We start from the raw sequence: 55,557 nt of genomic DNA on the forward strand, positions 1-55,557 counted from the left end.
TATCGGCGTGCCGCTGTTGGCGACCTCGATGATGACCTTGCGGCCCTGCGGCCAGCTGCGGATCCAGATGGTACCGGATTCATCGCCGTAGTGTATCGCATTCGAATAGAGATTATCGATCGCCCTTGTCAGCAGGGCTTCATCCGCCCGGCAGGCGGTGGCGGTCAGGGCAATATCGGTCTGGATCAGGCGCTTGCGTGCCGTGAGGTTGTGGCTGCTGACGATGCGCTCGATCAGCGGTTGCAGCTCCACCGGCTTCAGCACCACCTGCGCCTCTGAAAGCTTGCGGTTATAGTCCAGCAGCTGTTCAATCAGCCGTTGCAGATGGCGGCTGCTTTCGTCGAGGATGGCGACCACCTCGCGCTGATCGGTGGTCAGCGGGCCGGCGACTTCATCCGCCAGCAGCGCCGTCCCTTCACGCATGCTGGCCAGCGGCGTTTTCAGCTCGTGAGAGATATGGCGCAGGAATTCATGTCGCTGCGATTCAAGCCAGGCCAGGCGCTCGCTAAGCCATAAGATCCGCTGGCCGAGAGAACGCAGCTCGCGCGGGCCTTTCAGCGCGAGATTGTGCCCGGCCGAACGCCCTTCACCCAGCCGGTTGATCATGCGCTCGACCGCCTTGACCGGCCCGATGATCATGCGGGTAAACAGCACCACCAGCCCTAAACTGAGCAGAAACAGGATCAGCGCCTGCCAGCCGAAATACTGGCCGCGTTCGGCTATTTCGCGCTGCAGCTGTAGCCCACGTGAAAATACTGCATCACGCGTGGACTGCACCAGCCGGCCGTTGACGGCGGAAAAACGTTCCAGATTGTCGGAAGCCGTCTTAACAGGACTGCTGTTGTCGCACGCTATTTTCGCCAGTCCGGACAGCAGCTGCTGCAACGACTGCGTTAGCCGATCGTCGGGCACCGCCGCCGCCTGCTCTTCCAGCATGCGGGCATATTTGGTTCGTTGAGTCTGATAAAGGTTCGCCAGCATCGGATCGTCCAGCACGCAGTACTGGCGGTAGCTTCGTTCCAGTTCAAGCGCGGTGCGCGCCATCGCCTCGCTGCGGCGCACATCGGTCAGCGTATTGCGATTGATATCGGCCGCCTGATTGCTCAGCGCGGAGAGGCTTTCCCACGCCTGCCAGGCGAGCACCAGCAGCGGCAGCAGCACCAGCAGAAAGGCCATCAGCACCAGCTGGCGCAGCGATCGGGGAAACAGACGCCATTTTTTCACGGGAAGCTCTCCTGTTTTTAGTCAGCCCGATGCTAACGGAGTGTGCTGCGAGAGGAAAGCCTTAGCGTAAAACGAAAAACGGCAGGCTCAGGGAGCCTGCCGTCATGCGATGCGATGCCGGGATCCCGACATGCCTGAATAGGTGGTGCCTAACTCAACGTTGCGCCCTGAGTGTGATAGAGCCGGAGCTGTATCGGTCTCGCTGGACGGCAGGCACCGTATTGTGCGTCATTCGGAACGTTATGAAGCGCTTGACCGCTTGCGCAGGGCTATCATAACCAGGTGAATGAGCCGCTGGGCCTAGTATAGCAAATTCCATGCCATGTTTGGAATTAAATTATAACGCTTTATTTTAAATAGCTTTTTAAAAACAGTACGGCGCAATGGCGTCAGAAGAGTTCGCCCGGCTGGCAGAAAGTGTCGCCGTTCGGGAACAGGATTAGGATTAACCTCAGGAACACAGCATAATCAATAAGTTAAATGTCGCCATTAAGAGACACCCGATTGACGGCCTGTCGCTATTTTGCAACGGTTGTTCACCATCGGCTCAGAAAACATAAAAAAAGGCAGCCGAAGCTGCCTTTAAGGTTGAGGCTAAACTTAACCAAGCTGCTTACGCGCGTTACGGAAAATCCGCATCCATGGGCTGTCTTCGCCCCACTCTGCCGGATGCCAGGAGTTGCTGACCGTGCGGAAAACGCGTTCCGGGTGCGGCATCATAATGGTGACGCGGCCGCTTTCGTTGGTCACCGCCGTGATCCCGTTCGGCGAGCCGTTCGGGTTAGCCGGATACTGCTCGGTCACCTTGCCGAAGTTGTCGACAAAGCGCAGCGCCACCAGGCCTTTATGCTCCAGCGTGGCCAGATGGGCCTCGTCGCGCACTTCCACAAAGCCTTCGCCGTGCGAAACGGCAATCGGCATCTGCGATCCCGCCATGCCGGCCAGCAGCAGCGACGGGCTGGCCGCCACTTCCACCAGGCTGAAACGGGCCTCGAAGCGCTCTGACTGGTTACGCACAAAGCGCGGCCAGGCTTCGCTGCCGGGGATCAGCTCGCGCAGGTTGGACATCATCTGACAGCCGTTGCAGACGCCCAGCGCCAGCGTTTGTGGACGATGGAAGAAGGTTTCAAACTCGTCGCGCACGCGATTGTTGAACAGGATGGATTTGGCCCAGCCTTCGCCCGCGCCCAGCACGTCGCCGTAGGAGAAACCGCCGCAGGCCACCAGCGTCTGAAAATCCGCCAGATCGCGACGGCCAGCCAGCAGATCGCTCATATGCACGTCGACCGCATCAAACCCGGCGCGATGGAAAGCCGCCGCCATCTCGACGTGGGAGTTAACGCCCTGCTCGCGCAATACGGCCACTTTTGGCCGCGCGCCCGTTGCGATATAAGGCGCCGCGATGTCTTCTTCCGGCCGGAAGGTCAGCTTCACGTTCAGGCCCGGATCGAGATCGTTTTTCTTCGCTTCATGTTCCTGATCGGCGCACGCCGGATTGTCGCGCAGGCGCTGCATCTGCCAGGTGGTTTCTGCCCACCAGGTACGCAGAGTGCTGCGGCTTTCGCTGTAGACTGCCGAATTGCCGGAGGTGATCACAAAACGATCGCCAGGCAGCGCGCGGCCCAGCATGTGCACGCAGTCCGCCAGTCCCTGAGCGGCAAAAACCTGCTCTACGTATTCACGATCGGCCGCCGCAATCTGAATGACGGCGCCCAGCTCTTCGTTAAACAGCGCGGCCAGCGCATCGCTGCCCAGCGCGGCGATATCCGCCTCAACGCCGCAGTGGCCGGTAAAGGCCATTTCCGCCAGCGTCACCAGCAGGCCGCCGTCGGAGCGGTCGTGATAGGCCAGCAGCTTCTCTTCCGCCACCAGCGTCTGCATGGCCGTGAAGAAGCCCGCCAGCCGCTGCGCATCGCGCACGTCGGCAGGCTTGTCGCCCAGCTGACGATACACCTGCGACAGCGCCGTCGCGCCCAGCGCATTCACGCCCTGGCCAAGGTCGATCAGCAGCAGCGCATTGTCATGGTTGGCGGTTTGCAGCTGCGGCGTCACGGTGCGGCGCACGTCTTCCACGCGGGCAAAAGCGGTGATCACCAGCGAAAGCGGCGACGTCATTTCGCGCTGCTCGGTGCCCTGCTGCCAGCGGGTTTTCATCGACATGGAGTCTTTGCCGACCGGGATAGTGATGCCCAGCGCCGGACAAAGCTCCTCGCCTACCGCTTTAACGGCTTCATAAAGCCCGGCGTCTTCGCCTGGATGGCCTGCCGCCGCCATCCAGTTAGCGGAAAGCTTGATGCGCTTTAACGAACCAATCTGCGTGGCGGCGATATTGGTAAGCGCCTCGCCTACCGCCAGGCGGCCGGAAGCGGCAAAATCCAGCAGGGCTACCGGCGCGCGCTCGCCCAGCGCCATCGCCTCGCCGTAATAGCTGTCGAGGCTGGCGGTGGTCACGGCGCAGTTGGCGACCGGGATCTGCCACGGCCCCACCATCTGATCGCGCGCAACCATGCCGGTAACGGTACGGTCGCCGATAGTGATCAGGAAGGTTTTTTCCGCCACGCTCGGTAAATGCAGCACGCGTTTAACGGCATCGGCAACGGTAATGCCTTCCCGCGCCAGCGGCTCGCCTTTGGCTTTCAGCGTGACGGCTTCACGGGTCATCTTCGGCGTTTTGCCCAGCAGCACGTCCAGCGGCATATCGATCGGCTTGTTATCGAAATGGCTGTCGCTCAGCGACAGGTGCATCTCTTCCGTGGCTTCGCCGATAACGGCGTAAGGCGCGCGCTCACGCTGGCAAAGCGCAGCGAACTGCGCCAGTTTGTCCGGCGACACGGCCAGCACGTAACGCTCCTGCGACTCGTTACACCAGACTTCCAGCGGGCTCATGCCCGGCTCATCGCTGAGGATATCGCGCAGGTTGAAGCGGCCGCCGCGTTCGCCGTCGCTCACCAGCTCCGGCATGGCGTTAGACAGACCGCCCGCGCCCACGTCGTGGATAAACAGGATCGGGTTCTCTTCGCCCAGCTGCCAGCAGCGGTCGATCACTTCCTGACAGCGGCGCTCCATCTCCGGGTTGTCGCGCTGTACCGAGGCAAAGTCGAGATCCGCATCCGACTGGCCGGAAGCCATTGAAGAGGCTGCACCGCCGCCCAGGCCGATATTCATCGCCGGGCCGCCCAGCACGATCAGCTTCGCGCCCACCGTGATTTCGCCTTTCTGCACGTGATCGGCGCGAATATTGCCGATACCGCCGGCCAGCATAATCGGCTTATGGTAGCCGCGCAGCTCGACGCCGTTGTGGCTGTTAACTTCTTCTTCATAGGTACGGAAGTAGCCGGTCAGCGCCGGACGGCCGAACTCGTTGTTAAACGCCGCGCCGCCCAACGGGCCTTCAGTCATGATATCCAGTGCGGTAACGATGCGGTCAGGCTTGCCGAAATCCTCTTCCCACGGCTGTTCAAAACCGGGAATACGCAGGTTGGAGACCGAGAAGCCCACCAGGCCCGCTTTGGGCTTCGCGCCGCGTCCGGTTGCGCCTTCATCGCGGATTTCACCGCCGGAACCGGTTGCCGCACCGGGCCACGGCGAAATCGCCGTCGGGTGGTTGTGGGTTTCCACCTTCATCAGGATATGCGCCTCTTCCTGATGGAAATCGTAGCGGCTTTCCGCATCGGCATAGAAGCGGCCAACCTGCGAGCCTTCCATCACCGCCGCGTTATCTTTATAGGCGGACAGCACGTGATCCGGCGTTTTCTCAAAGGTGTTTTTGATCATTTTGAACAGCGATTTTGGCTGCTGTTCGCCGTCGATGATCCAGTCGGCGTTAAAGATTTTATGACGACAGTGCTCTGAGTTCGCCTGGGCGAACATATACAGCTCAATGTCGTTCGGGTTGCGCCCGAGTTTTTCAAAAGCCTGCTGCAGATAGTCGATTTCGTCTTCCGCCAGCGCCAGGCCCAGCCTGCGGTTGGCCAGCTCCAGCGCCGTACGGCCTTCGCCCAGCACGTCCACGCTGGTGAGCGGAGCCGGTTCATGATGCGCGAACAGCCGTTCGGCCTGCGACAGATCGCTGAGCACCACTTCCATCATGCGGTCATGCAGCAGCGCGCCCAGCTGCGTCCACTGCGCTTCGGTCAGCTGCGGCGCTTTGATGTAGAAGGCCAGCCCGCGCTCCAGGCGCGTCACCTGCGGCAGATCGCAGTTGTGGGCGATATCGGTCGCCTTGGAAGACCACGGGGAAATCGTTCCCGGACGAGGCGTCACCAGCAGCAGGCGACCTTCGGGGGTATGTTCGGCGAGAGAAGGACCATATTTCAGCAGGCGCTGTAAACGGGCTTTTTCAGCCTCGTCAAGCGGCGCGCTGACATCGGCGAAATGGACGTACTCGGCGTAAATGTCACTCACCGGCAGGTGAGCGTCCTGAAAGCGGGCCAGCAGTTTGTTAATACGAAATGCCGACAGAGCGGGCGAACCACGCAGAATTTCCATCATTAAAGATCTCTCGTCAGAGCGCCAGGCGACGCTTCTTTGGGCGCAACAGGGGAAAACGGGCGCCATTATAAAGAATCCCCATCTGTTACGAAACCGTTTGCGCAGAATTAATCGGCACAGGGAATTGCCTGAAAAGCGCACAATTCCGCACAAATCTGGTTGCGCCGCCGCAGGGAGTTGCGCAAAATGCCCCACGCTCAGGGACCATTAAAGACCACAAATACTGCCGTTACAGACAGAATCCTGAGAGAAATCGAGAGATAACCATTTGAAACGCCTGAAAATTAATTATCTGTTCATCGGGCTGGTGACGGTACTGCTCGCGCTTGCGCTGTGGCCGTCGATCCCGTGGCACAGCAGCGGGCTGGACCGAACGGAACAGATAAAAGCACGGGGAGTATTGCGCGTCAGCACGCTCAATTCGCCCCTGACTTACTACACAGTGAATAAAGCACCGGCCGGTATGGATTACGAGTTGGCGAAACGCTTTGCCGATTATCTGGGCGTAAAGCTGCAAATCACGGTGCGTCAAAACCTCAGCGAGCTGTTTGACGACCTGGAAGAGGATAAAGCGGACGTGCTGGCGGCGGGGCTAATCTACAACAGCGATCGCCTGTCGCGCTTTCGCACCGGCCCGACCTACTATTCCGTTTCCCAGCAGCTGGTTTACCGGATGGGCAAGCCGCGTCCGCCGAATCTGGGCGCGCTGAAGGGCCGCCTGACGGTTGCGTCCGATTCCGCGTTCGCTTCGACGCTGCGCGATATCCGGCAAAATCAGTATCCCGATCTGGACTGGGCCATCTCTACCGATCAGAGCCCGAATGCCCTGCTGGAAGCGGTGGCGGACGGCAAGCTCGACTATACGGTGGGCGATTCGGTGTCGATCGCGCTGCTACAGCGGATCCATCCGCAGCTGGCGGTGGCTTTCGATATCACGGATGAAGAGCCGGTGACCTGGTATATGGCGCGCGACGAAGATGACAGCCTGTATGCGGCGATGCTGGACTACTTTAACCAGATGGCGGAAGAAGGCGCGATGGCGCGGCTGGACGAGAAGTATCTGGGCCACGTCGGCACCTTCGACTATGTCGATACCCGCACTTTTCTGCGCGCCATCGACAGTATGCTGCCTGCTATCCGCCCGCTGTTTCAAAAATACGCCAGCGAGATCGACTGGCGGCTGCTGGCGGCTATTTCCTGGCAGGAGTCGCACTGGAACCCGCAGGCCACCTCGCCTACCGGCGTGCGCGGTATGATGATGCTGACCCGCAATACGGCGGACAGCGTCAACGTCAGCGACAGAACCGATCCGGAACAGAGCATTCGCGGCGGCAGCGCGTATCTGGTGAAAATGATGGAGAAGGTGCCGCCGACCATCCCGGAAGATGAGCGCATCTGGTTCGCGCTGGCGGCGTATAACATGGGCTACGCGCATATGCTGGACGCGCGCAGGCTGACCGAAAAGCAAAAAGGCAATCCGGACAGCTGGGCCGACGTCAAGCAGCGGCTGCCGATGCTGAGCCAGAAACGCTATTACAGCCAGACCACCTACGGCTACGCGCGCGGCCAGGAAGCCTACAACTATGTGGAGAACATCCGCATTTACCAGCTGAGCCTGGTGGGCTATTTACAGGATCAGGAAAGGAAGCTGGCGCAGCAGGCGGCAATGGAAGCGCAGCTGGGTAAAGGCTATCCGGCCGTGGAGCCGCAGGTGGCGATGAACTGAATGTGGGCGCGGCGAACGGCGGGGAAGTAAAAACACCCTGAGCGCGGCACGGGCGACATTTTATGCGTCTTTAAGCCAGGCCACGTTCTCTGCTCTTTTCTGTAAAAGGGCGCTGTTATCCAGCGCCCTTGTTTATTCTCCTTTCAGCAGCTCCGCGCGCAGCCTGTCGCGCAGCGCCTTTTTCTCCGCCCGACGATGGCGGAAGAAATCGCTTAGCATAGCCGCGCACTCTGCCGCCAGCACGCCCTGCTCCACGCTGACCTGATGATTCATGCCCGCATGGCCTAAGATATCCAGCAACGACCCCGCCGCGCCGGTTTTCTCATCCCGCGCGCCAAACACCAGCCGCCCCACTCTGCCGTGCACCATCGCGCCCGCACACATCACGCACGGCTCCAGCGTTACGTACAGCGTGGTGTCCAGCAACCGATAGTTTTCCAGCACCTTGCCGCCCTGCCGCAGCGCCATAATCTCCGCATGTGCGGTCGGATCGTGATAGCCGATAGGCCGGTTCCAGCCTTCGCCGATAACGGTATCGCCCTGCACCAGCACGGCGCCGACGGGCACTTCGCCTTCTTCCCAGGCACGGCGCGCCAGCGTTAAAGCATGGCGCATCCATTTTTCATCAATTTGGGTATCGCTCACCTGAGCCTCCAGCAAAAAATCGCGGGGCAGTATACCCGTTTACTCCAGCTGTTGCAGTTCGCCCTGCGGCGTCACCCGCCAGCGATGCTGGCAGAAGAAAAGCAGCGGGTTATCCTGCTTGCTGTCGCTGTAGCCACTGTAAAGCTGTAAAGGCGTGCCGATACGTTTTTCCAGCTGCGCCACCTTTTCATGTCCCAGGCAGCGCATTGTCAGCACTCGTCCACCGTAGCCGCGTGACATCTGACTGGCGATCGTTTTTACCTTCGGCAGAAAAGCGGAGTCAAAATAGACCAGATCCACCAGCGACTGCGGCGAGCCGGTAATCAGCCAGACGTCAGCGTCAGCGCTGTTCAGGTAGTCGGTCAGCCGCTGCTGCACCACCGGGAAAGCGGTGACCCGTTGCCGAAACCACTGCGCAAAGGCTTTTTCGCGCACCAGCAGCTTCTTTTCGCTGTGGCCAAACGTAATCGCCCACAGCAGCAGACTCATCGGCCAGCGCGAAGCGCGCCCCTTGAGAAGCAGGCCGGCGCCGATCACGGGCAGCAAAGGCGCCACCAGCAACAGGTTGAGCGGCTGACGCCATAGCAAATAGCGCATAAAAGTACCGAACATATCCTGCTGATGCAGCGTGCCGTCGAGATCGAAAAATACCACACGTCGTTCCTGACCAGTTATCAAACCTTTCTCCTCGGGGAAAACCCACAAACCAGACGCGTCTCGCGCCGTCATAACGCTGTTAATAATAGTGGACGCTGAGACAGCAATGTCAAAACTGCGCGCGGTGCGGGTAAATCCGCTTCAGCGCATACTCGCCTGTAATGCCGCGCGTAAGAAGCCGCCGTGTTCGGCAAGCAGCGTAGCGGCTTTTGTTGCGTCAACGCCGCTCAACACCATCAGGATAGCGGTTTTTACTTCATATGCCGTTTGCCGAAGCGCCCGTTCCGCCTCTTCCCGCTCGCAGCCCGTCGCCTGGCAAACCATCCGGCAGGCGCGATCGACCAGTTTGACGTTGGTCGCCTGCATATCCACCATCAGGTTCTGATAGACCTTGCCGATTTTTACCATCGCGCCGGTGGAGATCATATTCAGCACCAGCTTCTGCGCCGTTCCCGATTTTAGCCGCGTCGATCCGGTGAGCGCCTCTGGCCCCACGACCGGCGAAATGGCGATGGCCGCTTCATGCGCGATGGGCGAGGCCGGGTTACAGGAGATCGCTGCGGTGCGGCAGCCGGACTGGCGGGCGAAACGCAATGCACCAATGACATAAGGCGTGCGTCCGGAAGCAGCCAGGCCGACCACCATGTCCTGCGGCGTCAGCTTCAGCGCCTGCAAATCGCTGACGCCCAGCTGTTCATCATCCTCGGCGCCTTCGACCGCTTTCAGCAGCGCGCCTGGCCCGCCCGCGATTACCCCTACCACCAGCCCATGCGGCACGCCGAAGGTCGGTGGACATTCGGAAGCGTCCAGCACGCCGAGCCGCCCGCTGGTACCCGCGCCCATATAGATAAGCCTGCCGCCTTCCTGTAACGAAGCGGCTGCCGCGTCTACCGCCTGCGCCACCTGCGGCAGCGTCCTGCGCACCGCTGCTGCAACGGTAGCGTCCTGATCGTTAAATTTCGTTACCATCTCCAGCGTGGAGAGACTGTCGAGGTCCATTGTGTCTGCATTACGTGTTTCTGAAATCAGTGCGCCAAGATCCATGCTATCCTCACAAATGAATTTTTAATTCTGTATTCGGCTTAATTGCTGAATATTATATTCATAACCGTTTTCCGAAGGGTCTTTTTTACTAAGCTGGCCGCCTTTTATAAGGGTAGCTGACGTGCTGAAGCGTGTTCAGACCGTTTTAAGGAGGAGCCGATGAGCTCACTATTACGTATTCGCCAACTCTATCCCACGCTGGCGCTGAACGAGCGACGCCTCGCTGACTTTTTACTGTCGCAGCCGGATAAGGCGCGGCATCTCAGTTCGCAAAGGCTGGCGGAAGAAGCGGGCGTCAGCCAGTCCAGCGTGGTGAAGTTTGCGCAGAAGCTGGGCTACAAGGGATTTCCGGCACTGAAGCTGGCGCTGAGCGAATCGCTGGCGAAAAAAGACGCTATTACCGTGCATAACCTGATCTTAAGCGACGATCCGTTAAAAGTCGTGGGCGAGAAGCTGCTGGCAGAAAAACAGTCCGCTATCCGCGCCACGCTGGATATCAACAGCGAGGAAAAGCTAACGGAAACGTTGCAGCTGTTAAAGGAAGCGAATCGCATTGTGCTGGTAGGTATCGGCGCGTCGGGGCTGGTGGCGAAAGATTTTTCGTGGAAGCTGATGAAGATTGGTATTCACGCCGTGGCCGAGCAGGATATGCATGCGCTATTGGCCAGCGTGCAGGCGTTAAATCCGGGCGATGTGCTGCTGGCAATTTCCTATACCGGCGAACGCCGCGAAATCAACCTTGCCGCTCAGGAAGCGCGGCGTGCCGGGGCCAGCGTGCTGGCCTTCACCGGCTTTACGCCGAACACGCTGCAACAGTGCGCCACGCATTGCCTTTATACGGTGGCCGAAGAGCAAACCACCAGCAGCGCGGCAATCTCTTCGACCTCCGCCCAGCTGACGCTGACCGACCTGCTGTTTATGGCGCTGGTGCAGCACGATCCCGAACGCGCTTCCAGCCATATCCGCCACAGCGAGGCGCTGGTGAAGAAGCTGGTTTGAGGCTCGCGCCAGCGGTAAAACAAGATAGTACTGTCTGGATGGTTCAAATGCGCAACCAAGGGATTTATCATTTCTTTCAAACAGATAGATAAGACCCTGCACTTACCTTTAAGCGGGCTGTTTTGATTTTTCTTTATAGATCAGTTATAAACGAAGGCTAATTTTCTCAGTCGGCAGTACTAAAATTACTCCCCTGAAGGCAGGCGCAATGATTATCCATAAAGGAAATGGCGGCAGTATCCCCAGCAAATGTTATCAGGTATTTATTCAGTTAACGTTCATTCGTAACGGTTTATCTTCCCTTGTGCCAAGGACTCTATTCTAAATGAGCGAATTACTTTCCTCCCGGAAATACACAAGAAATGAGCAAGTCACCAGGGTAATATTTTTTGGTTCTCTGGCATTACTCTTATTGATACTGCCTTTCGGATTTATTCATGAAAAGGCCAGCAGAGTTTCATTCTATCTTTGTAGCTATCTTTGCGCCGCTGGCATTTTACTGAACTTTAAAGATATCCGCTCAACGCTTTTTAATTCCAAAATAATCCTTCCCGGCCTGCTATTGGCAATCATGTTTACAGTATGGTCACTGTTCGCATCGTATAACAAAATTCCAGGAGTGGATAACGGCCTCTTATTCACCCCGGCTAAACGCTGGTTTTTAGCTACGCTTATCGCTTTGTTTACCCTGTGGGGCGTAAAAAAAGAGCTGATCAGTAAGACGCTACTTTATAAATTAACGTGGGTTTCGTTATCTTTTGCCTTTATCCTTTCCAGCGTTTACGGCATCTGGCAGCATATAAACGGCGTCGACAGGATCGTTCTTGGTATAAACCGCGCTACGCTTACCGCCTATGCTTATAGCGCGCTGGCGTTGGCTATGATGACCATGCTTAATCAAATAAATTCGCTATCCGTCAGGTTTACCGCCATCATCCTTACCTGCCTGCTCTCTATATATATCATTCTACTGACTGAAACCCGTTCTGCCATGTTTATCCATACGCTTCTGTCAGTGGCGATTATGATTAGTGCGCTCTGGCGCGGTAAACTCATCAAACCTTTACCGGTGATAGCCATCGTTATAGCTTTTGCGGCCATCGCTACCTTTGGTAAGAGCATCATCTATTCACGCGTTGATACCACTCAGCAGGAAATAACACGATTCAGTCAGGGTGATGACCACACATCCCTGGGATCTCGTTTTACCCTGTGGCAATCGGGCCTTGTGGCTATTCAGGAAAATCCGCTGGGTCAAACCCAGGTCACCAGAAACACTATAATACGCAACTGGATCACCACAAACCATCCTGATTCATTTGCGCTGGAATATATTGATGTTCACTTGCACAATGAATTCCTACAGTACACCTCGCTATTTGGCGTTTTTGGCTTCCTTATCCTTTTATTCTTTTTTATAAAATTGATTTTTGATAATGGTACAGCAGGTATCTTTAGTAACCCTGTCTCGATTATGGCAATCTCTGCGTTGCTGTATGGCATGACAGATGTGCTGTTGACCTCTATAGAGTATATAGTACTGCTCAGCACACTGATTTTGTTGGCCAGCCTCAACAGCAATAAAAAAGTAATAGCGGATAAAAGATGAGTAATATAGCCATTTTCGTGATCAATTTGCCTGTCTCTACAGACAGGTTACAATCTATGCAGAGACAGCTGGCTGCTATAGGTAAAGAATTTTTTACTATTAAAGCTGTCGACGGTTCGAAAATAGCCGATGACGAGTTCTTCTTCTATAAAAGAGAGGTGAGCTACGCCATCACTAAAGGGGAAGTGGGCTGCGCAATGAGCCATTTGAAGGCTTATAAGCAGCTGGTGGACTCTGACTATGATCTAGCCTTAATTCTGGAAGATGATGTCACCGTTCCCGCCGATATTGGGAAACATTTGGAGAGTATCGCTAAAAATAACAGTGACAGGCATAGTACCGTCACTCTGCTTTCTGATATTAACCAATATCAGAACAAGCAGCTTTATTCTACAGATAATACGCATCATGTTCATAAAGTACTTAATGCAGCCTTCTCGCACGGCTATGTGATCAATAAACCGGCGGCAAAAAAGATGCTGGCCAACCTCTTTCCAGTCTGGTGCGTCGCAGATCAATGGACAACGTTTCAAGAGTTTGGGTTAATTGATCTTCACGGGGTAGTGCCATCATTGATAAATACCTATGAACCGTTGGAAAAAGTAACAACCATTGGGGACAGAAGCTCAGAATTGGTAAGGAAGGAGAAAAAAATAATATGGCGAAGAATAAGGAATTCACGCCCTGTAATGTTAAAGATCAAGAAAAGTTTGTGGCTGGCTTTTGTCAGGCCGTTTATTTCTATTAAGAAAAAAAATTAACTATAAAATCACACTTGGGGTAGTGAGCAGACCACTACCCTAGTGTGCCATGTACCTTTAAAAAATATATTCCCAGGATATCCTCAGAATTACAAGGCCCTTGAAATTATTTTAGAATGATATTCACTATTATAATTTAAAAACAAATGGTTATTTCTATAAATATATTTTTAACTACATCAAAAATTGTAATATAGCGCATTATATAAATACAATTTGCCACTCCAGCCGAATGCACTTAATAAAAAAATACCCAACAAATTAATTTTAAATCACATGATCGTCTTTAGCGATTTGGAGCTGTAGGCCATATAATATCTTGCGCAACGTTAACATCGATTCTACTCACCAGAACCCGAAACGCCTTCCACTTAGCGAGCATCTTTTCTTCAGCATCGGTTACAATACCAAGTGATTCAGCGTCCCGAATAATCTCAATATTCTCATTTGCCTCTCTGAGAAAGTCTGCCTTTTGAATAGTTGCTTTTTCCACATAATCTACCGGAGAAGATATAATGCTTCCATTATCAACCATCCAATTACCAAGCCTGTCAAAACCTTTGGGAAGCTCGGTGCTATTCATCTCAATAACGCTTAAATCATCAGGAACTATTGCCGAAGCATCCTGGTTAAAGTCCCTGACCACACCTTTTTTATCGTAAGCTATTTTGATCGTATCCTTTTCAAAAGAAGACAAACTGTCATACCAGTCCCGACCAGTTTCATCCTGATAAAAAACAATCGAAACATTATTTACATTGATGAAATGAAAAATATCGCTATTGTTTTCATTCTGAACGGGAAAGTATTTAATAAAATTCTTCAAGTGTAACATCAGGCAACTCCTACATTATACCAATTTCCATTGATTAAAATTTGCGGGTAACGGTAGTTTACAGCGGTATAGTTTGTTTTCTGTTGCACGCCTACCACTACCGTACCATCAGGGGCATTTGCAAACGTATTATCATTATTGTTATTAGTTGCACTGCCCCAGCCAGCAAGTCTGAATGAAGACACCCTTGAATTAAGCTGACCGCTTGCCCAATCATATAGCCACCCTCCCCATCGAGATCCATAAACATTACCATCCGATGCCAGCTGCGAGGCGCCGTTTCCGGCATAGACACTGCTCATAGACAATATGTCCTGAGCAGATGAAATCCTACCGTTTGCTGAAAAATTACGCTCTGTACGTAGATCGCCAGAGGCGTAATTAACAGCAAGCGGCCTTAAATTATTCCATCCGCCTCGGGGATCGCCATCTTTTGTTAACATCAGATAATAATTTTCACCATCAAATCGCCAAAAAACGCCCTTGTTATTAGCAATAATCCGATAATTATCTACTGAGTTCGACCAAACTTCGCCTTTTATCTCACCACCGGTAACAGGAAACGCCCCTACTTCTGCCGCGCTAAGCCCGTTTTTTAACGCCAGGCTACCCAAACCAAGATTGCCGCGCGCCTGCGCTACGTTATTTACATCCGCAAGGTTTTTGCCGGTCTGCAAATACCGGCCATCCAGCTGAGCAGTTGCATTATTTAACAAGGCTTTTAACAGTGTGGCCTGTAATGCCGCTGTGTCGCCATCGTCCAGCACATCATTACCGGATTTATCTGCCATAAAGCTGGCTACGACGGAAGCAATCGTTGAGGCCTGTCGCCAGACCTTATTCAGCTGTTCGCTTCTGGCGATGCCGGTTTGAAAGCCGTTTGCCGTAGCATCCAGCGCTTCGTAATCCGCCTGTGACAGCACGTTTGCGCTTTCGCCCGTAGCAAAAGGTTTAAAGTCATTTTTTGCCATCGTTATTCTCCATTAATTTCATAATTTACCGTGACGCCAGCGGGCTTGATCGCCAGATAGCCCTGCTTAATAATTTCTTTGGTAATGGTCGACAGGTTTTTTGCCGTCACATATACCGTTACGGTCATATCCTGATTATCGGTAAAGGTGATATTGATATCCTGCTTCGTATAGATTTCTTGCAGAATTGCGGGCAACGTGTCGGCCGTGCCGTCCCACTTATTGGCGCCGATTTTAGCGCGCAGCATCGTGCGATAATCCTCATCATCTACTTTGATAATGCCCGAATCGGGTTCATACCTGTCTTTCCAGCTGCCAAGGTCGAAGCCCAGCGAGGCCTTATCAAAGGTAAAAAAGTAATCTTCAATCGGTGCGTTAATACTTCTGGCTCGCCCGATCCACTCGCCTAAAATATCAAGCTGCGCGCCGGTAGCATTGTCTAAATCTAACGCCGTTACGATTTCGCTAAAGAGATCGATAATTTCTTTTTGCGGCCGCGTGGTTAAATCAATGTGCTCGACGTATTTCGCTTTTCCGCGATGGTAGTTGGTGATCAGATCGGTATAATTCATGAGGTCACCGATATCGTAATATTATCCGCCTCGCAGCTGGCAAATTCGTTATAGCCGATAGCGATATTGCCTGAGGAAAGCGCGGCTTCGCTTTTTCCTGCCAGCAGGCTCAGGATGTCGTAGTACTGGCTGTCCGTACTGTCCTGCCCTGTCGTCAGGTTAGCGGGCGAATAAAGACGGCTGAGCAGAACGCTGTTGCCGATCCCCAGACTATTGATATAGGCCGCCAGCGCCTTTTTAATTTTCTCCGCGATGGGGCTGGTGTAGCCCGTCAGCGCTTTCAGCTCCAGCGACAGATAAACCGGCACCGGCACCGGCCGCGAAAAGCGGATCGCCTGCGGCGTGCCATAGCTGTCGGCAAGCGTTATGGTGGTATTGCCAAACGTGCCTACGCCCAGCGATTTCTTTTTGCGAATAACGTCGGCGATCGTATTTGCGTCACCACCCTGCACCACTGCCGAAATAGTATGGCCGGGCAGCCCATTCGCATCCTTATCATCGCTGTCGTTCTGGTAAAGCTTATGTCCAACGACGCCTGCGATATTTGAAATTGCGCCGTCCAGCGCGTCAAAAGTGGTCAGCGCCGTCAATGAAACGCTTTGCGCCTGGCGCAGCCGCAGTTCCGCATCCGTTTCGGCAACGCTTCCCGTGGCCGCCGCGTTCAGGTTGGTCACCGTCTGCCAGCCGCGCGTCGGCGTGTTGATTTGGTTAACGGAACCACTTACCGCCGCTATCGGCCCGGTTTCCGCGCAGGTGGCCGTCACGGTGACCAATCCCGTGGTGGCAATCGTTACGCTTGCGGGCAGGTTCCAGATAACGTTATTACTGTCCCTGACCGAGCCGTTAACAATGGTGGTGCCCGGCGTGCCACCTAGCTGCAAATCCACCGTTGAGTTGGTCGCGGGTTTACGCACGATACCGTTGATTTTTACATTGCGCGTCAGCGCGTCGCCCACCGCGGTGGACGGCGAAAACGAGTTGTAGCAGGTTATCGCCATGTTATTGGCATCGTGGATAGCCAGCGCCATAATCGCTATCATCTGGCCGTCTTTGCTGTCCGGTTCCAGATAGGCGTCGGTGCCATAAATTTGTCGGAAATAGTCGGTCAGCGCGCTGAGGATTGTCTGGTAATCAGGCGCGCCGATCCCCTGGGCCGTTATCGTTGCCGATAACCCCAGCCTGTCTGTCTTAAGAGCCATTATGCCTCGCTTGTTACTGTCGTCGTGCCGTACAGCGTTTCCACGGTTACCGTGAAAATTGCCCGGCGGGATGAAGAGTCGAACGTGGTATTGAAAGAGAGAATGGACTTAACGCCCTGGGTGGCAAGGATGCGCTGGCGCAGAACCATTTCCGCCGTCGCGCTGTGCTGCTTGCCGGTCAGCGATTGCAGCCAGGGCGTGCCTTCCGTGGTATCCAGAAACCATTGCCCATACCATAATTGCAGCCGCGTTTTAATCGCCTGTGCCACGCACGCCGGCGAGTTAACCAGGAAAGCGCTGTCCCCTTTGCCAAAGGCGTAATCGCCGTCCTGCTCTTCTCTGCGATATCTCATTGCGGTCCCCTTGTGTAGCTGCTGCCGCTCTGGATGCCGCCATGAACGTGATCGATCTGGCTGATGCCGCCAGCGGTCTGATCGCCGGTCGAGGTAATATCGCCATTGACGTGCAGATTGCCGTTAAGCGTTAGCCGCGTAGTGGTGATATTGACCTCGCCGCTCTGTTTCAGCTCGATAAAGGCCTGGCCTTCATCCGTACGGATTTGCAAAGCCTCCGTGCTGATAGCGCTGATTTTTTCCTTCTGGGACTGCGGCCCGACCAGCGCGAAAGCGTCGGACAGATCGTGCTGACGCGGATCGACCGGTTCCTGCACGTCGCCGTTTTGCCACCAGAAGTCGATGCAGCGATCGCTGAAGATCACCAGGCATTCATCGCCCTTTTTAACGGGAAAGGTGATGGTACAGCCGCCGCCGCGGGGAAAAACCACGGGAACGTCGACCAGCAAAGGCAGCGCCTGAGAAACCGGCTGGCCGCTGGCATTGCGCACGCTGCCCTTAATGGCCGGCTGCACCACGCAGGTTACAGTGTCGGGATCGAAGGATTGAATAATGCCGGGTAAGGCTACGCGTAGCGTTGTGGACACCATGTCCGCTAAAGCCCGATACGCCTGAGCTTCCCCGCCAATCACTGACTGGATAGAAACGGGCATAAAAACTCCAAAAAAAAACCGCCTCAGGCGGATGGTTGAATTAGTGCGGCGCAGCGGGCGCCTTAAGGGCGGTCTGTTTATCCCGCACGATGCAGGTCAGTGTCATATACCAATTCTTATCACGGGTATCACCTTCGTAAGTGATACCTTTAACGATATAGACGCCGTCGGCCGCGATATCGGCAGGCGGCTGCGCGTTCTTTTGCTCGCCCTGGGGCGCCGCCTGCGGCTGCGCTTTGTTCCCTTTTGCCGCCGCCTCTCTTTCTTCGGCGGCCGCGCGGTTGACCGATTCCATGGCATTACGCATGCTGTTAAGCGCAGCCTGATTGATATGCACCAGACCATGCAGACGAAGCGTTGGGTCGATCAGGCATTTGATGTTGACCCCTTCCGTGGTCAGTTCGGGCGCGCCGATCATGCCGGTCTGGCTGTTCAGCACCACAATGCGTTCGAGATAGCTTTCTTCCGGCACCATTTGCAGTTTGCCGTCGACAAACTGCCAGGTCGCGCGGCACTGCGCGGCAACGTTATCCATCACCTGGCTGGCCGTCTGATAGAGTACCCGCCCTCTGGGGAAACGCGTGGGCGGCATGGTGCCGGTGGCGCCAGCGGTCACGCCGTAAGGATTAAAGCTGCGCAGGGTTAACCTGTGGATGGCGCTGGCATCGTAACCTGCGGCGACGGTAGTGTTGACCGTTGCCTCCATTGCGGCCTGATGACCATCGATAGCCTGAATTTTCAATACGCTTTCCGGACTAGCCTGCGTAGATTCTTTGGATCCGATCTTATCAATAAACGCATAGCGGATTTCGCCGCTAAAGATTTCGCCGTAATTTGGGCCTCCTGATTTAACCGGCGGGTTTTCGATCGCTTTTCCCACCATATAGTCAGGTATAACCGGCTCCTCTTCGTTCTTATCCGGCAGGACTCCCGTATAGCCCGCGATAAGGCGCAGCTTTTTATATTTGCCGCTCACGATCGCGTTGCGGGTTTCCGCACTCAGGTTATAAATTTTAATCTCCGCAGTGCTGCCCTTGCTTTGCACATGAGTAACAATTTTGAAATCGACCTTTAAATCGCCCAGGATAATCGACGCTTTACTGGCATCTTCCAGCAGCAGTTCACAGTAGCGCATCCAGTTAACGCTCATGCCGCCTCCGTGATAATGCAAAGATGCGCGGTGTAACCGAGATCGTACTGACCCGGCGCGGTATTGCCGCTGCTGTCGGAAAACAGCCACAGGCCAAAGCCCAGCTGCAGATAAGCATACTGCGCCACCAGGTCGGCACCGGTCACCAGTGGAATGCCCGCGATAATATCCCCGCCGTCGCTGTTTTGCAGATCGAGAAACCAGCCGCTCTCCCGCCAGATAATGCGCATTTTATAATCGCTATTATTGATAGAAATATCGAACAGCTGATTATCGGGCGTCAGCGGAATTTCGGTAATAGTCATCAGCTGCTCCCCGTCGTGAGAACCACATTCGCCGGGCCGGGCCTGGCGACTTTCTTACCGTTATTCTGCACGGCAGAGGTTTTTGCGCCCTGCGCCATATTCTCCTTTTCCGCGCTGCTGAGCGTTCGCGTCTGCGTAATCATCAGCTCGGTCAGGCCTAACGAGGCGAACAGCACGTGTTCCGTAGAGGCATCCGTTGTCACGGAAATCGAGGTAATCAGCATGTTGTTGTACAGCCGCTTGCCGGTCACCACGGTCAGCGGCTGCCTGCTGGTCATCAGCTCCCGCAAATTCTGGTAGCTTTCTGCCGGGCTTAACGATGCCTGGACACCGAACTGTGTCGTATCCATAAAATCCACCAGCGAACCGCCGCCGGAAAAGCCTACCTCCATAGTCAGCTCCGCAGGCGAGAGGTAAGCATGATCGGCGATGGTGGCGCCCGCTTCGACAGGATGCGTGGTGACGTTCAGTTTGTCGGTGTGGCTCTCTTTCATTACCACATTGGGAATAAGCAAACCGATTTTACGTTTGCTTTGCATTAATAGCGTGGGGAAACCTTTTATCATACCGGCATATTCCTTACGGTCTGGACGAATTGCGAGTTCACATCGAACTGGCTTTCCGCCACTCTCTGGGCCGTCAGGTGTGGCTCGCCACCCTGCACATAAATATTGGTTTCCTGCTGGATGCCCACGGTGCTGTCCGTTCGGCTCTGCGCTATTTCACTTTGCCAGGGTAAACGGCCGCCCATGCTGAAAGGCAGCGCGCCTGTCAGATTGTCATTGGCAGACCACGTCATCACGTTCGCCAGCATCCGGGCCTGCTGCGGGTTCAACGGGCTGTTTGGATCCGCCAAACCTGGCAATGAGATGTCCGACACGGCGGCCTGTGTCTCTCCGGCCATTTTTTTCACAAAGCGCCAGATGGGACTGTTGGCCAGCTTATTAGTGATATCGGTAAAGAAGTTATCGAAATAGTTCTTCACCTTATCCACGGCGGCGGTCATGCCCGCCGACCAGTTACCCGTCACAAAATCGGTAATAGCCTGTAGCCCGCCCTTCCAGTCAAGCGTGCCCGCCGTAAGCTGGCCGAATTTCTCCAGCAGCCAGTCCAGCGCCTTTTTGGCCGCGTTGATGCCTGGCGCCCACTGGTCCCAGTCAATCAGGGTTTTTCCGCCCTCCTGCCAGGTTTTATAGCTGTCGTAAAGCGTGAAAAGCAGCGCTACCAGCGCCACGACTATTCCTATGGGCGAGAGTAAAAAAGCGCTGTTCAGCGCCAGCCAGGCCGCCGTCATTACGCCAAGCGTGACGATCAGCTCCTGCGAACTGCTATCCAGCGAGCCCCACCAGCCGCTTAAATCGGCCACCGCCTGGATCAGACGCAATATGACCCTTTCTCCCACTTCGGCAAGCAGCAGCAGCAGGCTTACCGCGCCATCAAGCACGCGCTCGACGTCAGGCGCGTTGTCGGTCAGCTTCTTCGTAAAGTTATCGAAGATCTCCCCAAGTCCGTTGTTCAGCCGGCTGCTGCTGTTGGTTTGCAGCAGTTCGACAACCTCATCAAACTTGCGCCTGGCCGTCATAAAGTGGTCGGCGCCGGAGACGGCCTGCGTCATATTGACGCCGAGAGAGTCGGAAAGCTGGTTATAGTCGCCGATAAATTTCCCCAGCCCTCTTTGCATGGCGGCCAGGATATCGGGCGCAAGTCCCAGACTATTGGCGGTCGCCAGCGCCTGCTCTTCCGGCATAGCGCCAAGCCTGCTGCTGGCCTCGCTGAAGAGTTCGCTGTCCGTTTTTTTCTGGCCGCTGGCGTCGCGCGTTGCCACGCCCAGCTTATTCAGGCGCGCTTCCGCGCCCGGCTTATTAATGAGGGTCTGGAAAGCTTTCGCTATGGCATCGTTGCTGAGGCCGGTCTGGGCCGCGCCGTATTCCAGCGCGTTGAGATCGCCCGCTGGCGTACCGGCATTCTGCGCACGGACGCCAAGCTGCTCCAGACGGCTGGCGAAGCGGTTGATATACTCCACCAGCGCTTTACCCGCCTGCTCTACCGTCTGTTTGATCTTTTGCAGATCGAGCGCCTTTGCCGCCTGTTCGTTGTTTTGCCAGCCCGGCGCCTCAACAAACTGCCTGACTTTTTGCCAGCTGGCGGCCTCCGCCGCCAGCTGAGTATCCAGCACCATCAGAAAATTTTTTGTATTTTCAGCGTTCATTGGCCTGTTTCCATTGCTCAATGCGGTGTTGATTATCCGCTTTCAGATCCAGCCAGTCGTTCAGGCGGGCAATATCCGCCAGATCCACTGAGCCATCCTTGAGCGCGGTGTAGCTGATAAGCCCGGCATCCACCGGGCGCATCAGAAAATCTTCCCCGTCAGGAAGCGTTTCCAGCGTCAGCCCGCTGCCGGGGCCTCGCTCCTGCTGACGGGGAGTTCGGGCAAAAAACTGCCCAGCGAATCCTCCACTACCCGCAGCACCAGCTTCAGCATGGTGATCAGATCGAGGTCATCGAACATCAGCACGCCCTGAGAGAAGATCGGCACCCAGCTTTTTGCCTGCTGGCGCGAGACTACCGCCAGGCAGGGATGCAAAATCGCATTGGTGTCTTCCTCGCTCATGTCGGCCAGCGAGTGCGCAATAGCGGGCAGAGCTTTTTCCAGCACCTGGAAATAGTCGCCCTGCGCCGCCGCCGATTTCACCGTGTTAATGTCGGAGAGCAGCCCGGCCAGCAGCGGCAGCAGCTTTCGCGAGACTTTAAGCTGTTGAAAAACGTCCAGCTTAGCGATACGGAACGTGGTTTCGTTGAGTGTGAATTCCATCGATTAATATTCCCCCATCACCACATCGATTTTGATGCAGTCGAAGATCCAGGCGGTGGTGCCGCCCTCTTTGGCGAATTTACGATCGGGCAGCTTCTGGAAGGCCACGCCGCGCGCGGTGATGACTTCACCCGAGGCGCTGTTGCGGATCACGATAATATTTTTCCCCCAGCTGGCAGAGCTTGCGCTCTGCGCGTTATAGGCCAGCGAAAGCTTTTTATTCACCGGCGAGGTTTCCAGCAGGTTAACCGTAATCTGGCCGGACGTGCCCGGCAGCAGGGTATTCATTCCTTCGCCGTCAATCCCCAGCTTCATGCTGTTTTTATTTTCCTTCATGGAAACGGTAATGCCCTCTTCCGAGCTACCGGAACCGCTTCCCAAATCAAATACCGCGCCCGGGCCAATAAAAGAGGCGGTAACATCCATAAATGAATAGGCAGACATATTTTTTTCCTTAGCGAACAACGTTAATTTGGACATCGGCGTAGTGCACGGCACCGGCCAGTTTGCAGGCAACCTGCATCAGTGGCGCTTTACGCGCTTCGCGATCGGCCTGCGACTGCAGCGCCAGCGGCTGGGCATAGACGTAATAGCCTTTGGTGAGCATGTCGCCGGCAGCCAGCTGGCCAATCTCGCCGCCGTTCCAGACGCCCGGCGCGATCAGCCCGTTGGTCACGGCCTGATCCATCGACGCTTCCACATTGCCCATCAGCCGGGTAATGCCCGCTTCGGTCTGCGGAATTTTGCTGGCAGAGGTGTAGAGCAGGTTATACAGGTTGGTCTGCACGAAGTTTTGCAGCCAGTCCAGCCCGTGGCGCTCATCAAAGAAGTCGCCGTTAGCCATAATGCCCTGTTGCAGAATGGCGCTGTCGTTGGCGAAAAGGACATAGACGTTGGCCCTTTTGCTTTCCAGTGCGGCGGCCTGCCTGGCGTTCAGGGTTTCATAAGCGATGCCCGGCTCCTGCTTAAATTTCAGCGTCAGCGTGGTGTTGCTGCCGTTGAAATTAACGGTAAAGGCACGGGCGAACGCGGAAACCGCGGCAAAGCGGCTGCGGGTGGAATACTGCACAAAGGTGCGCGCATAGCCTGCCGCCTTCAGCCGGGCGGCGACGTCCGTGGTGGAAGTTGCATCCAGCACCGCTGCGCTGCCGGTGGTAACGGCAAAGACACGGCTTTGACCGGCCGATTCGACAGCCGCCGCCACGCCGAGTACATCTTCGTCGCTGATAACGTCGTCTGCGGCGGTGGCCACGGCCAGGCCGTACCAGTTAGCATATTCCAGCGCGGCGTTGACGGCTTCGACCAGCGTTTCTGTCTTACCCTCTTCGTCCGCGGCGAGCGTTTTAGCCCAGCGGCCGATATAAAGCTGCTGCGGCTGCGGCGACTGCGCAAACCAGACGGCTGCCGCCTGGTACTCCGGGGAATCCAGGCCAAAGTCGGCCCCGATATCGGCGGCGGCGGTATAAAGACGCAGGCGTTCCGTCAGGGGGATCACCGTGGCGCTTCCCATAATCAGCATTGAGCCAAAGTTACGACCGGAAGCGGCAACGGGTGACATCAGGACGTCAACATTCACGATGCCGGATAAAGGCAATCCTTGAGGCATATTTTATTCTCCAAAAAATTGAACGGGTGTTTCCACCAGTGAGTAAATTCCGTAGAGACGGAATATTTTACGAACAACATTGACCGTTAATTCATAACGGCGGGTCTGAGCGTTATTAACCGTTTCCAATACGGTGGTAATATCGCTGCAATCGCTGACGCCAAGCGAAAGCTGTTTTAAAGCGGCAAGGTTTTGCGCCAGCGTATTTCCGTCGCGAAAACGAGCGGCATAAAGCTGGGCGGAAGGGCCATAGAAATGCAGTCGGCATTCCATCCGTTCATCCCGCCACAGCTGGACATTGTCCTCCTGTTGGTTAGTCAACACGGGCGTGCCTTCGGCGGCGATTTTCATCACCATAAAAGCGCAGCCGCTTTCGCCGGTCGGCAGCCATGCAGGCGGCGACGCGCCGTCGTCAACCGCCACCCGATCGGCAGCCAGGCCGGTAAGCCCCTGGATCCACGTGCTGAGTTGTTCTTCCAGCGCGGCGTCCCTGGCTGGTTCGTCATTAAGCGGCGTCAGCCAGCCGGCTGTTTTACTGGTATTCGTCACCAGCACACCTCCTGTTAGTTATTGCAATGAAAAGCAAATTGCAGGCAGCAGAAAAGCGGATGAAAAGATTTCATCCGTCGGGATATAACGCTTATTAAGGCTGACACTGCTGGCGAATATAATCCTGTAATCCCGCTATCTGAATGCGGGCCGTCGCTATTCTTTCTCTGAGAGTGAAATAATACCGTTGAGCGGCGTCAGTAAGTCGGGGGCCGGCTGCATCAGCCACGCCGACGGCGCGGGCCGTGGAGGCGCTGTGGCAGCTGGCGGCGAGCTGCAGCCTGCGCTGGCCAGCAGCAACATCATGCTCAAGCTGGCCAGCGTTTTCCCTGGCCTGTTGCAGTTGCGAAACATATTTTTTATCCATAGCGGCCGCGGCGTTAAGCCGTTGCTGTAGCGTATTAACCTGCTCCTGCTGCTGCCGAAGCTGATTACGGGTATCCACATAGTGGGAATGATAAAAAAGCGCGGTTTTTACTGCGGCTAACATAACAACCGACAGAAAAATAAAGATTAGCCATTTAGCGTTCATTCATTTCATCCGTCCTCTCCTTTTATTTATCAGAAATAAGCCAGCTTGCGGTTTACGCCGTTAATTTTAACGGTGATATAGCCTGCAGGCGTTGCGGTCGCCGCCGGCGCTTCCGCTACTGCCGTCGTCAGCGTCGCCAGGCTGCCGTCAAAGCCATAACCGGCAGTGCCGTTATGAAAATTCATCACCGTAGAGAGCGTGACGCGTTTAGTGGTATCCAAATCGGTGACTTCTGAGAAGTCGGCGCTGAACAGCGAGCACTCTCCCGCTTCAAAGCGCGACGGGCCGGTGGTTTTCAGATTGACCATCACGTCGCCGCACTGCGCCTTGAGCTTGATCCAGACTTCGCCGTACAGGCCTTTGCTGTCGCTGGTTCTGACAATGCAGTCAACCACGCCCGAATCCCCTTCATAATGCAGGTTGCCGCCAACGGAGCTGGCGCCGCGATAAAGGTTCAGGTAGGCCTTACCGCAGACGTTGGTCAGCAGCGGCGCATCGGCAGGCTGCGTAACGGTATCCCTTAGCGTTTTGCCGTGCATTTCCAGATGCCAGTGCTGGTTGGCATGAGGGAAAAAGAATTTGCCGACGCGGAACCATTTATCCTCATCCGTCGTGTTGCTGACGCGGTAGCCGGAATACCAGCCGGCCTTCAGGGAACCGGTCATTTCCGAACCGTAGTTTTCATCGCGACGCCAGCCGTATTCAAAGCCTGACAGCCACGGCGTACCGGATCTGCTCAGGTCGACTTTGGCGCCGGACTGAAGGCTGAGGGCGCGCATCGTGGCCCTGGTGTAGTTCAGCTTCAGCGGATTTTCAGAAGACTCGATGCTCAGCGCGTCGATAATCCACTGGCCATTGCTCAAATCGCCGGGGAAACGCGTGTGTTCAATCCAGACGTTGCGGATCAGTCCCTGGGTGACGCGCGGCATATAAAGCGTGGCGTCGCTGTATCCTTTCTGGAAATTACAGTTCGACAGCTCGACCGCCGTCGAGTGATCCCAGACGCCAATAACAGAATCCGACCACTGGATATCAAACACTCGCGCATAGGTGGTGTTGCTGTAAATCTGATCCAGACGCGTATCCAGCGTATCGAGCAGTTTGAAAGCGGCGCCGCCGATATTCTCAATGCGGCAGCAGGTAATATTGACGAACTCGCCTTCAATCACGGTATTTTCAAAAAAGGGCTGCGTGTTGCTGACCATTTCCGGCGTAATCACGCCCGTATTGGTTTCGGTGTCCGCCGTGGCCTGACCGTCCCAGAAGATGCCGCGGATAGCGGTGCGGCGCGCCTTCACTTTAAATACCGTCGCGGCGGACTGGTCGGAAACAATAATGGTGCGCGGTGACACGCCATATTCGCAGTCGTCACCGTACAGGCTGAAATAGTTGATTTCGCCTTCGCCGGTAAGATCGACCGGGTTTACCAGGAATTTCCCGGCCGGGAAGCGAATACCCACGCCGTGGATCGGATTTTTGCTGGTATCGCTAATCGGCGATGAAAAAGCCTGTCCCCATTTATACATATTGATGCAGGCGTCATGGTTGACTTTACCATTGTCCGCATCGAAATTACTGTCGCCGCGCAGACGCTTGCCGCCGAAATGATAGATATTAATATCTTCGACGTTATCAATAATACGCTTCCAGTAATAGCCGCCGCCCGTCGCTACCGCCACGGAGCCGCCATCATCCTTTGATGCTGCTATCGACGCATCAATAAAGCCGACGAAACGCCCGCCGCCCTGAAAGGTGGAATCTTTATCGTAATAACGTTTCAGCATGGCGATATCGCCAGAGGCGGAAGGTTTGGTGGTGCGCAACTCTGCAAATGAATTAACTTCAATCATCTTGATTTCCTTGGGTTGTTGGTTAGTTATTTTTATGGTTATGGCATAGCGAAACGCCACGGTTTTTAGCGAAGAAAATAAAAAAGGACGTTTTTATTTTTTCAGAAAAAGAGCGGCTTCTCTTTTTCTGCGTGGCAGCAGCACGTCAGATAACTGACCGGCCCTTTTCCATAACAGCATGGCTTCTGCGGCGCCCTCATAATCGCCTTGATTTAATTTCTTTAACAGCGTCGAACTATTAAAAGCGCTGACGCCAATATTGAATACCAGACTACATAAAGCATCGTACTGATTTTGCGTCAGACTGACGCTGACTTTTTCATTAATAAAATGCTCAACATGCGAAATATCCGCAAGCAGCAGCTTATTACTTTGCTCAGGCGTAATGACCATGCCGTCCGCTATCGTTTTACTGGCAACCAGGCCCGTATGCCCGACGCCGATAGTTAATATGCCGCGGCTATCCCGATAGGCCGTAAGTTTTTCACCTTCTTCCTGCTTGATAAAGCTGATACCGTCAGGGCTGATTTCCATCTGGCTCTCCCGTTCTTTTGTTGATCCAGCGCTTTAACTTTTCGCTGATATAGTCATTACCCACGTAGCCAATATAAACGGCAAAAACCTGGGCGGCGGCCTCGGGCATATTCCAGTTCAGCAGCGCGCCAATTACCTGCAGCGTCGGCGCCGCAAAGAAAGCCAGGGCGCTGCACGACACCGCGTCAAGCACACGCTTGCTCCAGGGGGTTCGGGCACAAGCGCTGCGCAGCAGGGAAAACATGGCGGCGATGCCGGCATAGCCCCATTCTGTTTTATGGCTGTAAAGCCAGAGTCCGACACTGGCCCAAAAGCCTGGCTCCTGAGGAAACATGCTTTATATCTGGCCTCCTGTATCATTACGGCGCAGGGAAAGCTTGCTCCCTACATCGTTTTTTGAGATGTATTTTAAAGTTTTTTTGATCGTTTGATTATTTACATGCTGCCAGATTATTGCGGGCTATTCGTTACGAAAACCTTTTGCTTTTTTATTTCTGCCTGCCTGTCACTAATCCATGCTGCTACATTAAGGGGTTTATTTCGTAACGAAAACCATTTTCTTTAATATCTTTTGCAGCCGGTTGTTTATATTCATGATGCTATATTACCGCGGGAAATTCGTTACGAAAACCTTTCCTTTTTCATTTCTCCCTGCCTGTCACTAATCCATGCTGCTACATTAAGGGGTTTATTTCGTAACGAAAACCATTTTCTTTAATATCTTTTGCAGCCGGTTTTTTTATATCCATGATGCTATATTACTGCGGGGAACTCGTTACGAAGAACTTTTCCTTTTTCATCCCTCCCTGCCTGTCACTAATCCATGCTGCTACATTAAGGGGTTTATTTCGTAACGAAAACCCCTTAGTGCTAATTTTTTTATTTAAGAACTCAGGAAAGTTTGAGGCATAAAAAATGCACTCCTGCCTGCCAATAAGGCAGACAACGGAGTGCATATAGAAGACATTCTCTTTGTGGTTCGCAATCGTTAAAGAACCATGTTGCTACTTTACGCGTATAAAATCGTTACGAAAAGCCCTGATCAATATTATTTTTGCTATGTATGCAAATTGCGTAACAACGTAGACTTGCCTTACGACATCTGGTCATAATTAAATTATTCTTTGCTTTTATATTTTTATATTCGTAACGAAGAAATTTTATATCCAGGCATCCATTTCCAGCTCCGCATCGCTCATAATTATACAGGCATCAATAAAGGTTTCAGCTATCATCAGCTGGTTCCTTACTTTGCCTTCCGAGCATTTCTTTTTCCGGGCAATGGCGGATTTGGAAATATTATAGAGGTAGTGCAGGATAATCAGCTCGACCTCGTCCGTACGCCCGACCTTGTGCAATTTGGCGATAGCCGCATCGACAATCAGCCCGTCGCTGTCGCTACAGGAGAGTCGGCTTCTCCGCTCATCCGGCAGCAGCCCTTTAAAGCCCGCCGCAACCGGCGACCAGTCAAGCTGCGTGCCCTCTGCCACAGCCCAACCGCCCCAACGTTCCAGTACTTTTTGTATATTACGCATCAACCGACCTCCTTTTCTTACCTGACTCTTTTGTGGCCTGCCCGATCGGGCAGGATGACTGTGGCGATGAATTATACTAAACTGCATTATCTGATGAAGCATAATCGCCTTAACAACACCTATTCTAATGCAAAAACGCATAATTGCAACGTTAGCGCGCAATAACAGGAAGATAAAATGATCTTTGATTTGGATGTATTCAACAGTAACATCAAGCACTTGATGGAAAGAGAGGGCATCGGCAGCGTGACGGAGCTTTCTAAAAAGGTCAGGCTACAGCAGTCCACCCTGCACCGGCTGCTGACGGGAGAAGTGAAAGACCCAAAGTACACCACGCTGAAGTCTCTGGCGGATTATTTTCACGTTTCGCCCATCGATCTGATCGAGCGCGACTTACAGGCATCGGCTGCACAACATGCGCCGGGCGTGACAGGCGAGCTTCACTCGCTGGTGCTGCATAAGGTGCCGGTGCTGGGCAATACTCAACTTGGCCACAGCGGCTACTGGAGCGATATGCAATATCCTGTTGGCAATGGTGACGGGTTTCTACGCTGGCCTTCCTGCGATCGCGACGTCTACGCGCTGAAATGCGTGGGGGATTCGATGATGCCAAGGATCAAAGAGGGTGAGTTTGTGATCGTGGAGCCGAATCAGAATTTTCATCCGGGCGATGAGGTGCTGGTGGTCACCAGCAGCGGCGAGGTGATGGTGAAAACCTTCCTGTTTAAACGCGACGGCTTTTACCATCTGCTGCCGGTTAATGAGGATCACGCACCGATCCGCCTGCCGGTTGAAGAGGTTACGCAGATGCAGTATGTCGCCGGCATTGCGAAATCTTCGCTCTGGCATCCCTGAGCAACAACGGCTGGCTAACGACCCGAAGACAGGCCGTGGGAAACGGTCGTTCAGTGTGGTAAATTACGCCCCTTCTTCCGTTAAGGGTATTCGCTGAACATGGCTTTACTGATCACTAAACGCTGCATCAATTGCGATATGTGCGAGCCGGAGTGCCCGAACCAGGCGATTTCCATGGGCGAAAGCATTTACGAGATCGATGTGAACCGCTGTACAGAGTGCGTGGGTCATTACGACACGCCAACCTGTCAGCAGGTTTGCCCTATTGATAATACGATTATCAGCGATCCGGAATGTGTGGAAAGCAGCGACAGGCTGTGGGAAAAGTTTGTGCTCCTGCATCACGTCGCCTCCTGAACGGGCGACCTCTGAGGCGCGCAGCGGTCGGACTGGCGATGCAACCAGCCCGACCGAATTAGCTTTCGATAATCACCGTAGCGCAGGCGTAGTGACGCTCGTCCGCCAGCGTGACATGAACGTGCGCGACGCCCAGCCTTTGCGCCACTTCCGCCGCCTGCTGAAAGAAACGCAGCCCCGGCTTGCCCAGATCGTCGTTGTAAACCTCAAACTGGTTAAAAGCCAGGCCGCCGCGTATGCCGGTACCAAACGCCTTAGCCGCAGCCTCTTTTACCGCGAATCGTTTGGCAAGAAAGCGCACCGGCTGCTGATGCGCCTGATACTGCGCCCATTCGTTTTCGCTCAGCACGCGTTTCGCCAGCCTGTCGCCGGAGCGGGAAATCACGCCTTCGATACGGTCGATTTCCACGATATCCGTGCCCAGCCCCAGAATAGCCATTAGCGACGCGCTTCCCGCATCAGCGCCTTCATCTCGCTTACCGCATCGGCAAGCCCGCTCATCACCGCGCGGCCGATAATAGCGTGTCCGATATTCAGCTCATGCATCTGCGGCAGCGCGGCGATCGGCTGCACGTTATGATAGGTCAGCCCGTGGCCCGCATTCACCTTCAGGCCCTTGTCGTGCGCATAGGCCGCCGCATCTTTAATACGACGGAACTCCGCGTCGCGTACCGCGCCCTCTTCCGCTTCCGCATAGGCGCCGGTATGAATTTCGATATAGGGCGCGCCGGAGGCCATGGCGGCATCAATCTGCCGATGGTCGGGATCGATAAACAGCGAAACCTGAATGCCCGCCTCTTTCAGGCGCGAAACGGCAAAGGTGATTTTTTCCTGCTGGCCCGCCACGTCCAGGCCGCCTTCGGTGGTGACTTCTTCGCGCTTTTCCGGCACCAGACAGCAGAAATGGGGTTTGATCTCGCAGGCGATGTCGACCATTTCATCGGTCACGGCCATTTCGAGGTTCATGCGTGTCTGAATGGTCTGACGAAGAATTCTGACGTCACGATCGGTGATGTGGCGACGATCTTCGCGCAGATGGACGGTGATGCCGTCCGCGCCGGCCTGCTCGGAAACAAAAGCAGCCTGTACCGGATCGGGATAATGCGTGCCGCGAGCGTTGCGCACGGTGGCGATGTGGTCGATATTGACGCCTAACAGGAGTTCAGCCATAACAAACCTCAGAATAATGTACGAGGGCTACAGTGTACGTCCGCGCCGTTCCCCGGTACAGCCAGGCGACTTTACTCGGGCGCGTCCGCGCGTTTTTTCGGCACGAACTGTCGAAAAAGCTCCTGGCTCTTCAGTGGTTTTCCGCCCAGATAGGGCTTGAGCGCCATGCGGGTGAAACGCTTGGCGGCCCTGAGCGTCTCGCTATCCGGAAAGCTGCGTTCATAAAGCGCCCGCAGCTCGCGTCCGGTAAAGCTTTTATGGCTTTTCACCAGGCTGGCGATAAAGCCTTTTTCCTCGCGATAGATATAGGTCATATCATCCGTAACCTCTTCGCCGCTACCCGCGCAGTGCAGGAAATCGACGCCGTAGCCAAGATGGCCCAGCATCGCCAGCTCGAAGCGGCGCAGCGCCGGTTCCGGCGAGCCGACGCCCGCAGCCAGCGCCTGAACACAGTGCAGATAGTCGAAAAAAAGCTCGGTAAAGGCGGTTTCCTGCTCCAGCACGCGAGCTATCAGCTCATTAACGTACAGGCCGCAGTAGAGGGAAATACCGGTCAGAGGAAGGGCAAGAGAGATGGGTTCGGCGCCGCGCAGGGTTTTCACCTCGCCGCGCCCACCCCAGCGTACCAGCAGCGGCGTAAAAGGCTGTAAGGCGCCTTTCAGGCTGGAACGCTTGCCGCGCGCGCCTTTGGCAAGGACGCGCACGCGGCCGTAGTTTTCCGAAAAGAGATCGAGCATCAGGCTGGTTTCGCTGTAGGGACGTCCGTGCAGGACAAATGCGCGTTGCCAGCCTTCCATCAATTACAGATCGTCTACGTAACCCAGGCTACGCAGCGCACGTTCGTCGTCTGCCCAACCGGATTTAACCTTCACCCACAGCTCCAGGTGGACTTTGGCTTCAAACATTTCTTCCATGTCTTTACGCGCTTCAATACCGATGGTTTTGATCTTCGCGCCTTTGTTGCCGATGACCATTTTCTTCTGGCCTTCACGCTCGACCAGGATCAGGCCGTGGATATCATAGCCGCCGCGATCGTTGGTCACAAACTGCTCGATTTCCACCGTCACCGAATAAGGCAGCTCGGCGCCCAGGAAGCGCATCAGCTTTTCACGGATCATCTCGGAGGCCATAAAGCGCTGCGAGCGATCGGTGATGTACTCTTCCGGGAAGTGATGTTCCGCTTCCGGCAGGCGCTTGCGCACGATGCTGGCGATGGTATCAACGTTTTTACCGGTTTCGGCAGAGATCGGCACCACGTCCATAAAATTCATCTGCTGGCTCAGGAACTGCATATGCGGCAGCAGAATGGTTTTATCGGTAACGTTGTCGACCTTGTTGATCGCCAGCAGCACCGGCACCTTGTTCTCTTTCAGCTTGTTCAGCACCATTTCGTCATCGGCCGTCCAGCGCGTGCCTTCCACAACGAAGATCACCAGCTCGACGTCGCCGATTGAGCTGCTGGCCGCACGGTTCATCAGGCGGTTGATCGCCCGCTTCTCTTCCATATGCAGGCCCGGCGTATCGACGTAGATCGCCTGATAGCCGTCTTCCGTATGGATGCCCATAATGCGATGGCGCGTGGTTTGCGGTTTACGCGAGGTAATGGAAACCTTCTGCCCCAGTAACTGGTTCAGCAGCGTGGATTTTCCAACGTTCGGGCGGCCTACGATAGCAATAAAGCCGCAATGGGTGGTTTGTTCGCTCATTCAAGTCCCAGCTTAATCAGCGCCTGTTCGGCCGCTGCCTGCTCAGCTTTGCGACGACTGGAGCCGGTTCCCACAACCGGATCCGTCATGCCGCTTACCTGGCAGTGGATAGTAAATTCCTGGTCATGCGCTTCGCCACGCACCTGCACCACCAGATAGGAGGGCAGCGGCAGATGACGACCCTGCAGATACTCCTGCAGACGCGTTTTTGGATCTTTCTGTTTGTCGCCCGGGCTAATCTGATCGAGACGGCTGGCGTACCAGTCGAGGATCAGCTGTTCTACCGTCTGGATATTACTGTCCAGGAACACGCCGCCAATCAGCGCTTCTACGGTATCGGCCAGGATCGACTCGCGACGATAGCCGCCGCTTTTCAGTTCGCCTGGCCCCAGACGCAGGCATTCGCCTAAATCGAATTCCCGGGCCATCTCCGCCAGCGTATTGCCCCGCACCAGCGTGGCGCGCATCCGGCTCATATCGCCTTCGTCCACGCGTGGAAAACGGTGATAGAGCGCGTTGGCAATCACGTAACTGAGGATGGAGTCGCCCAGAAACTCCAGTCTTTCATTGTGTTTACTGCTGGCGCTGCGATGGGTCAACGCCTGCTGCAACAGTTCCTGATGGGTAAAAGTGTAGCCCAACTTCCGCTGGAGCCTGTTAATTACGATGGGATTCATGCGTTACCAATATCTTAATGCGAAAATTTTCCTGCACAGGGAACAGGGCTGGACACGCCAACACGAGACTGTTTCGTGTGCAGTGGCTCCCCAAGGGAAGCCACCCTTTTGCAGCGGCGCCTGCGCGCCGTCAGTGAATACCGCCAATACGGCTCAGGCGAACGCCGGTTGGCCATTGCCCTTCCTGCTTTTCAAAGCTCATCCAGATAGCGGTGGCTTTGCCGACCAGATTTCTTTCCGGCACGAAGCCCCAGTAGCGGCTGTCGGCGCTGTTGTCACGGTTATCGCCCATCATGAAATACATGCCGGCGGGCACGACCCACGTGGACTGCGGCTGGCCCGGCTGCTGATAGTAAGAGCTTGCCTGGCTTTGCGCCTGGGTCACCAGCAGAATGCGGTGCGTGACGTCGCCCAGCTTTTCGTTACGCGTAGCGAGACGCAGACCGCCGCGGATGGTTTCACCCTGCGGCTTCTGCCAGAAACCGTTGCCGGTTTCGTTGCCGTCAAAGCCGCTGAAGGTCTGGATAAAATCGCTTGGCTCAACGTCGGAATAGGTGATCGGCAGCGCCGTATCGCAGGTTTTTTCTGGCGCGCAGGCCGGATTCACCGTCACGGTTTTGCTCTGCGGATCGTAGCTGACGCGGTCGCCAGGCAGCCCTACCACGCGTTTAATATAATCCATGCTTGGATCTTTCGGGTACTTAAACACCGCGATATCGCCGCGCTTAGGGTGCCCGGTTGGGATCAGCGTGGTCTGCGTGATCGGATCTTTAATCCCATAGGCAAATTTCTCTACCAGGATAAAGTCGCCAATCAGCAGCGTCGGCATCATCGACCCTGACGGGATCTGGAAAGGCTCATAGATAAAAGAGCGCACCACAAACACCAGCAGCAGTACCGGGAAAACGGACGCGGCCGTCTCTATCCAGCCCGGCTGCCCGGTTTTTTTCTCGCCCACATTGTCTGCTGAAGCCTCCGCAAGCGCCTGGCTGGCCCTGCGGGCCGGCGCCCACTTGTATCTGTCCACGCACCAGATAATACCGGTTACGAGCGTTGCTATCGCCAGTATCAGGGCGAACATATTAGCCATTCCAGTTCCCTCGTCGTCTTAGGCTTTACTTACTCTCTTTACCCACATGCAGAATGGCCAGGAAGGCTTCCTGAGGCAGTTCGACGTTGCCGACCTGCTTCATGCGCTTCTTACCGTCTTTCTGCTTCTGCAGCAGCTTCTTCTTACGGCTGACGTCGCCGCCGTAGCACTTCGCCAGCACGTTTTTACGCAGCTGTTTAACGGTAGAACGGGCAATAATGTGGTTGCCGATGGCCGCCTGGATCGCGATGTCAAACTGCTGACGCGGGATCAGATCTTTCATCTTCTCCACCAGCTCGCGGCCACGGTATGGCGCATTATCGTTGTGGGTGATCAGCGCCAGCGCATCAACGCGCTCGGAGTTAATCAACACATCAACGCGTACCATGTTGGAAGCCTGGAAGCGTTTGAAGTTGTAATCCAGCGACGCGTAGCCACGGGAGGTGGATTTCAGACGGTCGAAGAAGTCCAGCACCACTTCCGCCATCGGGATGTCATAGGTCAGCGCCACCTGGTTACCGTGGTAAACCATGTTGGTCTGCACGCCGCGCTTCTCGATACACAGCGTGATGACGTTGCCCAGGTATTCCTGCGGCAGCAGCATATGACACTCGGCGATCGGCTCGCGCAGCTCTTCGATATTGTTCAGCGGCGGCAGTTTGCCCGGGCTGTCAACGTAGACGGTGTCGCCTGAGGTGGTCAGAACTTCATACACTACCGTCGGCGCCGTGGTGATCAGTTCGAGATCGTATTCACGCTCCAGACGCTCCTGAATGATCTCCATATGCAGCAGACCCAGGAAGCCGCAGCGGAAGCCGAAGCCCAGCGCGGTAGAGCTTTCCGGCTCGTAGAACAGCGAGGCGTCGTTAAGGCTCAGCTTGCCCAGCGCGTCGCGGAAAGCTTCATAGTCGTCAGAGCTGATTGGGAACAGGCCCGCATAGACCTGCGGCTTCACTTTCTTAAAGCCAGGCAGCGCTTTTTCCGCCGGGTTGCGCGCCAGCGTCAGCGTATCGCCTACCGGCGCGCCCAGGATGTCCTTGATGGCGCAAACCAGCCAGCCTACTTCGCCGCAATTCAGCGCATCGCGATCGACGCGCTTCGGGGTAAAGATACCCAGACGGTCAGCGTTATACGTCTGACCAGTACTCATTACCTTGATTTTTTCGCCCTTGCGCAGCGTGCCGTTTTTGATACGCACCAGCGAGACAACGCCCAGATAATTGTCGAACCAGGAGTCGATAATCAGCGCCTGCAACGGGCCTTCCGGATCGCCTTCCGGCGGCGGGATATCGCGCACCAGACGTTCCAGCACGTCAGGCACGCCGACGCCGGTCTTGGCCGAACAGCGCACGGCGTCGGTAGCATCGATACCGACGATATCCTCGATTTCCTGCGAGACGCGATCGGGATCGGCGGCCGGCAGGTCAATCTTGTTCAGTACCGGTACCACTTCCAGATCCATTTCCATCGCGGTGTAGCAGTTGGCCAGCGTCTGCGCTTCCACACCCTGACCGGCGTCCACCACCAGCAGCGCGCCTTCACAGGCCGCCAGCGAGCGGGAAACCTCATAGGAGAAGTCAACGTGACCCGGCGTGTCGATAAAATTGAGCTGGTAAGTTTCACCGTCAGGAGCGTGGTAGTCGAGCGTTACGCTCTGTGCCTTGATGGTAATGCCGCGCTCGCGCTCCAGATCCATAGAATCCAGTACCTGAGCCGCCATTTCGCGTTCGGTGAGGCCACCGCAGATCTGAATCAAACGGTCAGAGAGCGTCGATTTGCCGTGGTCGATATGAGCGATGACAGAAAAGTTTCTTATATGCTTCATTTATATGAATTTTTTCGCTTAAACGTTCGGTTTAGTTCTTGCGGTGGACAGAGCCGTAGAGACCGACTGCAATGTACCCGCCATCAATGAGCACGCATCTTACACTGTTAGCCCCCGCCACGAAAGAATTCACATGCATAGCGTATGATTTCCCTGCGGGCCGCGCGTCTACTGCTGTAATCGTGACCGCAGCGCGACGGGACACGCGCCGGGACGCAGGATAGCGATAAGGGGTAAAAGTGCCGACGGCCTGCCGGATTAAGCGTTATTCGGTTTCAACGCGCAGCGCATCCGGCGGAAGCGCCACGCTCAGAATCACCGGATGAAAAGAGGCGGATTTCCCCAAATAGCCGGAAATGCCCTTAGCGATGATAAACCCGCCGATGCCGCCAAGCAGCGCGCCCGCAGCGGCAGCCAGATCGCTGTGAAACAGCATCTGAAACAGCCCGGCCACGATAAACAGGCCCAGCAGCGGCGTCATATAAACCAGCAGCGCCGAGCTGAGCAGGCTCTTCTCTTCAATGCCCAGTTCAATACGCTGCCCCGGCGCCAGCGGCTCCGCGCTGGCGATTTTCATCACGTGCGCGTTCTTTGGCCCAAGCTTGTTCAGCATGTGGCTACCGCAGCCTTTACGGGCGGAGCAGCTGCTGCAGGAGGTTTTCATTTCTGAATGCAGCGTCGCCACACCGTTGTGCCAGGAGACCACCGTGGCCCATTCTCTCATCATTTTGCGCTACCTATGCTGTCAGCGATACGCTTGGCGGTTGAAGGAGGAAGCTCGCCAACCACCGTGATCTCTTTATTATTGCGTATTTCCGTATGCACCGTACGTCGTCCCGTGCGCAATTGTTGCGACACGCTGTTTTTGTCTGCCGCACTGACGTTGATCGAGAAGCTGAACAGCCCGTCAGAATAGAGGCGCGACTCAACCGGCTTGTTCAGCGAAGGGATCTGCCTGCGGCTCTGCGTAACCTCTTTCATGCCGTTCGGCAACCACGACGGCCGCCATGCGAAGGTGGCTTTATCGCTGGCCGGCACCGAAAGCGACGGCGGCAGGCTGGCTTTATCCAGCCCCTGCATCATTTTTCTGACGCCGTCATCCACCGCAAAGCTGACCACGCGATATTGCTCCAGCGTTTCGCCGTCCCGATCGAGCAGATCGACCCTTAACGGCAGCCGGGTATCGCTGTCCAGCCAGACAATATAGCTATAGCGAGTGCCGTCGCGCGCCACGATGCGGATCACTTCGCACAGCTGATCGGCGATACGCGTCCGCCCTACCGGTACAAAATCGTAATATTCGGAAAGCTTTTGGAAATCGGCGAACACCAGCGACGGCAGCGAATCAACAATATGTTTACCGGGCAGAGTAAAAGGCTCCAGACCTGGTTCAAAATAGCTGATCTCGTTACCGCGTTGAACGATCTCGCGGCGCGGCCCATCCATATGCAGCAGCTGTGCATAGGTTTTGCTGTCCAGAACGGCATGGCGAAAACGCAGCGACTCAATGCCCAGCCGCGAGACGTTGATATAGGCGAGTTCGTAATTGAGGGACTGGCTGGCCTGCTCCATCTGTTGCAACAGCGCCCCGGACGTGGTTTGCGCCGGGGCGAAGGAGGAATAAAACAGGCTGCCAGCCATAAGGCTGACGGCGCACCAAAGCTGCTTCATTACTGCTGCTGAATTCCTAACGACTGGTTACCCGGCACCTGAACAGCTGCCTGCTGGGCAGGCGTCTGCTCGAACTGCAGGCTTTCTGAATGCAGACGGCGCTGCAGTTCGTAATCCTGCAGCATCGCGTTAACGCGACGACGCTGATCCTGCACCTGCTGTGGCGCACTGCTGTTGGTTTCCGCCGGCACGCCCAGACTGACCGGCGACGCCTGGCCCATCATCGGCAGCGTATTGAATACCGGCGACTCTGACTGCGACTGCCCTTCAGCAGGCTGGTTATAGTGCTGCACGCCCACGATCACCGCCAGCGACACGCACGCCGCCACGCCGATCTGGGTAAGCTGCGCGGCCCATGGACGCACTTTGTGCCAGAACGGCAGCTTGTCATAGCTCTGCGGTTCGGGCTGCGCCTCTGGTATCGCTCTCTTCAACGGCAGCGGTTCTTTTTCGATAGCCGCCGCGACTTTCGCCGCGATATCGAAATGCATTACCGGCGCAACGTCGCCACGCAGGGTATCGCGGATAAGATGATGGCTTTCCCACTGTTTTTGCAGCACAGCGTCTTCAGACAATGCGGACAAAACTTCATTATCTAAAGTTTCACCATCCATTAAAGCGGAAAGTTGTTCTTTCTGCATGCCTCAGTACCCTTCCTGTGTCCGCTATCGCTAGCGTTGGATAAGTGGTTGAATTTTATTGTCGATGGCTTCACGAGCCCGGAAAATACGGGAACGAACCGTGCCCACCGGACACGCCATGATGGCGGCTATCTCTTCATAGCTCAGCCCATCCAGTTCCCGAAGCGTGATCGCCATACGGAGATCTTCGGGCAGCGTCTCAATGGTACGGAAAACCATCTGCCTTAATTCTTCCGACAACATTAAGTTCTCAGGGTTCGATATTTCTTTCAGCGCGCCAGCGCTTTCAAAGTTTTCCGCATCAATAGCGTCTACATCGCTGGCGGGCGGCCGACGTCCCTGAGCAACCAGGTAATTTTTGGCCGTATTGACGGCTATCCGATAGAGCCAGGTATAAAAAGCGCTATCCCCGCGAAACGACTCCAGCGCGCGATAGGCTTTAATAAATGATTCCTGCACTACGTCAGGCACATCTCCAGAGGGCACGTAGCGGGAAACCAGGCTCGCCACTTTATGCTGATAGCGCACTACCAGTAAATTGAATGACCGCTGATCTCCCTTCTGCACTCGCTCTACGAGAGCCTGATCCGTTAACTGCTCGCTCATCCGAGGTAATGTCTCCCCAAATCTTTTTCCACGCGTATTTGAACTACCCGTAACTCATAATTTTCGAGCAAGCATCCGCTTAGAGTAATGGTCATGAGTAAAGTTCCGTTGCGCCGTTATATTTGTGGTGTCATGTGCATCATCGCCGCAGAGTACTCTAAGAAAGCCGCTTTTTCATCTTTAAATCTTGCAGGTTCATCATAATAAACCGGCCCGGCGGGATGTACAGGAAGGCCGCCATTTTTCAGGCCAGTCCGAACGGTCTGGGGCACTGTTTTTTGCGCTGTACAGAAAAAAACCTTTTTTGCTTCTGCGAACGGCGCTATGCTCAGCAAACAACCTGTTTAGTAAATTAAACACTATGACTCTGGCATCCGATTACAGTTGTGACGTGTTAATTATTGGCAGCGGTGCGGCAGGCCTGTCGCTGGCGCTGCGTCTGGCCGACCAGCAGCGGGTAACCGTATTAAGCAAGGGGCCGATCAACGAAGGCTCGACGCTGTATGCCCAGGGCGGGATAGCGGCCGTTTTCGATGAAACCGACAGCGTTGCCTCACATGTGGAAGATACGCTGATTGCGGGTGACGGCCTCTGCGATCGGGAGGCAGTGTCCTTTATCGCCAGTAATGCCCGCCACTGTGTGCAGTGGCTAATCGATAACGGCATGATATTTGATAAAGCGGACACGGACAGCAGCTATCATCTGACGCGTGAAGGCGGCCACAGCCATCGCCGTATCCTGCACAGCGCCGACGCCACCGGCCGCGCGGTAGAAACCACGCTGGTCAGCCAGGCACTCAGCCATCCCGGCATTACCATCCTTGAGCGCAGCAACGCGGTGGATTTGATCGTCTCAGATAAAATCGGCCTGCCGGGCGAGCGCCGCGTCGTGGGCGCCTGGATCTGGAACCGCAAACGCGAAAAGGTGGAAACCTGCCGCGCCCGGGCGGTAGTGCTGGCGACCGGCGGCGCCGCCAAAGTTTACCAGTACACCACCAATCCCGATGTGGCCTCTGGCGACGGCATCGCCATGGCCTGGCGCGCGGGCTGTCGCGTGGCTAACCTGGAGTTTAATCAGTTTCACCCGACCTGCCTGTACCATCCCGAGGCGAGAAACTTTTTGCTGACCGAAGCGTTACGGGGCGAAGGCGCGCTGCTGAAACGACCCGACGGCACGCGCTTTATGCCTGACTTCGACGAGCGCGCAGAGCTGGCGCCAAGGGATATCGTTGCCCGCGCCATCGATCATGAGATGAAACGGCTGGGCGCGGACTGCATGTATCTGGATATCAGCCATAAACCGCCGGAATTTGTCAGGGCGCACTTCCCGACCATTGCCGAAAAGCTGAAGACGCTGGGTTTCGATCTGACCAAGGAGCCGATCCCGATTGTCCCGGCGGCGCACTATACCTGCGGCGGCGTGATGGTGGATCACTATGGCCGCACCGATTTGAACGGCCTGTATGCCATAGGCGAAGTCAGCTATACCGGGCTGCACGGCGCCAATCGTCTTGCTTCTAACTCGTTGCTGGAATGCCTGGTTTACGGCTGGTCGGCGGCAGAGAATATCGCCACCTGGCTTCAGCGCGTTGGGCCGGTAGATAATTTGCCCGCGTGGGACGAAAGCCGCGTGGACGACTCGGACGAGCAGGTCATCCTTCAGCATAACTGGCATGAGCTGCGGCTTTTTATGTGGGACTACGTGGGGATAGTGCGCACCACCCGACGGCTGGAAAGAGCGCTGCGCCGGATTAACCTGCTTCAGCAGGAAATTGATGAGTATTACGCCAACTTCCGTATTTCCAATAATCTGCTGGAGCTGCGTAACCTGGTGCAGGTGGCGGAACTGATGGTGCGCTGCGCGATGGCAAGAAAAGAGAGTCGCGGCCTGCACTATACGCTGGATTATCCCCAGCGGCTGGCGGAAGCCAGGCCGACCATCCTGACGCCCTGATTAACGGAAAAGATAAAAGTCGCGGGTCAGGCTGCAATGCGCTTCTGAATAACGCTGATCCGGCCCGCGTATCGTCATTCTGTCCTGAAAAAGCTCGCCCGATTCAGGCGACAGCGCCAACAGCACGCGGTTAGGCGGCCGGTTATCATTGTCGGCAACGTCGGTACGAAAACGCAGATGCCAGCCGCGCTGTAGCGCCAGTGCCACCAGCCGATCGCCTGCCGCTGTCGGCAGCACCACGCAAAAGAAACCGTCTTCGGTGATCAGCTCTTCGGCGCAGGCCAGCAGAACATCATGTGTCAGATCGGTAGTAGAGCGCGCCGAGGCACGTGCCGGCGTGGCGCATTCGCTGCCCGGTACAAAATAGGGCGGATTGCTGACAATCAGCGAGTAGCGGCGCTCGCACCGTTTTGTCCAGTGGCGAATATCGTCCTGATGGATGCGGATACGCCCGGCCCAGGGAGATGCCGCCGCGTTTTCCTGCGCCTGTCGCGCGGCCTGCTCATCCAGCTCAACCGCTTCCACGCAGACGTTTTCACCGGTACGCTGCGCCAGCATCAGCGCAATCAGGCCGCTGCCCGTGCCAATATCCAGCACGGCGGTAGCTTCCGCCACCGGCGCCCAGGCACCCAGCAGCACGCCGTCGGTGCCGACCTTCATGGCGCAGCGATCGTGCGCGATAAAAAATTGTTTAAAGGTAAAGCCGTTAGGGCGTAATACCGCTTTTTGTTGTGACATTTAAGCGACCTGAAAGGGAAACGGCGCTAGCATAGGACAATTAAGATGCAAGGAAAAGTCATTCATTCCACACAAAGAGATGAAGATCGCGCGCAATCTGTCTATAATCAGCGCCCCAAACTGAGGTAGACCATGACTGTAACCACTTTTTCCGAACTCGAACTTGATGAAAGCCTGCTGGACGCCCTGCAGGAAAAGGGCTTCACGCGCCCCACGGCAATCCAGGCCGCTGCGATCCCGCCTGCACTGGAGGGTCGCGACGTTCTGGGTTCGGCACCAACAGGTACAGGCAAAACCGCGGCTTACCTGCTGCCTGCGCTCCAGCATCTGCTGGACTTCCCGCGCAAAAAATCCGGCCCGCCGCGTATTCTGATCCTGACACCGACTCGCGAACTGGCGATGCAGGTGGCCGATCAGGCTCGCGAGCTGGCGAAAAACACGCATCTGGATATCGCGACCATCACCGGCGGCGTGGCTTATATGAACCATGCGGAAGTGTTCAGCGAAAACCAGGACGTGGTAGTCGCTACCACCGGTCGTCTGCTGCAATACATCAAAGAAGAGAACTTTGACTGTCGCGCGGTAGAGACGCTGATCCTGGATGAAGCCGACCGTATGCTGGATATGGGCTTCGCGCAGGATATCGAAACTATCGCGGCGGAAACCCGCTGGCGTAAACAGACGCTGCTTTTTTCCGCCACGCTGGAAGGCGAAGCGATTAAAGATTTCTCCGAGCGCCTGCTTAACGAGCCGGTCGAGATTGAAGCCGATCCCGCCCGCCGCGAGCGTAAGAAGATCCTGCAATGGTATTACCGCGCCGATGACGTTAAGCATAAAACCGCCCTGCTGCTTCACCTGCTGAAACAGCCGGAAGTCACCCGTTCGGTGATCTTCGTGCGCAAGCGCGAGCGTGTGCATGAGCTGTGCGGCTGGCTGCGCGACGCCGGTATCAACTCCAGCTATCTGGAAGGTGAACTGGAGCAGTTCAAGCGTAACGAAGCGATTAAGCGTGTCGTCGATGGCCGTGTCAACGTGCTGGTGGCTACCGACGTCGCGGCGCGCGGCATCGATATTGACGATGTCAGTCACGTCTTTAACTTCGATCTGCCGCGCACGGCGGATACCTATCTGCACCGCATCGGTCGTACCGGCCGCGCGGGCAAAAAAGGCACTGCGATTTCGCTGGTGGAAGCGCATGACTTTTTACTGCTGGGTAAAATCAGCCGCTACGTCAACGAGCCCCTGAAGGCCCGCACCATTGATGAGCTGCGTCCAACCACGCGCGCGCCAAGCGAAAAGCTGAACGGCAAGCCGTCGAAGAAAGTGCTGGCGAAGCGTAAAGAGCAGAAAGAGAAGAAAGATAGCGAAGAGAAGCCGCGCGTGAAGAAACGCCATCGCGATGCCAAAAACGTTGGCAAGCGTCGCAAGCCGAGCTCTGCGCCAAAAACCGACAGCGCTGAATAAATACGCTGCCCAACAAAAAACCGCCCTCGTCAGGGCGGTTTTTTTACATCTTTTATTTTATTTATTACTGTTTAACCTGATTTTCTGCCTGAAATACTGATTTCTGCCATGCAGCTGGGCGGCCCTTTCCTTGTTTTTAAATTACATCTTATATTTCAATAAACTAAGATAATATTTCCCTGATGTTATTTTCAGCGCCCGCCTTATTATCCTCAGGCAGCCGTCTTTCTCTTACAGGCTTGCAGTAAAGGTACGAGCAATCACATCGCGCTGCTGTTCAGGCGTTAACGCGTTGAAACGCACGGCGTAGCCTGACACGCGGATCGTCAGCTGCGGATATTTTTCCGGATGTTTGACGGCATCTTCCAGCGTTTCACGGCGCAGCACGTTAACGTTCAGGTGCTGACCACCCTCTACGCGTACCTGCGGCTGGATATCCAGCGGTACGTCGCGGTATTCAAACTGGCCGAAATCGCTTACCGGTACAATTTGATCTTCTTTATAGCTGTCCTTGGCGCAGATGCAGCGAGCCTCTTCTTTTTCATTATCGAGTAGCCAGAAAGAGTTAACTAGCGCTGGATTAGTTGCTTTGGTTATTTGGATTCCGGAAATCATTGTTGCCTCCCAGGCGGTTGGTGGCTGATGAAATATCAGCAGAGAAAATTGATCTGTATCCGACCTATATAACAGCCTGGAAACCAGGCAGCTTTGACCGAAATCAAAAAGTGAGCGTCCTTTACTGTGCACATATCGTCAACTTTATGATTTATCTCAACTTTACCGCACCGCTCTTTCCTGGTTTTTTTGTATTTTTAAACTTTATTTTAAGTTTGTGTCGGTAGCGATCCGCGCTAAGCTACACCCTGATTACCCTAAAGGAGGCGGACATGGTCAATACGCTGACCTGGCACGATGTGCTGGCAGAGGAAAAAGAGAAACCTTACTTCATCGAGACGTTATCGATGGTGGCTAAAGAACGTGCGGCCGGAAAAACCGTTTATCCGCCGCAAAAGGACGTGTTCAATGCTTTTCGCCTGACGGAGCTGGGCGATGTCAAAGTGGTGATCCTCGGTCAGGATCCGTATCACGGCCCTAATCAGGCGCATGGCCTTGCCTTCTCGGTGCTGCCCGGCGTGGCCGTGCCGCCGTCGCTGGTGAATATGTATAAGGAACTGGTCACCGATATTCCGGGCTTCCAGCGTCCCAATCATGGTTTTCTGGAAAGCTGGGCGCGTCAGGGCGTGCTGCTGTTGAATACGGTCTTAACCGTGGAGGCGGGACAGGCGCATTCACATGCCCGTTTCGGCTGGGAAACCTTTACCGACCGCGTGATTGCCGTCATTAACGAGCATCGCGAGAACGTGGTGTTTTTGCTATGGGGATCGCACGCGCAGAAAAAAGGCAGCATTATCGATCGCCAGCGCCATCATGTTTTACAGGCGCCCCACCCTTCTCCGCTTTCGGCCCATCGCGGCTTCTTTGGCTGCGGACACTTTTCCAAAACCAATGAATGGCTGGAACAGCACGGTGAGCAGCCGATAGACTGGACGCCGGTTCTGCCAGACTAGCTTCTCTGGCTGCGGCTGCGGACACAAAAAAAGCACCCGAAGGTGCTTTTTAATTTTACTTAACATCTTGAAATAAAAGGATTTATTTTGAACCCTATCCACTCATTGACCACATCGCTTGCAGGCCCGCCTCTGTGGTGGGCGCATTTACACTAAAGTTTTTTAAAACCCTGTGTAAGTCGTAGGCTAGTATAATTCGCTACTGCGCCATTACGCATATCATTCCAGTTGCTATAAGTTGTGTGCTTAGCGATGTATTCATCCCATTCGTCATCAGGTATAGCTGCAAGATCGTCCATTGATTCTACTTTAAACCCAGATTTGTCAAACAATTCCTGTACATTATTAAAAGAGGAACAACTTGCAAGAAAGCTTTCATTAAACAATTCACCAAAAGAGATTTCTTTAATTTCAGATAATTCCTCTAAGTTCTTCTTCATTTGATCAAGATTGCTAGTAATTTTTACAACCATTTCACACCTCATAAAGTAAGGTTAAGCTGTTCCCGACCATAATGTGATGCAGGAAACGCATCGCGCGGAACAAAGTCAGGTGGTAGCGACTGCGCATTACTGCGCTGCGTGACTTCGCGCTCAACGGTATTGAGCGTTGTAAACGTTCTGCTGCATTCCAGGTTTTGGCATTGGTGATACTGCCGGATCGTCATTTCTGTTAACCGGCGGCTGGTACGGGTGCGCGCCATAGCGCTGCAAAATGGACATCTGAACATAATGTAATGGCTCCCCTGCGGGGTTGAACTCGATTACATTTTATTCGGTTTCTGCTATCCAGTCAGATATTTTTGCTTCCAGCTCCAGCCGTGTTGTGAGACCGTTCCCGTCAATCACATGCTCAGCGCGGGCGATCAGCCAGTCCTGACTATCTATTTCATCTTTGAACCCGCTGACCGTAACGTGCATTTCTGGATAAAGCTCGGCGCGGCCGCGCGCCAGGGTGATCGAAAACTCCGCCGCGCCGCGCTGTAACTGCTGCCACTTTGCCGCCGCCGCCCGCCGGGCGGCTTCTTCGTTCTGGAACGTCCGGCGCATCACATAAACGTTGCCGTCCGCGCCTTCAATATATTCCCCTTCCCTGCTGCTACTCTTCTCTTTTTTCGGCTTAGCGGGCTTGCGCCGCCTGACGCTGACCTTTTTCTTTTTGCCAAAATTCAGATCCAGCCAGTACGCCCGGACACCGGTATATGCATCCCTGTCGGCGATGCGAAAGCTGTGCCGATCGCCGCTGCTGCGTGTAATGCTTGCAGATGGCAGCGCCTTGCCAGATGCGGTGACGCCGCCACCGGGCAGGATAAACAGCAGGCTGCCGTTTTTAATCGTGGCGATAGCGCCCAGCATTTCCGCCATGCGAGTTAAAAACGACATATCACTTTCTTGCGTCTGGTCAGCGTGGTCGATTTCAATATTCATCAGCTGTTCGCTGATTTGCGCCTTCAGCTCATAGCGGCGCGCAATAGCTGACACGACACGCTCAACGGTTACGTCATGCCAGGATACTTCCCGCTTAACGTTGAACTCGTCGCGAAAATCGGCACTGCGGGCGGTGATATTTATTACGTCAGGCGGGCCGCCGTGCGATACCTCGTCAACGGTGTATAAACCTTTATAGATCAGCGGTTCGCCCAGCCAGCCGATCGATACAGCCAGCTCCGCGCCGCGCCGTGGCAGCGCAACCAGCCCGTCCGCATCATCTACTGAGATCGTCAGCTGATCTGCTTCAAAGCCGCGATTGTCCGTCAGCGACAGAGAAACGATCCGTTCATCAAGCTGCGTCAGCACACTGCCGCCCATCGTGATGCTAAAAGCCGGGCTTTTCACCGCCTCTGTAAGCGAATTGTTATAGCTGTTCGCCGCGTCGCTCAGCACTCCCGCCAGGTCTGAAATTGCCATATGCCTCCCGTTTTTGGCGCAGCATCCCACGCGCGCACGTAATGCAAAATTGGTTTTTGTTGTCAGCTGTCGGGCAGACCCATAAGCGCGTGAACCGATGGCGGGTATGCATGATTATTACCGTGAACTCAATAATGTAAGGTGGCAAATATGTCTGAGACACGTTTCCACGGCGTACGCGTTCGCGAAAATACGGATCTGGTAACGGCCATTAATGACATTGAATCCAGTGTCATTGGTGTAGTTGCCGTGGCCGATGACGCCGACGCGGAAACCTTTCCCCTGAATACTCCCGTACTGATTACGCGGGTAAAAAGCGTACTGGGCAAAGCCGGTAAAACCGGCTCTTTGTACAAGACGCTGAAAGCCATTGCCGACCAGGCAAGCCCGAAAATTATCGTTGTGCGCGTGGCAGCAGCTACGGAAGAGGAAGGCGGTAAAACGCAGGCGCAGCTCGTCATGGGCGGCACGGCAGAAGACGGCAGCTATACCGGCATGTACGCATTTCTGACGGCTGAACAGAAGGTTGGCTATCGTCCGCGCATTCTGGCCGCACCAGACTACGACACGGAAGAAGTGACCTCCGCGCTGTGCGTCATTGCGCAGAACCTGCGGGCGTTTGTCTATGCCGGTTGCAGCGGCTGCACGACGATGAAAGAAGCTATCGCGTATCGCGCAAAATTTGCATATCGCGAGCTGATGCTTATCTGGCCCGATTTCATCGCCTATAACCCGCTGACTGGCGAGAACGAAACATTCCCGGCCCCGGCGTATGCGTGTGGCCTGCGTGCGCTGATTGACAACAATCAGGGCTGGCATAAGTCGCTGTCTAACGTCGCTGTCAGCAACGTGTTGGGCATCTCACGCGACGTGTTCTGGTCATTACAGGCTGAGGACAGCGACGCAAACGAACTAAACAGCAAAGAGATCACCACGCTGATTAAGCGGAACGGTTTCCGGTTCTGGGGCAACCGCACTACCGATACCAAAGATTACATCTTTGAAGTTTATACACGTACTGCGCAGATTCTGGCCGACAGCATTGCTGAAGCACAGTTTGAAGCTGTGGACGAACCGCTAACCCCGGCGAACGCTAAGGACGTGGTCAGCGGCATCAGCGGCAAACTTTCTGCGCTGATCACTTCAGGGCGACTGATCGGTGGCGAATGCTGGTTTGATATCGTCGATAACCCGACTACAGGTCTGCGCCAGGGTCAGGTACGCATCAGATACAAGTACACGCCGGTGCCGCCACTGGAGGATCTGACTCTCTATCAGACCTTCACCGATGAATATTTTGAATCGGCGTTCTCTTCGCTGGGAGGTGCATAAATGGCCGTTCCTCATAAGCTGCGTCTGTTCACCTGCTTTGTGAACGGCAGCAACTGTATCGGTAAAGTTACATCTGTAACCCTGCCGAAACTGACGCGCAAGACTGAAGATTTTCAGGGTGGCGGGATGATCGGTTCCGCTGCTGTGGATCTCGGTCTGGACAGCGGCGCACTGGATACAACGATGGTTGTCGGCGGTCTGGTGCAGTCACTGCTGCTGAATTATTGCGGCGATATTGACGAGACGCGATTTCGTTTTGCCGGGGAGTATTACACCGACGGCGAAAGCCTGTTGGTAGAAGTTGAGCTGCGCGGTCGCATCACTGAGATGGACGGCGGAGAGAGTAAGCAAGGTGAAGATACGTCAGTCAGTTATACGATGAAAAACACCTATTACAAACTCTCTATTGATGACAAGCCGCTGTTTGAATTCGATTTACTGAACTTCATTTACCGGAAAGACGGCAAAAATATTTACCCGGATCGCATCATGTCTGCGCTGGGTATGGGTTAATCCCTGCCATATTCACCCCTTTTAATTATGGCGGCCGATCGGGTCGCCCGGAGTCTAAAAATGACCAAAGAAAACACCGTTACCCTTACCTCACCGATTATGCGTGATAAAAACAGCATAACGGAGGTGACGATCACCGATGAAATTAAGCAGGCTGGATCTCTGCGCGGCCTCAAATTGGTCAGCGTTCTGAATATGGATGTTGATTCCATCACCACGCTACTGACTCGCGTCACCTCTCCACGCCTCAAATTTACAGAGATTAACGCGATGGATACACGCGATTTTGTCAGCATGGCGGAGGCGCTTGTCCCTTTTTTGACGCCTGCGGAGCCTGGAGCATTGAACGCGGCGGAGACGGAGAGTCAGTAACTCAGTTGCATTTTGACCAAATCAACGATTTGGTTGCAGACATAGCTGTCGTTTTTAACTGGCCGCCCTCGGAAATACTCACGATGGATCTGAGTGAGGTGATCGCCTGGCGTGAACGGGCGGCCGCCCGAAGTGGAGCCAGTGATGAAAAGCCTTAATATCCGCGTCGCGTTCAGCGCGATAGATAAACTGACCCGCCCGGTCAATGCCGCCCGCCAGAGCGCGGGCGGTTTATCTGAATCCCTCAAAAAAACGCAGTCCGCGATCAAAAATCTGGACGGTCACTCCCGGACATTCAACCGTCTGCGCGAAAGCGTCCAGAAAACTTCGCGTCAGATTGATGAAGCCAGTAAAACGCTGGCCGGACTGAATAAAGCACAGCGGGAAGGCACGCAGCTGACAGACAGGCAGCGTGAGCACATGGCGGCGCTGGCTGCGAAGCTGGAGCGGCTCAACGCCACGCGTACGCAGGAAATGACCAAGCTGCGCGCGGCATCGCAGGCGCTGAAATCGCACGGCGTGTCGCTTGCAGGCAGCGACAGGACTATTCAGAGCGCCATCAGACGCACAGAGCAATATAACCAGACGCTGGAACGGCAGCGCCAACGGCTGGCTGCCGTCACCCAGGCGCGCGCGCGTCATGACCGTATGCAGCAGGCGGGCAGTAAACTGCGCGGCGGCGGGACGATGGCCGTTGCCGGTGCCACTGCGGCAGGTTATGCGGGTGGGCGTTTTCTGGCGCCCGCTGTTGGTTTTGATGCAGAGATGTCGCGCGTGCAGGCGCTGACGCGTCTTGATAAGGGAGACTCACAGTTAGGAGCGCTGCGCGACCAGGCGAAAAAGCTGGGCGCTGAGACCGCGTTTACCACACGTGACGCCGCCAGCGGTCAGGCGTTTTTAGCGATGGCCGGTTTTACGCCGCAGGCTATTCAGGCGGCGCTGCCCGGCGTGCTCAACATGGCGCTGGCGGGCGGTATGGAGCTGGGCGAATCGGCAGATATCGGATCGAACGTGCTGGCGCAATTCAGCATGGACGCCAGCGAAATGGACAGGGTCAGCGACGTGCTGACCGGGGCATTTACCCGCACTAACACCGATCTGCGACAGTTGGGCGAAACGATGGTTTACGCCGGGCCGGTTATGTCGAAGCTGGGGATTGAGGTTGAAAAAGCTGCTGCGATGGCGGGCGTACTGGCGAATAACGGCATCAGGGGCAGCATGGCAGGTACGGCAATGCGTGCCAGTCTCGCGCGCCTGGCGTCACCCACCAAACGTGCGCAGACCGCGTTAGACGAACTGGGGGTTTCTGTTGCTGATTCGACGGGCAAAATGCTGCCGATTGAAACCTTGCTGACAAACCTGTTTAACGCAACCAAAAAATTTGGCGAAACCGATCAGATCTCATTTTTTAAAGACATCGCTGGTGAAGAGGCGTTTGTCGGCCTGCAAACGCTGGTTCAGGGCGCTGGCACCGGCGCATTACAAAAGCTGATTGGCGAACTGAAACAGGCGCAAGGAGAAGCCAGTAAAGCTGCAAAGGTGATGGCAGACAACCTGGGCGGCGATTTGAAAGAGTTGGACAGCGCATGGGAAGGTTTGCGCATTCAGGTTGAGGAAACCACTGACGGGGCACTTCGTAAACTGACCCAGGGCCTGAGCGACGTCATAACAAATGTGAGCGCATGGGTTAAAGAAAACCCCCGATTAACTCAATCGTTGATACTTGCCGCAGGCAGCATCCTGACATTAACAGCGGCTGTAGGCGGACTGGCGCTGGCGCTGGGCCTGCTAACAGGGCCATTTGCGAAACTCCAGCTCGGTTTTACTTTGCTGACAGGCGGACGCGGGCTGGGCGGCACTATTAAACTGTTTAGTGGTTTGGGCAGCGCATCAGGTAGTGCTATGGCACGTATTGGTGGCTGGTCAAAAGTGTTTTCCGGTCTGGCGGCCAGCGCAGGCAGACTGCCGGGCATACTGGCACCGCTCCGGAGCATATTGTTATCAGTCTTTATGTCGCCCGGCGTAGCAGTTGGCGGACTGGTGCGGGGTATCGGCGGGCTGGCCCTGCGCCTGACAGGCCTGCCAGCGCTCTGGGGCATGATAACAGGGGCAGTATCCGGGCTGGGCGGTGCGCTGTCATTTCTGTTAAGTCCGATCGGCCTGATCGGCGCCGCGTTTGTAATTGCCGGCCTGCTAATCTGGCGGTACTGGCAACCTATCAAAGCGTTCTTTTCTGGCGTGCTGGCGGGAATTATGGAGAAGCTGGCACCCCTGCGCGAGTCATTTTCAAGATTTAGCCCCATTTTTGACGCCATCGGTAACGGTGTGAGCGCAGTTTTTAACTGGTTCAAAAGATTGCTGTCTCCCGTCGAATCAAGCAAAGATACGCTTGATAAATGCGCCAGTGCTGGCGCGGTGTTTGGTAATGTCTTGGGCGGTGCACTACAGCTGGTTCTGACCCCTGCAAAAATGCTGCTGGATACGCTGGCATGGATACTGGAAAAACTCGGTGTATTGCCAGATGAAGCGGAGCGCGCGCGGAAGAAGATTGAAGATGCGCAGCGTATGGCTGTTTTACAGGATAAAGTCGCGCTGTTGCAGGGCGATCTGACAAAGGTCGCACCGAAAAAAACGGAAGTCAAAGCCCCTGCGCCTGCTGCGGCAGCGCCGCTGACAGGCAATGCAGGCACTCAGCGGCGACTGCAAAAAATTGCAGACAATACCGGCGGCCTGCTGGACGAAACTAAAAAACGTATCGGCCCTGGCGATATCGTGTTTAAGAACCTGCCGCGCGCGCTGGCCGTTCGCGGCGAGTGGAAAGAATCACGTCTTGTCAGCGCGCCTGTTAGTCGCGCCGTCAGCCCGGCGGTGACGGCTGCGTCACTGCCTGTCCGTCAGAGGGAGTTGTTACCTGTCAGCCGCACGGCAGACGCCGCGCCAGTCGCATCATCCGGTTTTACAGGAGATATTCACGTTCACCTGCACGGCGTGGAGAGCCAGGACGCGCGCGAACTGGGCCGGATCGTTGCCGATGCAGTCAGCGCTGAACTGGCCCGGCGCGGACGGCTGAACCGTGGCAGTTTCAGGGACAGAGATTAGGAGAAATATCATGATGATGATTTATGGCATGTTCGTGTTTGAACTGAAGACGCTCCCCTATCAGCAGTTGCAGCACTCGCTGGCATGGCGACACGTCAAAAACGAACGCATTAACCGCTCTGCGGCCTGGCAGTATATTGGGGCGGGGGAAACGCAAGTTAACCTGAACGGCGTCCTGTATCCTGAAATCACAGGCGGCGATGTGTCGCTGGCTCTGCTGGCAACTCAGGCATATACCGGTCGCCCGTGGCCGCTTATCAGCGGCGCGGGACAGATTTACGGCATGTATGTACTCACAGGGTTGAACGCCACGCACACGGAATTTAATCGTTACGGCAAGGCGAAAAAGATTGAGTTCGCTGTAAGTTTTCAGCGCTGCGATGAAGATCTACGCGAACGCCTTCAGGCGTCATCTGTTGGGGATCTGCTGTCTGGACTGAAAGATAAGGCCGCCACTGCATATAACACCGCCAGTGATACGGTTTCCGGGCTGCTCTGATTATCTATCCGGCAAAGCAAAGCGGGCAAATCGCCCGCTTTTTTATTGCTGCTGTACCGTCAAAAATAACGTTCCCCGATGTGTATGACCAGCACCGTTATTTATGACGCGTCGGTGCGCGCGGCCAGTCTATAGTTGGGGCAGTAGTAGCATCCACAGCCTGCAAAGCCTGCACATATTTCATCCATGCAACCAGCGAAGCCTTATCCGCCTCGGTGATAATGTCCAGCCTTAACTGCGTCTGCCACGCCTGCGTCGTGCTGTTGGCCTCGGCAATACGTGCGGCCTTTTCATCCTCTGCCGCCTGTACCGCTGCGGCCTGCTGCGCGTCCGTATCCGTTACCCATTTTTCCCCGTCCCACTGGTCATGGTCGGTTGCCGGTGCCTGCGTGGTGGTACCTGCCGGATAGTCGCCCGGCGCGTTGATTTCTGTAGCCGAGCCGTCGATAGTGGAATACACCGTTTCACCACGGTGATCGGCAACGGTCAGCCAGCCGCCGTCGCGGTAAACTGCGACAAATCCTGCATCGATAGCCGGTGGCGCGCTGCTGCAAGCAAAGGCCGGTACGCCGACGCCCTGCGCTAAATACTCATCCGTTGCGCCAGTGAATTCGCCGCTTTCGGCATCAAAGTTATAAACCGTCAGCGTGCCGGATGCCTTCGCCAGCCCACTTTTGTCCAGGGTAATCTTAGCCATTATGCAGCTCTCACAATGTAGTTAAAGGCGATGTTTCGGGGGCGCATGGAAATCCATACGCCGCCCGGTGTTACTCCGGCCGTCGACTGCGCGCACGACATGGTGTTATCTGTCAGCGTTGCGCCCAGGATGCCATTGCCCGGCGACCTTGCACCGGCAGGCTGGCTGTTGGTGATGCTTTCTGCCTGGCTGAAAGCCGTACCCACCGTAGCCGACGACATTGTGTCGTCAGTGCCGTAGTAGTCCAGCGCCGCAGTGCGGATGCTGGTTGCGCCCTGCGTGGTGCCAATGCCGCGCCCGTTATCCACGCCGCGCCCGTCATCCCAGCCACGGATAAATTCGCCGCGTAAATCCGGCAGTTTCAGCGACGGATAGACCTTCGCCAGCAACGGATAGGCCGTGGCGCTGAATGATGCGCCGTTGCACTTCAGCCAGCCGTCCGGCGCGGTAGTCGCCGGGTAAGGCAGTGGCACGCCGACAGGAATGTAACTCCCGATATCCGCAATTTTAAGGTACTGCTGATGTGCATTACCGTCTGTCATATGCACGCCCAAAAGTTTGCTGGCATACGTCCTGGTTTCAATAATGTTATCGTCCACGTACTGCCGCGTCGCCAGCACTACTGACGGATCGATTTTCAGCGTGATTGCATCAGTGCTGCTGACAATCAGGATCATGCGAATAACCTGCGTGCGCCCGCTGCCCTCGGCGAGCTGCGGCTTATAGGTTTCCGCACAGTTGGCGACAGCAATCAGATCGCCCGCCGCATCAAACAATCCGATTTCACGTATCCACCACCCTCCTGCGCTCTCCGGGATCACCTGCTCAGCAATAATCTGGCTGGCATTAAGCGGATCAACTGTCAGCGCATTCAGCGGGCCGCGTCGCAGTTCATTAACCAGCGCTGTTTGAGCCACGTCAGGCATCGGCAGCGTTCCGCTGCCGTCGCCTACGGCCATTTCGGTAATTTTCAGCTGCTCGCCCAGCGCAGCAGCATTTGCCAGTTTTGCGGCACCAATATTTGTCAGCAGCGCAAAATATTTAGTCGCCATCGGTGACCTCCATGGTGTCAATTAAATGGATTGCCGCCCCGCTATAGCACGGGCCGCCTACGGTTATGCTCTCAGGTATATAAGGGTATACGGTTAATTCATCGCCCAGGCAGCAGGCAGCGCCGATCTGGATTGTGCCGGAGGATTGCAGTGATAGCATCAGGCCGGTCAGGTGCCTGCTACATGGCTTCGCATCGTTAATCAGTCGCTCCAGCTCGGGCCATGTTTCCTCTGTTATGCCCTGTTCCTGAATGCCAATTTCAAGCTGAAACGTGCCTGGCGTGCCGCCTGTTTCCCACCACTCTGTAATTCGGATCAGATAGCCGAATGGTTCGACGACGCTGCGCAACGCCGTGAACGTTCCCTTTTGTCGGTGTATCAACCATGCAGCCCTGATCACCTGTCTTTTTGTTTGTTCCGTCCAGTTTTTATCCCAGCGATCGACTGACAGCGCCCATGCCAGATACGGCAGCAGCTCCGTCGGGCATTCGGCGGAGTTCCACAGCTTGCGAAGTTCAACAGAAATTTCTGTAAGTCGTCCTGTCGCCAGCTCAGTGTTGCGCATAAATGCGCTGGCTGACGGCGGCAGCAAGCTATTCATCAGTGCCCCCGATCTTAATTGTGAAGCCTGTGCAGTACGCGGCCTGGGTATCATCGATCACGATATCGGCGGCGGGCGCTGTCAGTTCGACACGCTGCACGCCCTGCACATGCAGCGCAGCCATAATTGCAGATCGCGCGACGTCGCGACCTATGCGGCGATGTTCACTGAGCCATTTTTCCAGTGCCTGCCGCGCGGCGGTGTGAATGGGTTCTGATTCCGGGCCGGGATAGAAATAAAGAACCGCCTCAATCTGGTAGTTAACGATTTCCGCGGCCTGCACAGTCAGCCTGTCTGCAACAGGGCGCCGGTTGTCAGCAGACAACGCCGCATCTACGGTTGTCAGCAGTTCTGCGCTGGCCGTGCCGTTACCGGCAGTAGAAAGCACGGACACGATAACTACAGCGGGCGACGGACTCGTCGCTTTTGCGTCGGCAACCTCACCACTCGCGCTTTTTGCAAAATATTCATAGGCGCCGGTTGGCCCCGCCACGCTCAGGCCATCAAAAGCCGCCTGCGCGCGCAGCCGGAAGACGCTGTCGCTCTCCATT

Annotated in this window: 60 protein-coding genes (2 of these 60 cut by a window edge); 15 read left to right on the plus strand and 45 right to left on the minus strand. The window is 55.2% G+C overall.

The features are described from left to right. A protein-coding gene (locus ACA373_RS09490) for a HAMP domain-containing sensor histidine kinase (protein WP_301252049.1) crosses the window boundary here: on the minus strand, positions 1-1,224 show its 5' portion. Its footprint begins 204 nt before the window's first position; 1,224 of the gene's 1,428 nt are visible here — the first part of the coding sequence; it begins with the start codon at positions 1,222-1,224; its stop codon lies beyond the left edge, outside the window. A 600-nt stretch (positions 1,225-1,824) separates the two neighbouring features. Continuing rightward, positions 1,825-5,715, minus strand: coding sequence for a phosphoribosylformylglycinamidine synthase (purL, locus tag ACA373_RS09495; RefSeq protein WP_301252050.1), 3,891 nt, complete (start codon positions 5,713-5,715; stop codon positions 1,825-1,827). Between the two features lie 268 nt (positions 5,716-5,983). Here purL and mltF point away from each other — a divergent pair, with 268 nt between their 5' ends. Then, on the plus strand, positions 5,984-7,441 hold the full coding sequence (gene mltF, locus ACA373_RS09500) for a membrane-bound lytic murein transglycosylase MltF (RefSeq protein ID WP_253459260.1): 1,458 nt from the start codon (positions 5,984-5,986) through the stop codon (positions 7,439-7,441). Between the two features lie 132 nt (positions 7,442-7,573). On the opposite strand, the gene tadA is transcribed toward mltF, so the two are convergent. The 3 genes from tadA to murQ form a co-directional block, all read right to left on the minus strand. After that, a complete protein-coding gene (tadA, locus tag ACA373_RS09505; RefSeq protein WP_301252051.1) occupies positions 7,574-8,086 on the minus strand; it encodes a tRNA adenosine(34) deaminase TadA in 513 nt (170 codons plus the stop codon). Between the two features lie 39 nt (positions 8,087-8,125). After that, the gene (yfhb, locus tag ACA373_RS09510) at positions 8,126-8,764 is read right to left on the minus strand and encodes a phosphatidylglycerophosphatase C (protein ID WP_253459257.1); all 639 of its coding nucleotides are present in this window, start codon (positions 8,762-8,764) and stop codon (positions 8,126-8,128) included. Between the two features lie 120 nt (positions 8,765-8,884). Beyond that, positions 8,885-9,787: an N-acetylmuramic acid 6-phosphate etherase gene (murQ, locus tag ACA373_RS09515; RefSeq protein ID WP_370734379.1), complete on the minus strand. Its 903-nt coding sequence runs from the start codon at positions 9,785-9,787 to the stop codon at positions 8,885-8,887. A gap of 159 nt (positions 9,788-9,946) precedes the next feature. Here murQ and ACA373_RS09520 point away from each other — a divergent pair, with 159 nt between their 5' ends. The 3 genes from ACA373_RS09520 (at position 9,947) to ACA373_RS09530 (ending at position 13,156) form a co-directional block, all read left to right on the plus strand. Next, a complete protein-coding gene (locus ACA373_RS09520; protein WP_301730823.1) occupies positions 9,947-10,786 on the plus strand; it encodes a MurR/RpiR family transcriptional regulator in 840 nt (279 codons plus the stop codon). A gap of 325 nt (positions 10,787-11,111) precedes the next feature. Then, on the plus strand, positions 11,112-12,395 hold the full coding sequence (locus tag ACA373_RS09525) for an O-antigen ligase family protein (RefSeq protein ID WP_370734380.1): 1,284 nt from the start codon (positions 11,112-11,114) through the stop codon (positions 12,393-12,395). Beyond that, positions 12,392-13,156, plus strand: coding sequence for a glycosyltransferase family 25 protein (locus ACA373_RS09530; RefSeq protein ID WP_301252059.1), 765 nt, complete (start codon positions 12,392-12,394; stop codon positions 13,154-13,156). The genes ACA373_RS09525 and ACA373_RS09530 overlap by 4 nt, the downstream gene beginning before the upstream one ends. Positions 13,157-13,442: 286 nt before the next feature. Here ACA373_RS09530 and ACA373_RS09535 read toward each other — a convergent pair whose 3' ends face one another. The 20 genes from ACA373_RS09535 to ACA373_RS09630 form a co-directional block, all read right to left on the minus strand. After that, the gene (locus tag ACA373_RS09535; RefSeq protein WP_301252060.1) at positions 13,443-13,991 is read right to left on the minus strand and encodes a tail fiber assembly protein; all 549 of its coding nucleotides are present in this window, start codon (positions 13,989-13,991) and stop codon (positions 13,443-13,445) included. Continuing rightward, complete coding sequence (locus tag ACA373_RS09540; protein ID WP_370734381.1) at positions 13,991-14,962, minus strand: hypothetical protein; 972 nt, start codon at positions 14,960-14,962, stop codon at positions 13,991-13,993. Before ACA373_RS09540 ends, ACA373_RS09535 begins: the two co-directional genes overlap by 1 nt. Positions 14,963-14,964: 2 nt before the next feature. After that, positions 14,965-15,534, minus strand: a complete 570-nt coding sequence (locus tag ACA373_RS09545) for a DUF2612 domain-containing protein (RefSeq protein ID WP_301730827.1) — start codon at positions 15,532-15,534, stop codon at positions 14,965-14,967. Beyond that, on the minus strand, positions 15,531-16,733 hold the full coding sequence (locus ACA373_RS09550) for a baseplate J/gp47 family protein (RefSeq protein ID WP_370734382.1): 1,203 nt from the start codon (positions 16,731-16,733) through the stop codon (positions 15,531-15,533). The genes ACA373_RS09545 and ACA373_RS09550 overlap by 4 nt, the downstream gene beginning before the upstream one ends. Then, the gene (locus tag ACA373_RS09555; protein ID WP_369895827.1) at positions 16,733-17,086 is read right to left on the minus strand and encodes a hypothetical protein; all 354 of its coding nucleotides are present in this window, start codon (positions 17,084-17,086) and stop codon (positions 16,733-16,735) included. Before ACA373_RS09555 ends, ACA373_RS09550 begins: the two co-directional genes overlap by 1 nt. Then, positions 17,083-17,739 (minus strand): Gp138 family membrane-puncturing spike protein, encoded by a 657-nt coding sequence (locus tag ACA373_RS09560; RefSeq protein WP_370734383.1) that lies wholly within the window; start codon positions 17,737-17,739, stop codon positions 17,083-17,085. The genes ACA373_RS09555 and ACA373_RS09560 overlap by 4 nt, the downstream gene beginning before the upstream one ends. Before the next feature lie 40 nt (positions 17,740-17,779). Next, entirely contained in the window at positions 17,780-18,889 is a 1,110-nt protein-coding gene (locus ACA373_RS09565; RefSeq protein ID WP_370734384.1) for a hypothetical protein, read from the minus strand. Further along, positions 18,886-19,194 carry a hypothetical protein gene (locus tag ACA373_RS09570; protein ID WP_253459228.1) on the minus strand — a complete coding sequence of 103 codons (309 nt, stop codon included), beginning with the start codon at positions 19,192-19,194 and terminating at the stop codon, positions 18,886-18,888. The genes ACA373_RS09565 and ACA373_RS09570 overlap by 4 nt, the downstream gene beginning before the upstream one ends. Beyond that, positions 19,194-19,760, minus strand: coding sequence for a phage baseplate protein (locus ACA373_RS09575; RefSeq protein WP_370734385.1), 567 nt, complete (start codon positions 19,758-19,760; stop codon positions 19,194-19,196). Before ACA373_RS09575 ends, ACA373_RS09570 begins: the two co-directional genes overlap by 1 nt. Next, the gene (locus ACA373_RS09580) at positions 19,757-21,403 is read right to left on the minus strand and encodes a hypothetical protein (RefSeq protein WP_370734386.1); all 1,647 of its coding nucleotides are present in this window, start codon (positions 21,401-21,403) and stop codon (positions 19,757-19,759) included. The genes ACA373_RS09575 and ACA373_RS09580 overlap by 4 nt, the downstream gene beginning before the upstream one ends. Next, positions 21,393-21,545, minus strand: coding sequence for an NTP pyrophosphohydrolase (locus ACA373_RS09585; protein WP_125289489.1), 153 nt, complete (start codon positions 21,543-21,545; stop codon positions 21,393-21,395). The genes ACA373_RS09580 and ACA373_RS09585 overlap by 11 nt, the downstream gene beginning before the upstream one ends. Before the next feature lie 35 nt (positions 21,546-21,580). Then, positions 21,581-22,006: a phage tail assembly chaperone gene (locus ACA373_RS09590; protein WP_370734387.1), complete on the minus strand. Its 426-nt coding sequence runs from the start codon at positions 22,004-22,006 to the stop codon at positions 21,581-21,583. 3 nt (positions 22,007-22,009) lie between these two features. Then, a complete protein-coding gene (locus ACA373_RS09595) occupies positions 22,010-22,450 on the minus strand; it encodes a phage protein (protein WP_125289487.1) in 441 nt (146 codons plus the stop codon). A 10-nt stretch (positions 22,451-22,460) separates the two neighbouring features. Beyond that, positions 22,461-23,612: a DUF3383 family protein gene (locus tag ACA373_RS09600; RefSeq protein ID WP_370734388.1), complete on the minus strand. Its 1,152-nt coding sequence runs from the start codon at positions 23,610-23,612 to the stop codon at positions 22,461-22,463. A gap of 3 nt (positions 23,613-23,615) precedes the next feature. Beyond that, the gene (locus tag ACA373_RS09605) at positions 23,616-24,161 is read right to left on the minus strand and encodes a hypothetical protein (RefSeq protein ID WP_301252074.1); all 546 of its coding nucleotides are present in this window, start codon (positions 24,159-24,161) and stop codon (positions 23,616-23,618) included. Between the two features lie 156 nt (positions 24,162-24,317). Continuing rightward, positions 24,318-24,467 (minus strand): Rz1 family lipoprotein, encoded by a 150-nt coding sequence (locus ACA373_RS09610; RefSeq protein WP_125289618.1) that lies wholly within the window; start codon positions 24,465-24,467, stop codon positions 24,318-24,320. Between the two features lie 255 nt (positions 24,468-24,722). Next, positions 24,723-26,543 (minus strand): amylovoran biosynthesis protein AmsF, encoded by a 1,821-nt coding sequence (locus ACA373_RS09615; protein WP_301252076.1) that lies wholly within the window; start codon positions 26,541-26,543, stop codon positions 24,723-24,725. Between the two features lie 93 nt (positions 26,544-26,636). Next, positions 26,637-27,077 (minus strand): lysozyme, encoded by a 441-nt coding sequence (locus tag ACA373_RS09620; protein WP_369895837.1) that lies wholly within the window; start codon positions 27,075-27,077, stop codon positions 26,637-26,639. After that, on the minus strand, positions 27,061-27,411 hold the full coding sequence (locus tag ACA373_RS09625) for a phage holin, lambda family (RefSeq protein ID WP_125289483.1): 351 nt from the start codon (positions 27,409-27,411) through the stop codon (positions 27,061-27,063). The genes ACA373_RS09620 and ACA373_RS09625 overlap by 17 nt, the downstream gene beginning before the upstream one ends. A gap of 826 nt (positions 27,412-28,237) precedes the next feature. Then, positions 28,238-28,612: an antiterminator Q family protein gene (locus tag ACA373_RS09630; RefSeq protein ID WP_253459207.1), complete on the minus strand. Its 375-nt coding sequence runs from the start codon at positions 28,610-28,612 to the stop codon at positions 28,238-28,240. A gap of 177 nt (positions 28,613-28,789) precedes the next feature. Between ACA373_RS09630 and ACA373_RS09635 the strand changes: the two genes are divergently transcribed. Next, entirely contained in the window at positions 28,790-29,467 is a 678-nt protein-coding gene (locus ACA373_RS09635; protein WP_253459205.1) for a S24 family peptidase, read from the plus strand. Positions 29,468-29,566: 99 nt separating this feature from the next. Continuing rightward, positions 29,567-29,824 (plus strand): YfhL family 4Fe-4S dicluster ferredoxin, encoded by a 258-nt coding sequence (locus ACA373_RS09640; RefSeq protein WP_253459201.1) that lies wholly within the window; start codon positions 29,567-29,569, stop codon positions 29,822-29,824. A 58-nt stretch (positions 29,825-29,882) separates the two neighbouring features. Here ACA373_RS09640 and acpS read toward each other — a convergent pair whose 3' ends face one another. The 11 genes from acpS to rpoE form a co-directional block, all read right to left on the minus strand. Further along, the gene (gene acpS, locus ACA373_RS09645) at positions 29,883-30,263 is read right to left on the minus strand and encodes a holo-ACP synthase (RefSeq protein WP_370734389.1); all 381 of its coding nucleotides are present in this window, start codon (positions 30,261-30,263) and stop codon (positions 29,883-29,885) included. Next, a complete protein-coding gene (gene pdxJ, locus ACA373_RS09650; RefSeq protein ID WP_301730840.1) occupies positions 30,263-30,994 on the minus strand; it encodes a pyridoxine 5'-phosphate synthase in 732 nt (243 codons plus the stop codon). The genes acpS and pdxJ overlap by 1 nt, the downstream gene beginning before the upstream one ends. A gap of 71 nt (positions 30,995-31,065) precedes the next feature. Continuing rightward, on the minus strand, positions 31,066-31,791 hold the full coding sequence (gene recO, locus ACA373_RS09655) for a DNA repair protein RecO (protein WP_253459192.1): 726 nt from the start codon (positions 31,789-31,791) through the stop codon (positions 31,066-31,068). Between the two features lie 3 nt (positions 31,792-31,794). Further along, on the minus strand, positions 31,795-32,700 hold the full coding sequence (gene era / locus ACA373_RS09660) for a GTPase Era (protein ID WP_253459188.1): 906 nt from the start codon (positions 32,698-32,700) through the stop codon (positions 31,795-31,797). Next, positions 32,697-33,377 (minus strand): ribonuclease III, encoded by a 681-nt coding sequence (gene rnc / locus ACA373_RS09665; protein WP_125289475.1) that lies wholly within the window; start codon positions 33,375-33,377, stop codon positions 32,697-32,699. Before rnc ends, era begins: the two co-directional genes overlap by 4 nt. Before the next feature lie 130 nt (positions 33,378-33,507). Beyond that, complete coding sequence (lepB, locus tag ACA373_RS09670) at positions 33,508-34,467, minus strand: signal peptidase I (protein WP_253459185.1); 960 nt, start codon at positions 34,465-34,467, stop codon at positions 33,508-33,510. A gap of 25 nt (positions 34,468-34,492) precedes the next feature. Beyond that, positions 34,493-36,292: a translation elongation factor 4 gene (lepA, locus tag ACA373_RS09675; RefSeq protein WP_253459182.1), complete on the minus strand. Its 1,800-nt coding sequence runs from the start codon at positions 36,290-36,292 to the stop codon at positions 34,493-34,495. Positions 36,293-36,557: 265 nt separating this feature from the next. Further along, positions 36,558-37,019 (minus strand): SoxR-reducing system protein RseC, encoded by a 462-nt coding sequence (rseC, locus tag ACA373_RS09680; RefSeq protein ID WP_253459178.1) that lies wholly within the window; start codon positions 37,017-37,019, stop codon positions 36,558-36,560. Further along, complete coding sequence (gene rseB / locus ACA373_RS09685; protein ID WP_253459174.1) at positions 37,016-37,963, minus strand: sigma-E factor regulatory protein RseB; 948 nt, start codon at positions 37,961-37,963, stop codon at positions 37,016-37,018. Before rseB ends, rseC begins: the two co-directional genes overlap by 4 nt. Next, complete coding sequence (gene rseA, locus ACA373_RS09690) at positions 37,963-38,604, minus strand: anti-sigma-E factor RseA (protein ID WP_253459170.1); 642 nt, start codon at positions 38,602-38,604, stop codon at positions 37,963-37,965. Before rseA ends, rseB begins: the two co-directional genes overlap by 1 nt. A gap of 30 nt (positions 38,605-38,634) precedes the next feature. Continuing rightward, positions 38,635-39,210, minus strand: a complete 576-nt coding sequence (gene rpoE, locus ACA373_RS09695; RefSeq protein ID WP_125289469.1) for an RNA polymerase sigma factor RpoE — start codon at positions 39,208-39,210, stop codon at positions 38,635-38,637. Between the two features lie 361 nt (positions 39,211-39,571). Between rpoE and nadB the strand changes: the two genes are divergently transcribed. Next, the gene (nadB, locus tag ACA373_RS09700; protein ID WP_369895842.1) at positions 39,572-41,164 is read left to right on the plus strand and encodes an L-aspartate oxidase; all 1,593 of its coding nucleotides are present in this window, start codon (positions 39,572-39,574) and stop codon (positions 41,162-41,164) included. Here the strand turns inward: nadB and ACA373_RS09705 are convergent, their stop codons facing one another. After that, entirely contained in the window at positions 41,165-41,902 is a 738-nt protein-coding gene (locus tag ACA373_RS09705; protein WP_253459164.1) for a tRNA1(Val) (adenine(37)-N6)-methyltransferase, read from the minus strand. Positions 41,903-42,034: 132 nt separating this feature from the next. Between ACA373_RS09705 and srmB the strand changes: the two genes are divergently transcribed. After that, a complete protein-coding gene (gene srmB, locus ACA373_RS09710; protein ID WP_253459161.1) occupies positions 42,035-43,366 on the plus strand; it encodes an ATP-dependent RNA helicase SrmB in 1,332 nt (443 codons plus the stop codon). Between the two features lie 231 nt (positions 43,367-43,597). Here srmB and grcA read toward each other — a convergent pair whose 3' ends face one another. Beyond that, the gene (grcA, locus tag ACA373_RS09715; protein ID WP_253459159.1) at positions 43,598-43,981 is read right to left on the minus strand and encodes an autonomous glycyl radical cofactor GrcA; all 384 of its coding nucleotides are present in this window, start codon (positions 43,979-43,981) and stop codon (positions 43,598-43,600) included. Between the two features lie 272 nt (positions 43,982-44,253). On the opposite strand from grcA, the gene ung reads away from it, so the two are divergent. Continuing rightward, a complete protein-coding gene (gene ung, locus ACA373_RS09720) occupies positions 44,254-44,934 on the plus strand; it encodes a uracil-DNA glycosylase (protein WP_253459156.1) in 681 nt (226 codons plus the stop codon). 152 nt (positions 44,935-45,086) lie between these two features. Here ung and ACA373_RS09725 read toward each other — a convergent pair whose 3' ends face one another. From ACA373_RS09725 to ACA373_RS09735, 3 genes are read right to left on the minus strand one after another with little or no spacing between them, the layout of a single operon-like run. Then, positions 45,087-45,407 carry a hypothetical protein gene (locus ACA373_RS09725; RefSeq protein WP_370734390.1) on the minus strand — a complete coding sequence of 107 codons (321 nt, stop codon included), beginning with the start codon at positions 45,405-45,407 and terminating at the stop codon, positions 45,087-45,089. A gap of 8 nt (positions 45,408-45,415) precedes the next feature. After that, on the minus strand, positions 45,416-45,664 hold the full coding sequence (locus tag ACA373_RS09730; RefSeq protein WP_370734391.1) for an ogr/Delta-like zinc finger family protein: 249 nt from the start codon (positions 45,662-45,664) through the stop codon (positions 45,416-45,418). A gap of 40 nt (positions 45,665-45,704) precedes the next feature. Continuing rightward, positions 45,705-46,841, minus strand: a complete 1,137-nt coding sequence (locus ACA373_RS09735; protein ID WP_370734392.1) for a phage late control D family protein — start codon at positions 46,839-46,841, stop codon at positions 45,705-45,707. Between the two features lie 150 nt (positions 46,842-46,991). Here ACA373_RS09735 and ACA373_RS09740 point away from each other — a divergent pair, with 150 nt between their 5' ends. The 6 genes from ACA373_RS09740 to ACA373_RS09765 are packed head-to-tail and all read left to right on the plus strand — an operon-like array spanning position 46,992 to position 52,656. Then, complete coding sequence (locus tag ACA373_RS09740; RefSeq protein WP_370734393.1) at positions 46,992-48,173, plus strand: phage tail sheath subtilisin-like domain-containing protein; 1,182 nt, start codon at positions 46,992-46,994, stop codon at positions 48,171-48,173. Continuing rightward, positions 48,174-48,686, plus strand: a complete 513-nt coding sequence (locus ACA373_RS09745; RefSeq protein WP_370734394.1) for a phage major tail tube protein — start codon at positions 48,174-48,176, stop codon at positions 48,684-48,686. Positions 48,687-48,746: 60 nt separating this feature from the next. After that, the gene (locus ACA373_RS09750; protein ID WP_370734395.1) at positions 48,747-49,058 is read left to right on the plus strand and encodes a phage tail assembly protein; all 312 of its coding nucleotides are present in this window, start codon (positions 48,747-48,749) and stop codon (positions 49,056-49,058) included. 5 nt (positions 49,059-49,063) lie between these two features. Continuing rightward, positions 49,064-49,216 (plus strand): GpE family phage tail protein, encoded by a 153-nt coding sequence (locus ACA373_RS09755; RefSeq protein ID WP_370734396.1) that lies wholly within the window; start codon positions 49,064-49,066, stop codon positions 49,214-49,216. Further along, positions 49,203-52,157: a phage tail tape measure protein gene (locus ACA373_RS09760; protein ID WP_370734397.1), complete on the plus strand. Its 2,955-nt coding sequence runs from the start codon at positions 49,203-49,205 to the stop codon at positions 52,155-52,157. Before ACA373_RS09755 ends, ACA373_RS09760 begins: the two co-directional genes overlap by 14 nt. A gap of 10 nt (positions 52,158-52,167) precedes the next feature. Further along, a complete protein-coding gene (locus tag ACA373_RS09765) occupies positions 52,168-52,656 on the plus strand; it encodes a phage tail protein (RefSeq protein WP_370734398.1) in 489 nt (162 codons plus the stop codon). A gap of 97 nt (positions 52,657-52,753) precedes the next feature. Here the strand turns inward: ACA373_RS09765 and ACA373_RS09770 are convergent, their stop codons facing one another. The 4 genes in view from ACA373_RS09770 to ACA373_RS09785 are tightly spaced (each overlapping or abutting the next) and all read right to left on the minus strand, a layout consistent with a single transcriptional unit that may run on beyond the window. After that, a complete protein-coding gene (locus ACA373_RS09770) occupies positions 52,754-53,353 on the minus strand; it encodes a tail fiber assembly protein (RefSeq protein ID WP_370734399.1) in 600 nt (199 codons plus the stop codon). Then, positions 53,353-54,405: a phage tail protein gene (locus tag ACA373_RS09775; protein WP_370734400.1), complete on the minus strand. Its 1,053-nt coding sequence runs from the start codon at positions 54,403-54,405 to the stop codon at positions 53,353-53,355. The genes ACA373_RS09770 and ACA373_RS09775 overlap by 1 nt, the downstream gene beginning before the upstream one ends. After that, positions 54,395-55,006, minus strand: a complete 612-nt coding sequence (locus tag ACA373_RS09780) for a phage tail protein I (RefSeq protein WP_370734401.1) — start codon at positions 55,004-55,006, stop codon at positions 54,395-54,397. The genes ACA373_RS09775 and ACA373_RS09780 overlap by 11 nt, the downstream gene beginning before the upstream one ends. Continuing rightward, positions 54,999-55,557, minus strand: partial view of a baseplate J/gp47 family protein gene (locus ACA373_RS09785; protein ID WP_370734402.1) — the 3' portion only. 338 nt of this gene lie beyond the right edge of the window; 559 of the gene's 897 nt are visible here — the last part of the coding sequence; the start codon falls outside the window, past its right edge — the gene reads right to left on this strand; it ends in the stop codon at positions 54,999-55,001. The genes ACA373_RS09780 and ACA373_RS09785 overlap by 8 nt, the downstream gene beginning before the upstream one ends.

Source organism: Erwinia sp. STN24 (assembly GCF_041320675.1).
Lineage (GTDB): Bacteria > Pseudomonadota > Gammaproteobacteria > Enterobacterales > Enterobacteriaceae > Erwinia > Erwinia aeris.

Excerpts from the sequence above, each read along its gene's own strand:
- purL (WP_301252050.1), bottom strand. The coding sequence starts at position 5,715 with ATGATGGAAATTCTGCGTGGTTCGCCCGCTCTGTCGGCATTTCGTATT.
- murQ (WP_370734379.1), bottom strand. The coding sequence starts at position 9,787 with ATGGATCTTGGCGCACTGATTTCAGAAACACGTAATGCAGACACAATG.
- ACA373_RS09520 (WP_301730823.1), top strand. The coding sequence starts at position 9,947 with ATGAGCTCACTATTACGTATTCGCCAACTCTATCCCACGCTGGCGCTG.
- ACA373_RS09525 (WP_370734380.1), top strand. The coding sequence starts at position 11,112 with ATGAGCGAATTACTTTCCTCCCGGAAATACACAAGAAATGAGCAAGTC.
- ACA373_RS09530 (WP_301252059.1), top strand. The coding sequence starts at position 12,392 with ATGAGTAATATAGCCATTTTCGTGATCAATTTGCCTGTCTCTACAGAC.
- ACA373_RS09535 (WP_301252060.1), bottom strand. The coding sequence starts at position 13,991 with ATGTTACACTTGAAGAATTTTATTAAATACTTTCCCGTTCAGAATGAA.
- ACA373_RS09540 (WP_370734381.1), bottom strand. The coding sequence starts at position 14,962 with ATGGCAAAAAATGACTTTAAACCTTTTGCTACGGGCGAAAGCGCAAAC.
- ACA373_RS09545 (WP_301730827.1), bottom strand. The coding sequence starts at position 15,534 with ATGAATTATACCGATCTGATCACCAACTACCATCGCGGAAAAGCGAAA.
- ACA373_RS09550 (WP_370734382.1), bottom strand. The coding sequence starts at position 16,733 with ATGGCTCTTAAGACAGACAGGCTGGGGTTATCGGCAACGATAACGGCC.
- ACA373_RS09555 (WP_369895827.1), bottom strand. The coding sequence starts at position 17,086 with ATGAGATATCGCAGAGAAGAGCAGGACGGCGATTACGCCTTTGGCAAA.
- ACA373_RS09560 (WP_370734383.1), bottom strand. The coding sequence starts at position 17,739 with ATGCCCGTTTCTATCCAGTCAGTGATTGGCGGGGAAGCTCAGGCGTAT.
- ACA373_RS09565 (WP_370734384.1), bottom strand. The coding sequence starts at position 18,889 with ATGAGCGTTAACTGGATGCGCTACTGTGAACTGCTGCTGGAAGATGCC.
- ACA373_RS09570 (WP_253459228.1), bottom strand. The coding sequence starts at position 19,194 with ATGACTATTACCGAAATTCCGCTGACGCCCGATAATCAGCTGTTCGAT.
- ACA373_RS09575 (WP_370734385.1), bottom strand. The coding sequence starts at position 19,760 with ATGATAAAAGGTTTCCCCACGCTATTAATGCAAAGCAAACGTAAAATC.
- ACA373_RS09580 (WP_370734386.1), bottom strand. The coding sequence starts at position 21,403 with ATGAACGCTGAAAATACAAAAAATTTTCTGATGGTGCTGGATACTCAG.
- ACA373_RS09585 (WP_125289489.1), bottom strand. The coding sequence starts at position 21,545 with ATGCGCCCGGTGGATGCCGGGCTTATCAGCTACACCGCGCTCAAGGAT.
- ACA373_RS09590 (WP_370734387.1), bottom strand. The coding sequence starts at position 22,006 with ATGGAATTCACACTCAACGAAACCACGTTCCGTATCGCTAAGCTGGAC.
- ACA373_RS09595 (WP_125289487.1), bottom strand. The coding sequence starts at position 22,450 with ATGTCTGCCTATTCATTTATGGATGTTACCGCCTCTTTTATTGGCCCG.
- ACA373_RS09600 (WP_370734388.1), bottom strand. The coding sequence starts at position 23,612 with ATGCCTCAAGGATTGCCTTTATCCGGCATCGTGAATGTTGACGTCCTG.
- ACA373_RS09610 (WP_125289618.1), bottom strand. The coding sequence starts at position 24,467 with ATGATGTTGCTGCTGGCCAGCGCAGGCTGCAGCTCGCCGCCAGCTGCC.
- ACA373_RS09615 (WP_301252076.1), bottom strand. The coding sequence starts at position 26,543 with ATGATTGAAGTTAATTCATTTGCAGAGTTGCGCACCACCAAACCTTCC.
- ACA373_RS09620 (WP_369895837.1), bottom strand. The coding sequence starts at position 27,077 with ATGGAAATCAGCCCTGACGGTATCAGCTTTATCAAGCAGGAAGAAGGT.
- ACA373_RS09625 (WP_125289483.1), bottom strand. The coding sequence starts at position 27,411 with ATGTTTCCTCAGGAGCCAGGCTTTTGGGCCAGTGTCGGACTCTGGCTT.
- ACA373_RS09630 (WP_253459207.1), bottom strand. The coding sequence starts at position 28,612 with ATGCGTAATATACAAAAAGTACTGGAACGTTGGGGCGGTTGGGCTGTG.
- ACA373_RS09635 (WP_253459205.1), top strand. The coding sequence starts at position 28,790 with ATGATCTTTGATTTGGATGTATTCAACAGTAACATCAAGCACTTGATG.
- ACA373_RS09640 (WP_253459201.1), top strand. The coding sequence starts at position 29,567 with ATGGCTTTACTGATCACTAAACGCTGCATCAATTGCGATATGTGCGAG.
- acpS (WP_370734389.1), bottom strand. The coding sequence starts at position 30,263 with ATGGCTATTCTGGGGCTGGGCACGGATATCGTGGAAATCGACCGTATC.
- pdxJ (WP_301730840.1), bottom strand. The coding sequence starts at position 30,994 with ATGGCTGAACTCCTGTTAGGCGTCAATATCGACCACATCGCCACCGTG.
- recO (WP_253459192.1), bottom strand. The coding sequence starts at position 31,791 with ATGGAAGGCTGGCAACGCGCATTTGTCCTGCACGGACGTCCCTACAGC.
- era (WP_253459188.1), bottom strand. The coding sequence starts at position 32,700 with ATGAGCGAACAAACCACCCATTGCGGCTTTATTGCTATCGTAGGCCGC.
- rnc (WP_125289475.1), bottom strand. The coding sequence starts at position 33,377 with ATGAATCCCATCGTAATTAACAGGCTCCAGCGGAAGTTGGGCTACACT.
- lepB (WP_253459185.1), bottom strand. The coding sequence starts at position 34,467 with ATGGCTAATATGTTCGCCCTGATACTGGCGATAGCAACGCTCGTAACC.
- lepA (WP_253459182.1), bottom strand. The coding sequence starts at position 36,292 with ATGAAGCATATAAGAAACTTTTCTGTCATCGCTCATATCGACCACGGC.
- rseC (WP_253459178.1), bottom strand. The coding sequence starts at position 37,019 with ATGATGAGAGAATGGGCCACGGTGGTCTCCTGGCACAACGGTGTGGCG.
- rseB (WP_253459174.1), bottom strand. The coding sequence starts at position 37,963 with ATGAAGCAGCTTTGGTGCGCCGTCAGCCTTATGGCTGGCAGCCTGTTT.
- rseA (WP_253459170.1), bottom strand. The coding sequence starts at position 38,604 with ATGCAGAAAGAACAACTTTCCGCTTTAATGGATGGTGAAACTTTAGAT.
- rpoE (WP_125289469.1), bottom strand. The coding sequence starts at position 39,210 with ATGAGCGAGCAGTTAACGGATCAGGCTCTCGTAGAGCGAGTGCAGAAG.
- nadB (WP_369895842.1), top strand. The coding sequence starts at position 39,572 with ATGACTCTGGCATCCGATTACAGTTGTGACGTGTTAATTATTGGCAGC.
- ACA373_RS09705 (WP_253459164.1), bottom strand. The coding sequence starts at position 41,902 with ATGTCACAACAAAAAGCGGTATTACGCCCTAACGGCTTTACCTTTAAA.
- srmB (WP_253459161.1), top strand. The coding sequence starts at position 42,035 with ATGACTGTAACCACTTTTTCCGAACTCGAACTTGATGAAAGCCTGCTG.
- grcA (WP_253459159.1), bottom strand. The coding sequence starts at position 43,981 with ATGATTTCCGGAATCCAAATAACCAAAGCAACTAATCCAGCGCTAGTT.
- ung (WP_253459156.1), top strand. The coding sequence starts at position 44,254 with ATGGTCAATACGCTGACCTGGCACGATGTGCTGGCAGAGGAAAAAGAG.
- ACA373_RS09725 (WP_370734390.1), bottom strand. The coding sequence starts at position 45,407 with ATGGTTGTAAAAATTACTAGCAATCTTGATCAAATGAAGAAGAACTTA.
- ACA373_RS09730 (WP_370734391.1), bottom strand. The coding sequence starts at position 45,664 with ATGTTCAGATGTCCATTTTGCAGCGCTATGGCGCGCACCCGTACCAGC.
- ACA373_RS09735 (WP_370734392.1), bottom strand. The coding sequence starts at position 46,841 with ATGGCAATTTCAGACCTGGCGGGAGTGCTGAGCGACGCGGCGAACAGC.
- ACA373_RS09740 (WP_370734393.1), top strand. The coding sequence starts at position 46,992 with ATGTCTGAGACACGTTTCCACGGCGTACGCGTTCGCGAAAATACGGAT.
- ACA373_RS09745 (WP_370734394.1), top strand. The coding sequence starts at position 48,174 with ATGGCCGTTCCTCATAAGCTGCGTCTGTTCACCTGCTTTGTGAACGGC.
- ACA373_RS09750 (WP_370734395.1), top strand. The coding sequence starts at position 48,747 with ATGACCAAAGAAAACACCGTTACCCTTACCTCACCGATTATGCGTGAT.
- ACA373_RS09760 (WP_370734397.1), top strand. The coding sequence starts at position 49,203 with ATGAAAAGCCTTAATATCCGCGTCGCGTTCAGCGCGATAGATAAACTG.
- ACA373_RS09765 (WP_370734398.1), top strand. The coding sequence starts at position 52,168 with ATGATGATGATTTATGGCATGTTCGTGTTTGAACTGAAGACGCTCCCC.
- ACA373_RS09770 (WP_370734399.1), bottom strand. The coding sequence starts at position 53,353 with ATGGCTAAGATTACCCTGGACAAAAGTGGGCTGGCGAAGGCATCCGGC.
- ACA373_RS09775 (WP_370734400.1), bottom strand. The coding sequence starts at position 54,405 with ATGGCGACTAAATATTTTGCGCTGCTGACAAATATTGGTGCCGCAAAA.
- ACA373_RS09780 (WP_370734401.1), bottom strand. The coding sequence starts at position 55,006 with ATGAATAGCTTGCTGCCGCCGTCAGCCAGCGCATTTATGCGCAACACT.